The 57,671-nt window shown below is 54.1% G+C and carries 54 protein-coding genes and 4 tRNA genes (2 of these 58 running past the window's edge); 44 read left to right on the top strand and 14 right to left on the bottom strand.

The window, feature by feature from the left end:
• The 18 genes from rho to ACVV26_RS21145 all read left to right on the top strand — a co-directional run.
• Nucleotides 1-1,124 carry the 3' portion of a transcription termination factor Rho gene (gene rho / locus ACVV26_RS21230; RefSeq protein ID WP_002437993.1) on the top strand. 136 nt of this gene lie to the left of the window's left edge, so only the last 1,124 of its 1,260 coding nucleotides appear in the window; its start codon lies off the left edge, out of view; it ends in the stop codon at nt 1,122-1,124.
• A gap of 248 nt (nt 1,125-1,372) precedes the next feature.
• The gene (gene wecA / locus ACVV26_RS21225) at nt 1,373-2,476 is read left to right on the top strand and encodes a UDP-N-acetylglucosamine--undecaprenyl-phosphate N-acetylglucosaminephosphotransferase (RefSeq protein WP_312984583.1); all 1,104 of its coding nucleotides are present in this window, start codon (nt 1,373-1,375) and stop codon (nt 2,474-2,476) included.
• A gap of 13 nt (nt 2,477-2,489) precedes the next feature.
• On the top strand, nt 2,490-3,536 hold the full coding sequence (gene wzzE, locus ACVV26_RS21220) for an ECA polysaccharide chain length modulation protein (RefSeq protein ID WP_474799224.1): 1,047 nt from the start codon (nt 2,490-2,492) through the stop codon (nt 3,534-3,536).
• 54 nt (nt 3,537-3,590) lie between these two features.
• A complete protein-coding gene (gene wecB / locus ACVV26_RS21215) occupies nt 3,591-4,721 on the top strand; it encodes a non-hydrolyzing UDP-N-acetylglucosamine 2-epimerase (RefSeq protein ID WP_474799223.1) in 1,131 nt (376 codons plus the stop codon).
• On the top strand, nt 4,718-5,980 hold the full coding sequence (gene wecC / locus ACVV26_RS21210; RefSeq protein WP_474799221.1) for a UDP-N-acetyl-D-mannosamine dehydrogenase: 1,263 nt from the start codon (nt 4,718-4,720) through the stop codon (nt 5,978-5,980). Before wecB ends, wecC begins: the two co-directional genes overlap by 4 nt.
• Complete coding sequence (gene rffG, locus ACVV26_RS21205; RefSeq protein ID WP_474799219.1) at nt 5,977-7,044, top strand: dTDP-glucose 4,6-dehydratase; 1,068 nt, start codon at nt 5,977-5,979, stop codon at nt 7,042-7,044. Before wecC ends, rffG begins: the two co-directional genes overlap by 4 nt.
• A gap of 17 nt (nt 7,045-7,061) precedes the next feature.
• Nucleotides 7,062-7,943, top strand: a complete 882-nt coding sequence (rfbA, locus tag ACVV26_RS21200; protein ID WP_474799218.1) for a glucose-1-phosphate thymidylyltransferase RfbA — start codon at nt 7,062-7,064, stop codon at nt 7,941-7,943.
• A complete protein-coding gene (gene rffC / locus ACVV26_RS21195; RefSeq protein ID WP_474799216.1) occupies nt 7,921-8,598 on the top strand; it encodes a dTDP-4-amino-4,6-dideoxy-D-galactose acyltransferase in 678 nt (225 codons plus the stop codon). Before rfbA ends, rffC begins: the two co-directional genes overlap by 23 nt.
• Before the next feature lie 4 nt (nt 8,599-8,602).
• On the top strand, nt 8,603-9,733 hold the full coding sequence (rffA, locus tag ACVV26_RS21190) for a dTDP-4-amino-4,6-dideoxygalactose transaminase (protein WP_474799215.1): 1,131 nt from the start codon (nt 8,603-8,605) through the stop codon (nt 9,731-9,733).
• A 1-nt stretch (nt 9,734) separates the two neighbouring features.
• On the top strand, nt 9,735-10,985 hold the full coding sequence (wzxE, locus tag ACVV26_RS21185; protein ID WP_474799213.1) for a lipid III flippase WzxE: 1,251 nt from the start codon (nt 9,735-9,737) through the stop codon (nt 10,983-10,985).
• Nucleotides 10,982-12,058, top strand: a complete 1,077-nt coding sequence (locus ACVV26_RS21180; RefSeq protein ID WP_474799212.1) for a TDP-N-acetylfucosamine:lipid II N-acetylfucosaminyltransferase — start codon at nt 10,982-10,984, stop codon at nt 12,056-12,058. Before wzxE ends, ACVV26_RS21180 begins: the two co-directional genes overlap by 4 nt.
• Nucleotides 12,055-13,416, top strand: a complete 1,362-nt coding sequence (wzyE, locus tag ACVV26_RS21175) for an ECA oligosaccharide polymerase (protein WP_474799210.1) — start codon at nt 12,055-12,057, stop codon at nt 13,414-13,416. The genes ACVV26_RS21180 and wzyE overlap by 4 nt, the downstream gene beginning before the upstream one ends.
• Nucleotides 13,417-13,424: 8 nt before the next feature.
• Nucleotides 13,425-14,165, top strand: a complete 741-nt coding sequence (wecG, locus tag ACVV26_RS21170) for a lipopolysaccharide N-acetylmannosaminouronosyltransferase (RefSeq protein ID WP_474799209.1) — start codon at nt 13,425-13,427, stop codon at nt 14,163-14,165.
• A gap of 229 nt (nt 14,166-14,394) precedes the next feature.
• Nucleotides 14,395-15,780, top strand: coding sequence for a bifunctional threonine/serine APC transporter ThrP (thrP, locus tag ACVV26_RS21165; protein ID WP_474799208.1), 1,386 nt, complete (start codon nt 14,395-14,397; stop codon nt 15,778-15,780).
• 102 nt (nt 15,781-15,882) lie between these two features.
• Nucleotides 15,883-15,959: transfer RNA gene (locus ACVV26_RS21160), tRNA-Arg, on the top strand.
• 56 nt (nt 15,960-16,015) lie between these two features.
• Nucleotides 16,016-16,091 (top strand) — tRNA-His (locus ACVV26_RS21155).
• A 15-nt stretch (nt 16,092-16,106) separates the two neighbouring features.
• A tRNA-Leu gene (locus tag ACVV26_RS21150) sits at nt 16,107-16,193 on the top strand.
• A gap of 38 nt (nt 16,194-16,231) precedes the next feature.
• Nucleotides 16,232-16,308 (top strand) — tRNA-Pro (locus ACVV26_RS21145).
• Nucleotides 16,309-16,893: 585 nt separating this feature from the next.
• On the opposite strand, the gene hemY is transcribed toward ACVV26_RS21145, so the two are convergent.
• Genes hemY through hemC form a run of 4 tightly spaced genes read right to left on the bottom strand, consistent with a single transcriptional unit; the run spans nt 16,894 to nt 20,980 of the window.
• The gene (hemY, locus tag ACVV26_RS21140) at nt 16,894-18,090 is read right to left on the bottom strand and encodes a protoheme IX biogenesis protein HemY (protein ID WP_474799206.1); all 1,197 of its coding nucleotides are present in this window, start codon (nt 18,088-18,090) and stop codon (nt 16,894-16,896) included.
• Nucleotides 18,090-19,283: a uroporphyrinogen-III C-methyltransferase gene (hemX, locus tag ACVV26_RS21135; protein ID WP_474799205.1), complete on the bottom strand. Its 1,194-nt coding sequence runs from the start codon at nt 19,281-19,283 to the stop codon at nt 18,090-18,092. The genes hemY and hemX overlap by 1 nt, the downstream gene beginning before the upstream one ends.
• A gap of 21 nt (nt 19,284-19,304) precedes the next feature.
• Entirely contained in the window at nt 19,305-20,042 is a 738-nt protein-coding gene (gene hemD / locus ACVV26_RS21130; protein ID WP_474799204.1) for a uroporphyrinogen-III synthase, read from the bottom strand.
• Nucleotides 20,039-20,980 (bottom strand): hydroxymethylbilane synthase, encoded by a 942-nt coding sequence (gene hemC, locus ACVV26_RS21125; protein ID WP_474799202.1) that lies wholly within the window; start codon nt 20,978-20,980, stop codon nt 20,039-20,041. Before hemC ends, hemD begins: the two co-directional genes overlap by 4 nt.
• 284 nt (nt 20,981-21,264) lie before the next feature.
• Here hemC and cyaA point away from each other — a divergent pair, with 284 nt between their 5' ends.
• A complete protein-coding gene (gene cyaA / locus ACVV26_RS21120; RefSeq protein ID WP_474799200.1) occupies nt 21,265-23,811 on the top strand; it encodes a class I adenylate cyclase in 2,547 nt (848 codons plus the stop codon).
• Here cyaA and cyaY read toward each other — a convergent pair whose 3' ends face one another.
• A complete protein-coding gene (cyaY, locus tag ACVV26_RS21115; RefSeq protein ID WP_474799198.1) occupies nt 23,812-24,132 on the bottom strand; it encodes an iron donor protein CyaY in 321 nt (106 codons plus the stop codon).
• A gap of 171 nt (nt 24,133-24,303) precedes the next feature.
• On the opposite strand from cyaY, the gene lptM reads away from it, so the two are divergent.
• The 8 genes from lptM (at nt 24,304) to corA (ending at nt 31,211) form a co-directional block, all read left to right on the top strand.
• Nucleotides 24,304-24,507: an LPS translocon maturation chaperone LptM gene (lptM, locus tag ACVV26_RS21110; protein ID WP_312984548.1), complete on the top strand. Its 204-nt coding sequence runs from the start codon at nt 24,304-24,306 to the stop codon at nt 24,505-24,507.
• 37 nt (nt 24,508-24,544) lie between these two features.
• Nucleotides 24,545-25,369: a diaminopimelate epimerase gene (gene dapF, locus ACVV26_RS21105; protein ID WP_474799196.1), complete on the top strand. Its 825-nt coding sequence runs from the start codon at nt 24,545-24,547 to the stop codon at nt 25,367-25,369.
• Nucleotides 25,366-26,070: a DUF484 domain-containing protein gene (locus ACVV26_RS21100; protein WP_474799194.1), complete on the top strand. Its 705-nt coding sequence runs from the start codon at nt 25,366-25,368 to the stop codon at nt 26,068-26,070. Before dapF ends, ACVV26_RS21100 begins: the two co-directional genes overlap by 4 nt.
• Entirely contained in the window at nt 26,067-26,966 is a 900-nt protein-coding gene (xerC, locus tag ACVV26_RS21095; protein ID WP_474799192.1) for a tyrosine recombinase XerC, read from the top strand. Before ACVV26_RS21100 ends, xerC begins: the two co-directional genes overlap by 4 nt.
• Nucleotides 26,966-27,682: a 5-amino-6-(5-phospho-D-ribitylamino)uracil phosphatase YigB gene (gene yigB, locus ACVV26_RS21090; RefSeq protein WP_474799191.1), complete on the top strand. Its 717-nt coding sequence runs from the start codon at nt 26,966-26,968 to the stop codon at nt 27,680-27,682. Before xerC ends, yigB begins: the two co-directional genes overlap by 1 nt.
• A 60-nt stretch (nt 27,683-27,742) precedes the next feature.
• The gene (gene uvrD / locus ACVV26_RS21085) at nt 27,743-29,905 is read left to right on the top strand and encodes a DNA helicase II (RefSeq protein ID WP_312984538.1); all 2,163 of its coding nucleotides are present in this window, start codon (nt 27,743-27,745) and stop codon (nt 29,903-29,905) included.
• A gap of 147 nt (nt 29,906-30,052) precedes the next feature.
• Nucleotides 30,053-30,109: a YsgD/CorL family protein gene (gene ysgD / locus ACVV26_RS21080; RefSeq protein WP_350029113.1), complete on the top strand. Its 57-nt coding sequence runs from the start codon at nt 30,053-30,055 to the stop codon at nt 30,107-30,109.
• Nucleotides 30,110-30,260: 151 nt separating this feature from the next.
• Entirely contained in the window at nt 30,261-31,211 is a 951-nt protein-coding gene (gene corA, locus ACVV26_RS21075) for a magnesium/cobalt transporter CorA (RefSeq protein ID WP_312984537.1), read from the top strand.
• Between the two features lie 29 nt (nt 31,212-31,240).
• Here corA and rarD read toward each other — a convergent pair whose 3' ends face one another.
• Together rarD and yigI are read right to left on the bottom strand one after the other, a co-directional pair.
• On the bottom strand, nt 31,241-32,137 hold the full coding sequence (gene rarD / locus ACVV26_RS21070) for an EamA family transporter RarD (RefSeq protein WP_474799189.1): 897 nt from the start codon (nt 32,135-32,137) through the stop codon (nt 31,241-31,243).
• 50 nt (nt 32,138-32,187) lie between these two features.
• Nucleotides 32,188-32,658, bottom strand: a complete 471-nt coding sequence (gene yigI / locus ACVV26_RS21065; RefSeq protein ID WP_125295468.1) for an acyl-CoA thioesterase YigI — start codon at nt 32,656-32,658, stop codon at nt 32,188-32,190.
• Nucleotides 32,659-32,831: 173 nt separating this feature from the next.
• Here yigI and pldA point away from each other — a divergent pair, with 173 nt between their 5' ends.
• From pldA to rhtC, 3 genes are all read left to right on the top strand, one after another.
• Nucleotides 32,832-33,701: a phospholipase A gene (gene pldA / locus ACVV26_RS21060; protein ID WP_312984533.1), complete on the top strand. Its 870-nt coding sequence runs from the start codon at nt 32,832-32,834 to the stop codon at nt 33,699-33,701.
• Nucleotides 33,702-33,768: 67 nt separating this feature from the next.
• Complete coding sequence (gene recQ, locus ACVV26_RS21055; RefSeq protein ID WP_312984531.1) at nt 33,769-35,598, top strand: ATP-dependent DNA helicase RecQ; 1,830 nt, start codon at nt 33,769-33,771, stop codon at nt 35,596-35,598.
• Nucleotides 35,599-35,659: 61 nt separating this feature from the next.
• Nucleotides 35,660-36,280: a threonine export protein RhtC gene (rhtC, locus tag ACVV26_RS21050; protein WP_474799188.1), complete on the top strand. Its 621-nt coding sequence runs from the start codon at nt 35,660-35,662 to the stop codon at nt 36,278-36,280.
• Nucleotides 36,281-36,360: 80 nt separating this feature from the next.
• On the opposite strand, the gene ACVV26_RS21045 is transcribed toward rhtC, so the two are convergent.
• The 4 genes from ACVV26_RS21045 to rhtB all read right to left on the bottom strand — a co-directional run bounded on the left by ACVV26_RS21045 (nt 36,361) and on the right by rhtB (nt 40,417).
• Complete coding sequence (locus ACVV26_RS21045) at nt 36,361-37,881, bottom strand: amidohydrolase family protein (protein WP_474799186.1); 1,521 nt, start codon at nt 37,879-37,881, stop codon at nt 36,361-36,363.
• Between the two features lies 1 nt (nt 37,882).
• Complete coding sequence (locus ACVV26_RS21040; RefSeq protein ID WP_474799185.1) at nt 37,883-38,719, bottom strand: Hint domain-containing protein; 837 nt, start codon at nt 38,717-38,719, stop codon at nt 37,883-37,885.
• Nucleotides 38,720-38,905: 186 nt separating this feature from the next.
• Nucleotides 38,906-39,415: a hypothetical protein gene (locus ACVV26_RS21035; protein WP_474799184.1), complete on the bottom strand. Its 510-nt coding sequence runs from the start codon at nt 39,413-39,415 to the stop codon at nt 38,906-38,908.
• A 381-nt stretch (nt 39,416-39,796) separates the two neighbouring features.
• Nucleotides 39,797-40,417 (bottom strand): homoserine/homoserine lactone efflux protein, encoded by a 621-nt coding sequence (gene rhtB / locus ACVV26_RS21030; protein ID WP_474799183.1) that lies wholly within the window; start codon nt 40,415-40,417, stop codon nt 39,797-39,799.
• 145 nt (nt 40,418-40,562) lie between these two features.
• Between rhtB and pldB the strand changes: the two genes are divergently transcribed.
• The 3 genes from pldB (at nt 40,563) to ACVV26_RS21015 (ending at nt 43,429) form a co-directional block, all read left to right on the top strand.
• Nucleotides 40,563-41,555: a lysophospholipase L2 gene (gene pldB / locus ACVV26_RS21025; protein ID WP_312984522.1), complete on the top strand. Its 993-nt coding sequence runs from the start codon at nt 40,563-40,565 to the stop codon at nt 41,553-41,555.
• A gap of 47 nt (nt 41,556-41,602) precedes the next feature.
• Nucleotides 41,603-42,409 carry a sugar/pyridoxal phosphate phosphatase YigL gene (gene yigL, locus ACVV26_RS21020; protein ID WP_312984520.1) on the top strand — a complete coding sequence of 269 codons (807 nt, stop codon included), beginning with the start codon at nt 41,603-41,605 and terminating at the stop codon, nt 42,407-42,409.
• Nucleotides 42,410-42,529: 120 nt separating this feature from the next.
• Nucleotides 42,530-43,429, top strand: a complete 900-nt coding sequence (locus ACVV26_RS21015; protein ID WP_474799182.1) for a carboxylate/amino acid/amine transporter — start codon at nt 42,530-42,532, stop codon at nt 43,427-43,429.
• Here ACVV26_RS21015 and metR read toward each other — a convergent pair.
• Nucleotides 43,317-44,270 carry an HTH-type transcriptional regulator MetR gene (metR, locus tag ACVV26_RS21010; RefSeq protein ID WP_474799181.1) on the bottom strand — a complete coding sequence of 318 codons (954 nt, stop codon included), beginning with the start codon at nt 44,268-44,270 and terminating at the stop codon, nt 43,317-43,319. The genes ACVV26_RS21015 and metR overlap by 113 nt on opposite strands.
• A gap of 117 nt (nt 44,271-44,387) precedes the next feature.
• Here metR and metE point away from each other — a divergent pair, with 117 nt between their 5' ends.
• The gene (gene metE, locus ACVV26_RS21005) at nt 44,388-46,649 is read left to right on the top strand and encodes a 5-methyltetrahydropteroyltriglutamate--homocysteine S-methyltransferase (RefSeq protein ID WP_474799179.1); all 2,262 of its coding nucleotides are present in this window, start codon (nt 44,388-44,390) and stop codon (nt 46,647-46,649) included.
• A 54-nt stretch (nt 46,650-46,703) separates the two neighbouring features.
• Here metE and ACVV26_RS21000 read toward each other — a convergent pair whose 3' ends face one another.
• Nucleotides 46,704-47,525, bottom strand: coding sequence for a dienelactone hydrolase family protein (locus tag ACVV26_RS21000; RefSeq protein ID WP_474799177.1), 822 nt, complete (start codon nt 47,523-47,525; stop codon nt 46,704-46,706).
• A 250-nt stretch (nt 47,526-47,775) separates the two neighbouring features.
• On the opposite strand from ACVV26_RS21000, the gene udp reads away from it, so the two are divergent.
• The 9 genes from udp to tatD all read left to right on the top strand — a co-directional run bounded on the left by udp (nt 47,776) and on the right by tatD (nt 55,792).
• Complete coding sequence (gene udp / locus ACVV26_RS20995) at nt 47,776-48,537, top strand: uridine phosphorylase (protein ID WP_474799175.1); 762 nt, start codon at nt 47,776-47,778, stop codon at nt 48,535-48,537.
• A 177-nt stretch (nt 48,538-48,714) separates the two neighbouring features.
• Nucleotides 48,715-50,151, top strand: a complete 1,437-nt coding sequence (gene rmuC / locus ACVV26_RS20990; RefSeq protein WP_474799173.1) for a DNA recombination protein RmuC — start codon at nt 48,715-48,717, stop codon at nt 50,149-50,151.
• A gap of 78 nt (nt 50,152-50,229) precedes the next feature.
• Nucleotides 50,230-50,985: a bifunctional demethylmenaquinone methyltransferase/2-methoxy-6-polyprenyl-1,4-benzoquinol methylase UbiE gene (ubiE, locus tag ACVV26_RS20985; protein ID WP_125295480.1), complete on the top strand. Its 756-nt coding sequence runs from the start codon at nt 50,230-50,232 to the stop codon at nt 50,983-50,985.
• A 12-nt stretch (nt 50,986-50,997) separates the two neighbouring features.
• Nucleotides 50,998-51,603 carry a ubiquinone biosynthesis protein UbiJ gene (ubiJ, locus tag ACVV26_RS20980; RefSeq protein WP_474799171.1) on the top strand — a complete coding sequence of 202 codons (606 nt, stop codon included), beginning with the start codon at nt 50,998-51,000 and terminating at the stop codon, nt 51,601-51,603.
• Nucleotides 51,600-53,246, top strand: coding sequence for a ubiquinone biosynthesis regulatory protein kinase UbiB (gene ubiB, locus ACVV26_RS20975; RefSeq protein WP_474799170.1), 1,647 nt, complete (start codon nt 51,600-51,602; stop codon nt 53,244-53,246). Before ubiJ ends, ubiB begins: the two co-directional genes overlap by 4 nt.
• A 173-nt stretch (nt 53,247-53,419) precedes the next feature.
• Nucleotides 53,420-53,671, top strand: a complete 252-nt coding sequence (tatA, locus tag ACVV26_RS20970; protein ID WP_125295483.1) for a Sec-independent protein translocase subunit TatA — start codon at nt 53,420-53,422, stop codon at nt 53,669-53,671.
• A 3-nt stretch (nt 53,672-53,674) separates the two neighbouring features.
• Nucleotides 53,675-54,202 (top strand): Sec-independent protein translocase protein TatB, encoded by a 528-nt coding sequence (gene tatB, locus ACVV26_RS20965; RefSeq protein WP_474799169.1) that lies wholly within the window; start codon nt 53,675-53,677, stop codon nt 54,200-54,202.
• Between the two features lie 2 nt (nt 54,203-54,204).
• Nucleotides 54,205-54,969 carry a Sec-independent protein translocase subunit TatC gene (tatC, locus tag ACVV26_RS20960; RefSeq protein ID WP_312984503.1) on the top strand — a complete coding sequence of 255 codons (765 nt, stop codon included), beginning with the start codon at nt 54,205-54,207 and terminating at the stop codon, nt 54,967-54,969.
• A gap of 40 nt (nt 54,970-55,009) precedes the next feature.
• The gene (tatD, locus tag ACVV26_RS20955) at nt 55,010-55,792 is read left to right on the top strand and encodes a 3'-5' ssDNA/RNA exonuclease TatD (RefSeq protein WP_474799168.1); all 783 of its coding nucleotides are present in this window, start codon (nt 55,010-55,012) and stop codon (nt 55,790-55,792) included.
• Here the strand turns inward: tatD and rfaH are convergent, their stop codons facing one another.
• Nucleotides 55,793-56,281, bottom strand: coding sequence for a transcription/translation regulatory transformer protein RfaH (rfaH, locus tag ACVV26_RS20950; protein WP_312984500.1), 489 nt, complete (start codon nt 56,279-56,281; stop codon nt 55,793-55,795).
• 170 nt (nt 56,282-56,451) lie between these two features.
• Here rfaH and ubiD point away from each other — a divergent pair, with 170 nt between their 5' ends.
• On the top strand, nt 56,452-57,671 hold the 5' portion of the coding sequence (gene ubiD, locus ACVV26_RS20945) for a 4-hydroxy-3-polyprenylbenzoate decarboxylase (protein WP_312984606.1). The gene runs 277 nt beyond the window's last position; the window shows 1,220 of its 1,497 coding nt (coding positions 1-1,220); its start codon is at nt 56,452-56,454; its stop codon lies off the right edge, out of view.

Below are 57,671 nucleotides of genomic sequence, written 5' to 3'. Positions count from 1 at the left end.
GCGAAGATATCTTTGGCGACGGTGTGCTGGAGATATTGCAGGACGGGTTTGGTTTCCTCCGTTCCGCAGACAGCTCCTACCTTGCCGGTCCCGATGACATCTACGTTTCTCCCAGCCAAATCCGCCGTTTCAACCTCCGCACAGGGGATACCATCTCCGGTAAGATTCGTCCGCCGAAAGAAGGCGAGCGTTACTTTGCGCTGCTGAAAGTTAACGAAGTCAACTACGACAAACCTGAAAACGCCCGCAACAAAATCCTGTTCGAAAACCTTACCCCGCTGCACGCGAACTCCCGTTTGCGTATGGAGCGCGGCAACGGTTCAACCGAGGATTTAACCGCGCGCGTACTGGATCTGGCATCGCCGATTGGTCGTGGTCAGCGTGGCCTGATTGTGGCACCGCCGAAAGCCGGTAAAACCATGCTGCTACAGAACATCGCCCAGAGCATCGCATACAATCATCCAGACTGCGTGCTGATGGTGCTGCTGATTGACGAACGTCCTGAAGAAGTCACCGAGATGCAGCGTCTGGTGAAAGGCGAAGTGGTTGCGTCAACCTTCGACGAACCGGCTTCCCGCCACGTGCAGGTTGCGGAAATGGTTATCGAGAAGGCCAAGCGCCTGGTTGAGCACAAAAAAGACGTGATCATTCTGCTCGACTCCATCACCCGTCTGGCGCGTGCCTACAACACCGTGGTACCGGCTTCCGGTAAAGTGTTGACCGGTGGTGTGGACGCCAACGCCCTGCATCGTCCGAAGCGTTTCTTCGGTGCCGCGCGTAACGTGGAAGAGGGCGGTAGCCTGACTATCATCGCGACCGCGCTGATCGATACCGGCTCCAAAATGGACGAAGTTATCTACGAAGAATTTAAAGGTACAGGCAACATGGAACTGCACCTGTCTCGTAAGATTGCTGAAAAACGCGTGTTCCCGGCGATTGATTACAACCGCTCCGGTACCCGTAAAGAAGAGCTGCTCACCACTCAGGAAGAGCTGCAGAAAATGTGGATCCTGCGCAAGATTATTCACCCGATGGGCGAAATCGACGCGATGGAATTCCTCATTAATAAGCTGGCCATGACGAAGACCAACGATGATTTCTTCGACATGATGAAGCGCTCTTAAGTTGTAAAAACTCGGGGAACGCCACGCTTTGTCGTGGCGTTTTTCATTATAGTTTTTGGGATACGGAATTTTCCTCTTGCTCCAGGGTTTTTTCCCTGCCAAGGTCGCGTGACTTCTGTGAGTTGGCTATCTTTATCTTGCTGAATAATAAATAGTCCCATTCAAGGATGATGCATAACCGCCCTTCTGAAGCAATGACTTCGCGGTTATACTTCCAACGGACTTATCTTTTGCAGAGAGCGCACACTGTGAATTTAATTACCTCGGGTGCCGAGCTAATCGGTATCTTTCTATTCACAACCATTTTTCTTTTTTTCGCCCGTAAAGTGGCTAAAAAAATTGGATTGGTGGATAAGCCCAATTTCCGCAAACGCCATCAAGGATTAATTCCTCTGGTCGGCGGCATTTCCGTCTTTGCAGGCATCTGCTTTACTTTTGCGATTGCTGACTACTATATCCCCCATGCCATGTTGTACCTGTCGTGCGCCGGGGTACTGGTGCTGGTGGGCGCGCTGGACGATCGTTTCGATATCAGTGTCAAAATCCGTGCGCTAATTCAGGCGATAATCGCTGTCGTTATGATGTGGTTTGGCGGGTTGTACATGAGCAGCCTGGGCTATATTTTCGGCTCCTGGGAGATGGTGCTCGGTCCTTTCGGCTATTTCCTGACGCTGTTTGCGGTATGGGCCGCTATCAACGCGTTCAATATGGTGGATGGTATCGACGGGCTGCTCGGCGGTCTCTCTTGCGTGTCGTTTGCCGCCATGGGGCTGATTTTGTGGTTCGATGGGCAGCTCAGCCTGGCCATGTGGTGCTTCGCCATGATCGCGGCCATTCTGCCGTATATCCTGTCAAATCTCGGCGTACTGGGCCGCCGCTATAAAGTGTTCATGGGTGATGCAGGCAGTACGTTGATTGGTTTTACCGTCATCTGGATCCTGCTGGAAACCACCCAGGGCGTTACCCACCCGATTAGCCCGGTTACCGCGCTATGGATTATCGCGATCCCATTAATGGATATGGTCGCAATTATGTATCGCCGCTTACGTCGTGGCATGAGCCCTTTCTCCCCGGACCGCCAGCATATTCATCATCTGATCATGCGGGCTGGTTTTACTTCCCGACAAGCCTTTGTACTGATTACGCTGGCAGCTGCGCTGCTGGCGGGAATCGGCGTTGCTTCTGAATACGCACATTTCATTCCTGAATGGGTAATGTTGGCATTGTTCTTGCTAGCATTTTTCCTGTACGGGTACTGTATTAAGCGAGCGTGGAAAGTCGCGCGCCTGATCAAGCGCATCAAGCGCCGTATGCGCAGAAATAACGATAACAACCCGACATTAACCAAATGAAGCTGGGGAAGTGATGAAAGAGCAATTGCCAGGCATGCAACACGGGATGGTTGAAAATGAACTGGACGTGCGCGGTTTGTTCCGCACGTTCTGGGCGGGCAAAATCTGGATCGTTGGTTTTGCCGCGCTGTTTATTCTCGGCGCGCTGGTGTACACCATTTTTGCTCGCCAGGAGTGGAGTGCAACGGCTATTACCGATCGGCCCACGGTGAATATGTTGGGCAGCTACTACTCTCAGCAACAGTTCCTGCGCAACCTGGACGTGAAAACGAATCCCAACGGCGTTGAGCAGCCTTCAGTCATGGATGATGCTTATAAAGAATTCATCATGCAGTTATCTGCCTGGGATACCCGCCGTGATTTTTGGCTGCAAACGGATTATTACCAGCAGCGTAAAGCCGGAAACAGTAAAGTCGATGCGGCGCTGCTCGATGAACTGATCGGCAATATCCAGTTCACCGCAGGGGATTTCACCCGCAACTTGAATGATAGCGTTAAGCTGATCGCGGAAACCGCGCCGGACGCTAATAACTTGCTGCGCCAGTACGTGGCGTTTGCCAGCGAGCGCGCCGCCAGCCACTTAAATGACGAGCTGAAAGGTGCCTGGGCCGCGCGGACCATCCAGATGAAAGCGCAGGTAAAACGCCAGGAAGCCGTGGCCAAATCCATCTTTAGCCGCAAAGTGCAAAGTGTGCAGGAGGCGTTAAAAATCGCCCAACAACACAATATCTCCACCAGCGAAACGCAGGTCCCGGCGGAAGAATTACCTGATTCTGAACTGTTTATGCTGGGCCGTCCGATGTTGCAGGCACGCCTTGAGAATCTGCAGGCGGTCGGACCTTCTTTTGATATCAGCTACGACCAAAATCGGGCGATGCTCACGACGCTGAATGTCGGTCCATCGCTCGATCCCCGTTTTCAGACCTATCGTTATTTGAGAACGCCTGAAGAACCGGTGAAGCGCGACAGTCCGCGCAGAGCATTCCTGATGATTATGTGGGGCGCTGTTGGCGCGCTCATTGGTGCGGGTGTTGCCCTGGCCCGTCGTCGTCCCGTATAAGCATTTTTCAATGCGCGCAAGCCTGCGCGCAGGATTAAACAGAAGAGAAGCGTTGTGAAAGTATTAACCGTTTTTGGCACGCGTCCTGAAGCTATCAAGATGGCACCTCTGGTACATGCGCTGGCAAAAGACCCGTATTTCGATGCCAGGGTCTGTGTAACCGCACAGCACCGGGAGATGCTGGATCAGGTACTGCATTTGTTTTCTATCGTACCGGATTACGATCTCAATATTATGAAACCGGGGCAGGGATTAACGGAGATAACCTGTCGGATACTGGAGGGATTAAAGCCAGTACTTGAAGAATTTAAACCTGATGTGGTGTTAGTCCATGGCGACACCACGACGACAGTGGCCGCCAGCCTTGCTGCGTTTTATCAACGCATTCCGGTTGGACATGTTGAGGCGGGTTTACGCACGGGTGATCTGTCTTCGCCGTGGCCGGAAGAGGCAAACCGAACGCTGACTGGCCATCTTGCGATGTACCACTTTGCGCCCACAGAAAATTCACGTGCCAACCTGTTACGCGAAAATATACCGGACGAACGCACTTTTGTTACCGGCAATACGGTAATCGACGCGTTGATTTCGGTGCGCGATTCTCTCCTTAGCGATGAGTCACGCCAACGCGAGCTCGCCTCTCGCTATCCTTTTTTGCGCGACGATAAAAAATTAATCCTGGTAACAGGACACCGCCGTGAAAGTTTTGGCCAGGGGTTTGAGCATATTTGCCAGGCGCTGGCGGATATTGCTCGTGAAAATCAGGATGTACAAATTGTCTATCCGGTACATCTCAATCCGAATGTCAGCGAGCCGGTAAACCGTATTCTTGGCCAGGTCGAGAATGTCATTTTGATTGAACCGCAGGATTATCTGCCATTTGTATGGTTAATGAATCGCGCGTGGCTGATTTTGACGGATTCAGGTGGAATTCAGGAAGAGGCACCTTCATTGGGTAAACCAGTGTTAGTGATGCGTGAAACCACTGAGCGACCAGAAGCGATCGAAGCAGGAACAGTACGTCTGGTGGGCACCGATAGTGCGCGCATTGTCGCTGAGGTATCTCAGCTACTTAATGACGATAAGGAATACCAGGCGATGAGCCGGGCTCATAATCCTTATGGCGATGGAAAAGCCTGCGCTCGCATTTTGCAAGCGTTAAAGAATAATCGGATCACACTATGAGTTTTTCTACTATTTCAGTGATTGGACTGGGATATATCGGTTTACCGACTGCTGCTGCTTTTGCATCGCGCAAGACGCGGGTCATAGGGGTTGATATCAATCCTCGTGCGGTTGAGACGATTAACCGAGGTGAAATTCATATTGTTGAACCGGAGCTCGGCAGTGTAGTGAAAGCTGCCGTTGAAAACGGATTTCTACGCGCAACTACGCAGCCTGTTGAAGCGGATGCTTTTTTGATTGCTGTACCGACGCCGTTTAAACGAGAACACCAGCCCGATATGCAATACGTTCAGGCCGCTGTGGAGTCTATCGCGCCGGTATTGCGTAAAGGCAACCTGGTGATCCTGGAGTCTACCTCTCCCGTTGGCACTACCGAACAAATGGCGCAGTGGCTGGCGGCGTTACGCCCAGATCTCAGCTTCCCCCAGCAGGCCGGTGATGATGCCGATATCAACATCGCCTATTGCCCGGAACGAGTGCTGCCGGGCCAGGTGATGGTCGAGCTGATTAAAAATGACCGCGTCGTCGGTGGGATGACGGCGGTATGTTCTGCGCGCGCCAGTGAACTGTATTACATCTTCCTGGAGGGCGAGTGTGTAGTAACTAACGCCCGCACCGCTGAAATGTGCAAACTTACCGAAAACAGCTTCCGCGATGTAAATATCGCTTTTGCCAATGAGCTGTCGCTGATTTGCGCCGATCAAGACATCAACGTATGGGAACTGATTCGCCTGGCGAACCGCCATCCGCGCGTCAATATTTTGCAACCTGGCCCAGGCGTAGGCGGACACTGTATCGCGGTCGACCCGTGGTTTATCGTGGCGCAGAATCCGCAGCAGGCGCGTCTTATCCGCATCGCCCGTGAAGTGAACGATTACAAACCGCGCTGGGTGCTCGAGCGCGTTAAAGCGACCGTCGCCGATTGCCTTAACGCCAGCGGCAAGCGCGCCAGCGAACTGAAAGTCGCCTGTTTTGGCCTGGCGTTTAAACCCAATATTGATGATTTGCGCGAAAGCCCGGCGATGGAAATCGCTCATCAAATCGCCCAGTGGAACAGCGGCGAAACGCTGGTAGTGGAACCCAATATTCATGCGTTGCCCGAAAGCCTTGCGCCGCACTGTAAGCTAGTCACGATTGACGATGCGCTGGCGCAGGCTGATGTGCTGGTCATGCTGGTCGATCATGCGCCGTTTAGAGCTATCGAGGGCAGCGCCGTGCAGCAGGCATGGATTGTCGATACCAAAGGGGTATGGCGATGAAAAGTATTCTGGTTACCGGCGGCGCGGGGTTTATTGGTTCTGCGGTGGTCAGACATATCATTAATGACACCGCCGACAGTGTGGTTGTCGTGGATAAGCTGACGTACGCCGGCAACCTTGCCTCGCTTGCGCCGGTTGCCGACAACCCGCGCTTTGCTTTTGAAAAAGTGGATATTGTCGACAGAGCCGAGCTGGAGCGGGTATTCACAACCTGGCGGCCGGATATCGTTATGCATCTGGCGGCGGAAAGCCATGTTGATCGGTCAATCGACGGACCTGCTGCCTTTATCGAAACCAATATTGTCGGAACCTATACGTTGCTTGAAGCGGCCCGCGCCTGGTGGAACTCACTGGATGCGCCAGGTAAAGCGCGCTTTCGTTTCCATCACATCTCCACTGATGAGGTGTATGGCGACCTTCACAGCAGCGATGACTTTTTTACCGAGGCGACGGCTTACGCTCCCAGCAGCCCCTATTCTGCGACGAAAGCGGGCAGCGATCATTTGGTTCGTGCCTGGCAGCGCACCTACGGTTTGCCTACGCTGGTAACGAATTGCTCTAACAATTACGGGCCCTATCATTTTCCGGAAAAACTGATCCCGCTGATGATACTGAACGGGCTGGCAGGAAAGCCGCTGCCGGTTTATGGCGATGGGCAGCAAATCCGCGACTGGTTATACGTTGAGGACCATGCTCGTGCGCTCTACCTGGTAGCTACTCAGGGGGCAATTGGCGAAACATGGAATATTGGCGGGCATAACGAACGTAAAAATATCGATGTGGTGACTGCCATTTGCGATCTGCTTGAAGAGCTGGTCCCTCAAAAACCGCAAGGTATTGCGCAGTACCGCGACCTTATTACCTGGGTGGCGGACCGCCCTGGCCACGATCTGCGTTACGCCATTGACGCCAGCAAAATCGAGCGTGAGCTGGGCTGGCGCCCACAGGAATCATTTGAGAGTGGTATTCGTAAAACGGTGCAGTGGTATTTGCAGAATCCGGCTTGGTGGCAGCAAGTATTAGACGGAAGTTATCAGGGCGAGCGCCTGGGTCTTCAGCGTTAATTATCAGGAGAGACGATATGAAGGGGATCATTCTGGCGGGTGGTTCAGGGACGCGCCTGCATCCCATCACGCGTGGCGTGTCGAAGCAGCTTCTGCCCATCTATGACAAGCCAATGATTTACTACCCGCTCTCCGTGCTGATGTTGGCGGGGATACGTGAGATTTTGTTGATCACGACACCTGAAGATTTGAGTAGCTACCAGCGTCTGCTTGGCGATGGCTCAGATTTTGGGATCAGCCTCCAGTATGCTGAACAACCCAGCCCTGACGGGCTTGCTCAGGCGTTTATTATTGGTGAAGCATTTCTCGACGGTCAGCCCTCCTGCCTGGTATTAGGCGACAACATTTTCTTCGGACAGGGGTTCAGCCCTAAATTACGACATGTTGCGGCCCGCAGTGGGGGTGCGACGGTGTTTGGTTATCAGGTGATGGATCCTGAACGCTTCGGCGTCGTCGAGTTTGATGACAATTTCCGGGCGATCTCCATCGAGGAAAAGCCTGAACAGCCTAAATCCAACTGGGCGGTTACCGGTCTCTATTTTTATGATGAGCATGTCGTCGAGTACGCGAAAAAGGTCAAACCCTCCGGGCGCGGCGAACTTGAAATCACCTCCATCAATCAAATGTACCTGGAACAAGGCACGCTCTCTGTAGAACTGTTAGGCCGTGGATTCGCCTGGCTGGATACGGGTACCCATGACAGCCTGATCGAGGCAAGCACTTTTGTGCAAACCGTCGAGAAGCGCCAGGGATTCAAGATTGCCTGTCTGGAAGAGATCGCCTGGCGTAATGGATGGCTGGATGATGATGGCGTTAAGCGTGCCGCAGAACGCCTTGTGAAGACGGGTTATGGGCGTTATTTACTGGAGCTGCTTCGTGCCCGTCCGCGCCAGTATTGACCCCCTGGAATGGGAAAGCCGATTTTTCGGCATTAACAGCGCGATCCTCCGGCTCGCGGATGATGCCGCGCAGGTTGATCCGTCGCAGTTAGCCGTCTGGCCTCGGTTACAGGCAAAAGTGCCCGCACAGCGCACGGACTGGCTGGATAGCCTGCAACAGTTGCAGTTTCAGGTGGTGGAAGGCGAGGTGGATTTTGTGCTCAATGTCGGTGTTGGCAACGACAACCCCGGACTTCAGCCTGCGCAGAGCTGCGATATTCCCGCTCTGCGTGCGATGGCGACCACGCTATTTGCTAACAGCCGCTTTCGTACGCCCTGGTACGCCCCTGACGCCAGCGGGCGTTTTTACGCGCAGTGGGTAGAAAATGCCGTCAATGGCAGTTTCGATCATACCTGCCTGGTAAGTCGTGATGACGGCGGTGCGATCCGGGGATTTGTCACGTTGCGCCAGCTTAACAGCGGCGAAGCGCGTATCGGCTTGCTGGGCGGTTTTGGGGCAGGACGTATTCTGATGGACGCCGCGCGCCACTGGTGTGAAGCTCATCAATCAGCGGTGTTGCGCGTGGCTACCCAAATGGGCAATCGCGCCGCCATTCGTCGCTACATTCAAAGCGGTGCTACCCTGGACAGCGCCGCGTATTGGTTATACAGGTGAACAGATGATCCCATTTAATGCTCCGCCCGTGGTTGGAACGGAAATTGACTACATGCAGTCTGCAATGGGCAGTGGAAAATTGTGCGGCGATGGCGGCTTCACCCGCCGCTGCCAGCAATGGTTTGAGCAGCGCTTCGGCAGCGAAAAAGTCCTTCTTACCCCGTCCTGCACTGCGTCGCTGGAGATGGCGGCATTGTTGCTGGATATCCAGCCCGGCGATGAAGTCATCATGCCAAGCTATACCTTCGTGTCGACTGCCAATGCCTTTGTGCTGCGCGGTGCGAAAATCGTCTTTGTCGATCTGCGCCCCGATACCATGAACATTGACGAGTCACTGATTGAAGCGGCAATTACCGATAAAACCCGTGTCATTGTGCCGGTGCACTATGCGGGCGTCGCCTGCGAAATGGATACCATCATGGCCATTGCAAAGAAGCATGGCCTGTATGTGGTGGAAGACGCGGCACAGGGGGTGATGTCCACCTATAAAGGCCGGGCGTTAGGCACGATTGGTCATATCGGCTGCTTCAGTTTTCATGAAACCAAGAATTACACAGCCGGAGGCGAAGGCGGCGCGACGCTGATCAACGATCCCAGACTGACTGAACGGGCGGAAATTATTCGCGAGAAAGGCACTAACCGCAGCCAGTTTTTCCGTGGGCAGGTGGATAAATACACCTGGCGGGACATCGGCTCCAGCTATTTAATGTCAGATCTCCAGGCGGCCTATCTTTGGGCACAGCTCGACGCGGCGGACCGCATCAACCAACAGCGTCTGGCGCTATGGCAGACTTATTTTGACGCGCTTGAGCCGCTGGCTCGTGCAGGGCGCATCGAGTTGCCCTCGATCCCGGAATCCTGTAGCCATAATGCGCATATGTTTTATATCAAACTGCGCGATATCGACGATCGCAGCAATTTGATTGCCTGGCTTAAAGAGGCAGAAATCCTGGCGGTATTCCACTACATCCCGTTGCACAGCTGTCCAGCAGGCGAGAAATTTGGCGAGCTTCATGGCGAAGACCGCTACACCACCCGCGAAAGCGAACGTCTGCTGCGGTTACCGCTGTTCTATAATCTGGCGCCTTTCAACCAGCGTACGGTTATTAATTCGCTGTTAAGTTATTTCGCCTGATATGTCTCTTGCAAAAGCCTCAGTGTGGACGGCAGCGTCCACGCTTATCAAGATTGCCGCTGGTTTACTGGTTATCAAACTGCTGGCGGTGGCGTTTGGCCCGGAAGGGGTCGGACAGGCAGGAAACTTTCGTCAGCTGATTACGGTGTTGGGCGTACTGGCGGGCGCCGGAATTTTTAACGGCGTGACGAAACTGGTCGCCCAGCATCATGACAATCCCGATGCGTTAAAGCAGGTCACCGGGACGTCGTCATCAATGGTGCTGGGGTTTTCTACGCTATTGGCGGTGATTTTTTTACTGGCCGCGCAGCCCATCAGCATTGGCCTGTTTGGACACGATCGCTACCAGAATGTGGTGCGGCTGGTGGCTTTTATCCAGATGGGTATCGCCTGGGCTAACCTGACGCTGGCTATTCTGAAGGGCTTTCGCGATGCGCGCGGCAATGCGCTCTCGCTGATTGTTGGCAGCGTGATAGGCGTCGCCGCCTGGTATCTGTGTTATCGCCTCGGCGGCTACGAAGGTGCCTTGCTGGGGCTGGCGCTGGTGCCTGCGCTGGTGGTATTCCCGTCGTTGTGGATGCTGAAAAAGCGTGAACACGTGCCGTTTAGTTACCTCAAACCGCGCTGGAATGGCGCTCTCGCCAGGCAGTTGTCGAAATTTACCCTGATGGCGTTAATGACCTCGGTTACGCTGCCGGTGGCGTATGTGATGATGCGAAACCTGATGGCGGCGCAGTATAACTGGGATGAGGTCGGCATCTGGCAGGGAGTGAGCACCATTTCCGACGCCTATTTGCAGTTTATCACAGCCACGTTCAGCGTCTGGCTGCTGCCCACGCTGTCGCGCTTAACCGCTAAAGACGACATTACCCGCGAGGTCGTGCGTTCGCTGAAGTTTGTGCTTCCGGCGGTCGCGGCAGCGAGTTTTACCGTCTGGGTATTGCGCGATGTCGCTATCTGGCTGTTGTTTTCAGCGAAATTTACCGGCATGCGCGATCTGTTCGCCTGGCAACTGGTCGGTGATGTGTTGAAAGTGGGCGCTTACGTCTTTGGTTATCTGGTGATTGCCAAAGCGTCGCTGCGCTTTTATATCCTGGCGGAACTCAGCCAGTTTGCGCTGCTGACCGGGTTCTCCCGCTGGCTGATACCTACCCACGGCGCGCTGGGCGCGGCGCAGGCGTATATGGCCACTTACATTGTCTATTTCACCTTATGTTGCGGCGTATTTTTACTCTGGCGCAGGAAAGCATGAACCCGTTAATCCATATTCTGGGGTCTGATATTCCCCACCATAACCAGACCGTGCTGCGTTATTTCAACGATGAATTAGCATCGCTGGGGAGCGTTGCCCGCCGCTTTATGGTGGTCTCGCAGGATGCGTCGTTGCAAAGCGAGTATCCGGCGCTGGAAATCGCCCGTTATCCTGATAAAAAAGCGCTCAGCGCTGCGGTTATCAAACTGGCGCGTCACGATCGCACGCAGCGTTTCTTCTTCCACGGGCAATTCAATGCGCCGCTGTGGATAGCGTTGCTGACGGGGGGGCTGACATCTTCACAGGTGAGCTGGCATATTTGGGGCGCTGATTTGTATGAAGCGTCGCGCAGCCTAAAGTTTCGGCTGTTTTATTTTCTGCGCCGGCTGGCGCACAAGCGCGTTGGGCATGTCTTCGCCACGCGCGGCGATCTGAATTATTTCCAACAGCGTAACCCTGCGGTGCCAGGCTCGCTGCTCTATTTCCCTACCCGTATGGATCCGGCACTGAACGGGCTGGAAAAAGCGCCGTCGTCTGGCAAATTGACCCTCCTGGTGGGGAACTCCGGCGACAGAAGCAATGAACATGTTGCGGCGTTGAAGGCCGTTCACCAGCAGTTTGGCGATAACGTAGACGTGATTGTGCCGATGGGCTATCCAGCCAACAATCAGGCGTACATTGCAGAAGTGGAGCAGGCTGGGCGGTCGCTGTTCAGCATCGGTAATTTGCATGTTTTACGCGAACAGATGGCATTTGACGATTACCTCGCCATGCTGCGGCGTTGCGACCTGGGTTATTTTATTTTTGCCCGCCAGCAGGGTATCGGCACCCTGTGTCTGCTCATTCAGGCCGGGATCCCCTGCGTACTGAGCCACCAAAACCCGTTCTGGCAGGACATGGCTGAACAGCATCTGCCGGTTTTGTTCACCGACGATATACTTAACGAAACGGTTATTCGCGAAGCGCAGCGTCAGCTTGCTCTGGTGGATAAATCAACCATCGCCTTCTTCCGGCCCGGCTATCTTACTGGCTGGCATCAGGCGCTACGCGTGGCGGCGGGAGAGGCATCATGAATTTGTTGCAGTTTAGCGGCCTGTTCATCGTCTGGCTGCTGGCGACGCTGTTTATTACCACCACGACCTGGTTTGAATTCCGCCGGGTGCGGTTTAATTTTAATATTTTCTTCTCTTTATTGTTCCTGCTGACCTTTTTCTTCGGCTTTCCGTTTACCGCCTTACTGGTGTTTCGCTTTGATGTCGCCGTGGTGCCTGCGGACGTGCTGCTTCAGGCGCAGCTAGCCGCCGCGTGCTTTTATGGGATCTACTATGTGACCTATAAAACCCGGCTACGACCGCACGGCAGCGAGCGAACGCGCCAGCTTTTCTCGGTGAATCGCGTTGAGGCGCAGTTGACGTGGATGCTGTTGATGGCGGTGGCGCTGGTCAGCGTGGGCATTTTCTTTATGCACAACGGCTTTTTGCTGTTCCGTCTGCATTCGTACAGCCAGATATTTTCCAGTGAAGTGTCCGGCGTGGCCCTGAAGCGTTTCTTTTATTTCTTTATACCGGCGATGCTGGTGATCTATTTCCTGCGCCAGAGCGTCCACGCATGGCTGTTTTTCCTGATTGCCACCGTGGGTTTTGGATTACTGACTTACATGATTGTCGGCGGAACCCGGGCCAATATTATTATCGCTTTCGCGATTTTTCTGTTCATCGGTATTATTCGCGGCTGGATTTCGCTGTGGATGCTGGCGGCAGCCGGGGCGATGGGCATCGTCGGCATGTTCTGGCTGGCCCTGAAACGCTATGGCCTGGATGTCAGCGGAGACGAGGCGTTTTACACGTTCTTGTACTTAACCCGCGATACTTTCTCGCCGTGGGAGAACCTGGCGCTGCTGTTACAGAACTACGGTAATATTGAATTTCAGGGACTGGCGCCCATTGCGCGCGACTTCTACGTCTTTATTCCCACCTGGCTGTGGCCGGATCGGCCTGGCATCGTACTTAACTCGGCGAACTATTTTACCTGGGAAGTCCTGAACAACCATTCCGGGTTGGCCATTTCGCCGACGCTGATTGGCTCGCTGGTGGTGATGGGCGGTGTGTGGTTTATTCCGCTGGGCGCGGTGGTGGTCGGCTTGATCATTAAATGGTTTGACTGGGTGTATCAGCATGGCCTTAGTGAAAACAATCGTTATAAAGCGGCGATTTTGCAGAGTTTCTGCTTTGGAGCCATCTTTAATATGATCGTGCTTGCCCGGGAAGGTCTCGATTCGTTTGTCTCGCGCGTGGTGTTTTTTATGGTGGTCTTCGGTGTCTGTTTGCTGATCGCCAAATTGCTGTACTGGATGTTGGAAAGTGCCGGGTTGATTCGTGGCAAGGTCCGTTCACTTTCGGGGCGTTTTCCGCCCGGTCACAATCTCGGATAAGGAAGCAGATGACTGATGACATTACCGCGCCGCGTTATACCTTACGCGGGCTGGATTTGCTCGGTTGGCGTGATAAACAGCATGCCCTCGATTACCTCTATGCGAATGGACGCCTCAGATATGGGACGCTGGTGGCCATCAACGCCGAAAAGATGCTCACGCTCAATGACGATGCGGATGTCAGGGCGCTGATTGAGGCGGCGGAATACAAATACGCAGATGGCATCAGCGTTGTTCGCTCTGTACGCAAAAAATATCCGCAGGCTCAGATATCCCGCGTTGCAGGCGCGGATCTGTGGGAAGCCTTAATGGCGCGCGCCGGGCAGGAGGGCACGCCGGTGTTTCTGATAGGCGGTAAACCTCAGGTGCTGAACGAAACGGCCAGCCAGTTGCGGCAGCGTTGGCAGGTCAATGTGGTCGGCGAGCAGGATGGCTATTTCCCACCGGCAGCGCGTCAGGCGCTGTTTGAGCGGATCCGCGACAGCGGCGCAAAAATCATTACCGTGGCGATGGGCTCTCCACGGCAGGAAATTTTCATGCGCGACTGCCGTCAGGTTTACCCGGATGCGCTCTATATGGGCGTGGGTGGCACCTACGACGTGTTCACCGGTCATGTAAAGCGCGCACCAAAAGCCTGGCAGCGTCTCGGCCTGGAGTGGCTGTATCGTCTGCTTTCCCAGCCCAGCCGCATCACCCGCCAGCTTCGTTTACTGCGCTATCTCGCCTGGCATTATACCGGCAAGCTCTAACCTCCCCACGGCGGAACGCGCTTCCGCCGTATCGTTACCCCGCGTTTTTTCTATTTCTCAACATTTTTTTAATCTGCCGTTTGCCATTTTGGAAAATTTAGGAAACCATGCGCGGGTTTTAGCGCCTGATATTCACGTCAGTGATGTTTGGGCCACGATTACCCCTATAGCATGACCCATAACAATAACCGGCGTAGCCGGAGCAACAACATCACAACACAGAGGATTTATGGCAGAGAAAAAACCTGAGCTTCAGCGTGGGCTGGAGGCTCGACATATCGAACTTATCGCCCTGGGGGGCACTATTGGTGTCGGGCTGTTTATGGGCGCGGCGAGCACCCTGAAATGGGCGGGCCCGTCGGTACTGCTGGCGTACATTATCGCGGGCTTGTTCGTCTTCTTTATTATGCGTTCTATGGGCGAAATGCTGTTCCTGGAGCCGGTGGCCGGTTCATTCGCTGTTTACGCGCACCGCTATATGAGCCCGTTCTTCGGCTATCTCACGGCCTGGTCGTATTGGTTTATGTGGATGGCGGTGGGGATATCAGAAATTACTGCCATCGGGGTTTACGTGCAATTCTGGTTTCCGGAGATGGCCCAATGGATACCCGCGTTAATCGCGGTAGGTCTGGTGGCACTGGCAAACTTGGCGGCGGTCCGTCTGTATGGTGAAATCGAATTCTGGTTCGCCATGATCAAAGTCACCACTATTATCGTGATGATCGTGATGGGTCTCGGGGTGATTTTCTTCGGTTTCGGCAACGGCGGCCAGGCGGTGGGTTTCTCAAACCTGACGGAACATGGTGGATTCTTCGCGGGCGGCTGGAAAGGCTTTTTAACCGCACTGTGTATTGTCGTGGCGTCTTACCAGGGCGTGGAGCTGATTGGGATCACCGCCGGTGAAGCGAAAAACCCGCAGGTTACGCTGCGTAGCGCCGTCAGCAAGGTGTTATGGCGAATCCTGATTTTTTATGTGGGCGCGATTTTCGTTATCGTCACGCTGTTCCCGTGGGATCACATTGGCAGCAATGGCAGCCCGTTCGTACTGACGTTTGCCAAAATCGGTATTACCGCAGCGGCAGGGATCATCAACTTTGTGGTGTTGACGGCGGCGCTGTCGGGCTGCAACAGCGGTATGTATAGCTGTGGACGTATGCTGTATGCGCTATCGAAAAACCGCCAGTTACCGGCAGCGGTAGGCAAAGTCTCGAAAAACGGTGTTCCCGCGGCTGGCGTGGCGATTTCCATCGCCATTTTGCTGATAGGTTCCTGCCTGAACTACATCATTCCAAATCCGCAGCGGGTGTTTGTGTATGTGTATAGTGCCAGCGTATTACCGGGCATGGTGCCGTGGTTTGTGATCCTGATTAGCCAACTGCGCTTTCGCCACGTACACCGCCAGGCAATAGCCAGCCATCCGTTCCGCTCGATGTTTTTCCCGTGGGCGAACTATTTGACCATGGCGTTTTTAATTTGCGTACTTATTGGCATGGGTTTCAACGATGACACGCGCATGTCGCTGATTGTCGGGGCGCTATTCCTGGCGCTGGTGACGGTGGTGTACAGGCTATTTGGCCTCAATCGACACAATTCACTGCCTAAAGTGGAGAGATAAGCGACAAAGTGCGCAAAGCATAACCAAACGCGCATTTTCTTAAAAAAAGCACTAGACAGCAGGGCACGAAGCCCGTAGTATCCCCCTCCGCAACGGCGCTACGCGCCCGTAGCTCAGCTGGATAGAGCGCTGCCCTCCGGAGGCAGAGGTCTCAGGTTCGAATCCTGTCGGGCGCGCCATTTTAATGAGGCGCTTGAGCGGTGAAGTAGAACAAAGCGCGTAAAGATTTGCAGTGGTGGCTATAGCTCAGTTGGTAGAGCCCTGGATTGTGATTCCAGTTGTCGTGGGTTCGAGTCCCATTAGCCACCCCATTATTTAGTGGCGATGCGAAGGTGGCGGAATTGGTAGACGCGCTAGCTTCAGGTGTTAGTGTCTTAACGGACGTGAGGGTTCAAGTCCCTCTCTTCGCACCACAACTGAATTGAACTAAAAATTCAAAAAAGCAGTAATTCGGCGAGTAGCGCAGCTTGGTAGCGCAACTGGTTTGGGACCAGTGGGTCGGAGGTTCGAATCCTCTCTCGCCGACCAATTTAGAACCCCGCTTCGGCGGGGTTTTTTCTTTTCTGTTTCTCCGTTATTACGCTTTCTTATCCCTTAAACGATCCTGTCGCTAAATGACAACGGCGACGACCCGCATTGTCGCTCATTTGAGACGCATAACCTTTTGTAATTATAACAGAAAATAAAAATGACTGTTGTTTGTCTCCTGACAGCGACAGTTAAACCTTATCCAGATCACATTCTTATTGCCGCTATGGCGATTTTGCCGCGTTAACCCGCTGAATATCCCGGGAAGTTTTCGGAACATTTTACCCTGCGTGTTTGGCATAGATTGTGCAATAATATCTGCGTAGATGCTCATTCCATCTCTTATGTTCGCCGAAGGCTTCATAAACCCAGGAATGATGCAGAGCCGTTTAACGGTGCTTATCGTCCACCGAGAGATGTCGCTAACGCCTCATCAAACACCATGGACATAACGTTGAGTGAAGCACCTCTTTAGTTGTCACAGACCTCTTTAACACCTGCCAACTGGCAGGTGTTTTTTTATCTGCGTTTTAAAGCGATGCAAAGAAAAATCGCCTTCCCGATTGAGAAGGCGAAAGAGAAGGGTTACTGCGGAGGATTGTTTTGCAGCGTCAGCAGCAGGCCATCGCGGCGCATTTGCGCGGCTTCTTCCGGCTGATGCAGTCGGTCCAGCACATCGGCGAGCCAGGCGTAATCAAAGGCATCCGGACGCTGTTTTAACGCCGCGCGAAACGCAATGCTCGCTTCCTGCCATTCCCCATGCTTCATCAGCAGTTGGCCCAGGGTACTCCACAATAACGGGCGATCGCCCTGGGTTTTGATCTGCTGGCGTAGCGCTTTTTCAAGCTGCTCGGGATTGCCGGTTTTCAGGCGTGGCATCAGCATAACCAGACGCTCATCGTACTGGCGTTTCAGCCCATCGAGAATGATAGTCTGCGCGGTATCGTGATCGTCGCATTCGATAAGATGTTCCGCCATCGCCACCTGAAGCGCGGTTTGCTGACGCGTCTTACGGCTCTGGTTTTGCCACCAGGCTTTCAGGCCGTCGCTGCCCTGTTCGGCACGCGCCTGTTCCATTAACCCAATCCACGCCTGCTGTTGCAGCGCATCGCGATGGGCATCGTCCGCCACCTGCGCTTTTTGCATTGACGGCAGGATATCCAACAGCGAGCTCCATGCGCCGGTACGTATATATGCTTGTTCCGCCAGACGCAGCACTTCAGGATGACGTGGGGTAACTTCAAGCAGCTTATCAACGCCGTGACGCGCCGCGTGGTTTTCGTTACGCGCCAGTTGCAACCGCACCCGGGTGATTTCTACCGGGATCTGATCGCCATCGGCCAGTTCCGCCGCACGTTCAAGATGTTGATTGGCGCGGATTTCGTCGCCGCGCTGCTGTGCTGCTTCCGCCGCCAGTAAATAGTTCACCACCGGCTGTTCGGCATGATCGGCATTTTTCGACATCAGCTTTTCAACCTGCTGATAGTCGCCTTCTGCCAGTTTCAATAACGCCTGGCTGGTTTGTTTACGGGCGCGGTTACGCTTGCGGCCCAGGAACCAGCCACGCGTGCGTGCGCCGGTTCGGAACAGACGACGCAGGATCCATTCGATCGCAAACAGCACCACCAGCGCGAGGATCAAAATGATCGCTAATCCGGTAACACTGGTTTCGATGTTCCAGTTGTCGGTCTGGATCAATACGTAGCCCTGGTGACCGGCGATCATAGGTCCCACGACGATCCCTGCCATTAACAGCAGGAAAAGCAACAGTACTTTTACCATCACTGTTCTCCCTGGGCCGGTTCAGACGCCGCAGGCGCTTCGGCAGGTGCGGCCTCGGCAGGCGCGGCTTCTGGTGACGCGGCAGCAGGCTGCGCCAGCAGGTTACGCACCCGGGTCTGCATCAGTTTTTCCAGAATCGGCTGGCTTTGCAGCGTTTCCGGGACATCCATGGTGATGTTTTGCTGGCTTAACGCATCCAGCGTATCCAGGAAGCCTTTGGTCGTCGCGTCGTCAGTGTCGTAATAGGCGCGCACCCACGTCGACACGTTATCCAGCGACTGTTTATAGGTTTCATTCTGATGGCGCGGCACCGCCTGCGCGGCGATTAATAACCGTGAGCGGATATTCTCGCGCAGGTAGATATCCTGATTCGGGGCCAGCAGCGGCACGGCGGTGTCGTCGCGGCGGCGAATGGTAATGAAGCTGTCCATAAAGTTATGCCAGCTCTTCACCAGGTTTTGACGCCATTCGGTAATGGTGCTGGAAAGCTCGGTACCGTCGCTGTCCATCGGCGCGGCGTCATTGTCGTTATCCGCCAGACGCAGGTTATCTACCTGATTAGCCAGCTGATTAAGCTTCAGGATTATGCCGTCATAATCCACCTGCGACACCGCAGACAGCGTGGCGATATCGTCAGTGATGGCGCGGCGCGCGGTAATCAGGCTTGGGTCATTCATATCCGCGAGGCTGGCATCGGCGCTTTTCAACAGCGCGGCGGCAGTGGTCACATCCTGATCGCTCCACAATTTACGGCCAGCGAGTTTTACCAGGAAGTCTGACTGCGCCAGCAGCCAGGTTTTCGCGTCGGTACCAGAAATGGTGGCGACTTTCTGCTGCACTTCATCCAGTTGGCGCGTCAGGTTTTCCTGCTCGCGTTTCGCTGCGTCTAGCGCGCCCGCCTGCTGCTTAATGGTATTTTCCAGATCGGACTTTTGGGTTTGCTGCTGCTGTTGCAGCGCGGTCAGCTGGCCTTCCAGCGCTTCAAGCGTGGCATTTTGATTTGCGGACTGATGTTTGCCCCAGCTGTATAGCCCAACGCCAGCGGCCAGCGCAATGGCGATAGCCACCGCGCTTAGTGCCAGCGCGGTGTTGATTTTACGGTCTTTTTTCTCGGGTTGTTGTGGCGGGGAGGTGATTTCCACCGGATCCCTGTTTTCTTCAGGCACAGTTGAGGCGTTTTGTTGTTCCGTCATTATGGCTTCCCATTATGAGAGTTATTGCAACACGCGCAGCAGCGCATCGTTGTCAGCATTATCGGCGACGGTAATGTCCAGCCAGCCCAGTTCCCGGGCGAGGGTCGCCAAACGTTCGCTGACGACAATCAATCGGCAGCGAAGTAACCAGTTCGTTTGATACCAGGGCGGGATCAGCGTAAACAGGCGCTTGAGCATTTCTCCGCTGGTGACAACCAGCGTATCCACGCCGCGCTGCTGCCAGCGATACGCTTCTTCCGTCCCATCATAGTATTTGTCATTACGTTGATAACATTCACAAAACGTCACGCTGGCACCGCGCTTGGCCAGCGTCTCGCCGATAAGCTCACGCCCGCCGTTGCCACGCAAAAGTACCGCGCGCTTACCCGCAACGTTTTGTAATTCTGGTAATTGTAGCAACACTTCGCTGATTTCCCGGTCGCGTGGATAATTAACCGTGAGCCCGCTGGCGGTATGCAGCGCAAGCGCCGTGGTGCGCCCGATGGCGAAAGCCTGAACCTGCGGCCAGGCAAGGTGTTGCCGCCGCAGCGTGGCCGCCGCATGTGACACGGCGTGTTGAGAAAGCGCGAACAGCAGATCGTCTGGTGACAGGGACGCCAGCAAATCCGGCAGAGCCGACAGTTCGCGTCCGGGAGAAAACTCAATCAGCGGTAAACTCCAGGCGACCTTTCCCTGCGCGCGCAAGCGGCTTACCAGCTCTTCTCCCGCGGGGGAGGGACGGGTCACCAGGATATTCATGCCGGTGCGTCTCCGTCATAAACTTCAGCCAGAATGGCGCGCGCGCCGTTTTCCAGCAGTTCTTCCGCCAGCGAGACGCCCATTTTTTCCGCATCCTGCGCCGGGCCGCGGCGTTCGCCACGGATCACCTGCGATCCATCCGGCGCGCCGACCAGCGCGCGCAGCCAGATCTCGCCGTTATCGATCTCCGCATAACTGCCGATCGGCACCTGGCAACCGCCTTCGAGGCGGGTATTCATGGCGCGTTCGGCGCTAACCCGGATCGCGGTTTCATCATGGTTCAGCGGTGCCAGTAATTCACGGGTACGCGTGTCATCAAGGCGGCATTCAATGCCGACCGCGCCCTGGCCCACGGCGGGAAGGGAAACGTCGGCAGGCATGGCGTAACCGATGCGGGCGTCCAGATCCAGACGTTTTAAACCGGCAACGGCGAGAATAATGGCATCGTAATCGCCGTTATCAAGTTTGCTCAGACGGGTGCCGACGTTGCCGCGCAGCGAGCGGATTTCTAAATCAGGACGGCGCTCGGCGATTTGGCACTGGCGGCGCAGGCTGGAGGTGCCAACCACGCTGCCAGCAGGCATATCGTCAAGGCTGGCAAAACGGTTAGAGACAAACGCATCGCGCGGATCTTCGCGCTCGCAAATAGTCACCAGTCCCAGCCCTTCCGGGAACTCCACCGGCACGTCTTTCATAGAATGCACAGCGATATCAGCACGGCCTTCAAGCAACGCCAGTTCCAGCTCTTTAACGAACAAACCCTTGCCGCCCACTTTCGCCAGCGGGGTATCAAGAATAATGTCGCCTTTGGTCACCATCGGCACCAGTTCAACCGTTAATCCGGGATGAAACGCCTCCAGACGGTTTTTGACATAATGTGCTTGCCAGAGTGCGAGCGGGCTTTGGCGGGTGGCAATTCTTAGTACATTGTCTAACATGCTTGTTACCGTTAATTCGTCCATTTACCATCCTAACATTGTAACCAGAACAGTGTCAGTTTTAACGGGTTTTAGCAGGAAAGAGGGATATACGTCTTGTTCTAAGACTCCGAAGCGGGCTTTCAATGCTACAATGGATAAGTAGCGCAACTTCCTTTACGGTCAACCCGCAAGGTGTTAAATTGATCACGTTTTAAGCCGAATGTCGGCCTTTCCAGGCAAAATGCGATAAGGCGACAAACGCGGCAGTTTTTCGAAATAGTGCAATCATCAGGCGATATGTCTTGTACCTCTATATTGAGACCCTAAAACAGAGACTGGATGCCATCAATCAATTGCGCGTGGATCGCGCTCTTGCTGCCATGGGGCCTGCTTTCCAACAGGTCTACAGTCTGCTGCCGACATTGCTACACTATCACCACCCGCTGATGCCGGGTTACCTCGATGGTAACGTTCCCCGTGGCATCTGCCTTTACACGCCTGATGAAACCCAACGCCACTACCTGAACGAGCTTGAGCTGAAGCGCGGCCTGATCCCGCGTGAAATGCCTCAGGGCGAATTGCCGATCACCGGTCTTTACACCATGGGCAGCACCTCATCCGTTGGGCAGAGCTGTTCATCCGACCTGGATATCTGGGTCTGCCACCAGGCCTGGCTCGATAATGAAGAACGCCAGTTGCTGCAACGTAAATGTAGCCTGCTGGAAAGCTGGGCTGCGTCGCTGGGCGTCGAAGTTAGCTTCTTCCTGATTGATGAAAACCGCTTCCGCCATAACGAAAGCGGCAGCCTGGGTGGTGAAGACTGCGGCTCGACTCAGCACATCCTGCTGCTGGATGAGTTTTATCGCACCGCCGTACGTCTGGCCGGGAAACGCATCCTGTGGAACATGGTGCCGTGCGAAGAAGAAGAGCATTACGACGATTATGTCATGACGCTGTACGCGCAGGGCGTATTGACGCCTAACGAATGGCTCGACCTTGGCGGCCTGAGTTCGCTGTCGGCGGAAGAGTATTTCGGCGCCAGCCTGTGGCAACTGTATAAAAGCATCGATTCCCCGTACAAAGCGGTATTGAAAACCCTGCTGCTGGAAGCGTATTCCTGGGAATACCCGAATCCGCGCCTGCTGGCAAAAGACATTAAACAGCGCCTGCACGACGGTGAAATCGTCTCGTTCGGCCTCGATTCCTACTGCATGATGCTGGAACGCGTAACGGAATATCTGGAGCAGATCGAAGACACCGCCCGTCTGGATTTGGTGCGCCGCTGTTTCTACCTGAAAGTGTGCGAGAAGCTCTCCCGCGAGCGTGCCTGTGTGGGCTGGCGTCGTGAAGTTATCAGCCAAATGGTGAAAAGCTGGGGTTGGGACGAGGCGCGCTTAGCCATGCTGGATAACCGTGCTAACTGGAAGATCGACCAGGTTCGCGAAGCGCATAACGAACTGCTCGACGCCATGATGCAAAGCTACCGTAACCTGATTCGCTTTGCGCGTCGCAATAACCTGAGCGTCTCGGCAAGCCCGCAGGATATCGGCGTTCTGACCCGCAAACTGTATGCGGCTTTTGAAGCTCTGCCGGGTAAAGTCACTTTGGTGAACCCGCAAATTTCGCCGGATCTCTCCGAGCCGACGCTGACCTTTATTCATGTTCCGCAGGGCCGCGCCAACCGCAGCGGCTGGTATCTCTATAACCGCGCGCCGAACATGGAATCGATCATCAGCCATCAACCGCTGGAATATAACCGTTATCTTAATAAGCTGGTGGCCTGGGCCTGGTTTAACGGCCTGCTCACGTCGCGCACCCGCCTGTTTATTAAGGGCAACGGTATTTGTGACCTGGCAAAATTGCAGGAGATGGTGGCGGATGTCTCCAGCCATTTCCCGCTGCGTTTGCCCGCGCCTACGCCGAAAGCGCTATATAGCCCGTGTGAAATCCGCCATCTGGCGATTATCGTCAACCTCGAATACGACCCGACTGCCGCGTTCCGCAACCAGGTAGTGCATTTCGATTTCAGAAAGCTGGACGTGCTGAGCTTCGGCGAAGAGCAAAAATGCCTGATCGGCAGTATTGACCTGCTGTACCGCAACTCGTGGAACGAAGTGCGCACCCTGCATTTCAACGGTGAGCAGGCGATGATCGAGGCACTGAAAACCATTCTCGGCAAAATGCACCAGGATGCCGCGCCGCCGGACAGCGTGGAAGTGTTCTGCTACAGCCAACATCTGCGCGGCCTGATCCGCACCCGCGTGCAGCAGTTAGTGTCTGAATGCATTGAATTCCGCTTATCCAGCACCCGTCTCGAACCGGGCCGCTTTAAAGCGTTGCGCGTAGCCGGGCAGACGTGGGGCTTGTTCTTTGAGCGCGTGAACGTTTCCGTGCAGAAGCTGGAAAACGCCATCGAGTTCTATGGCGCGATTTCCCATAACAAGCTGCATGGCCTGTCGGTACAGGTTGAAACCAACCAGGTGAAATTGCCGGCAGTGGTAGATGGCTACGCCAGCGAAGGGATTATTCAGTTCTTCTTTGAGAACACCAAAGACGATAGCGGCTTTAACATCTACATTCTGGATGAGAGCAACCGCGCCGAGGTTTACCATCATTGCGAAGGCAGCATTGAGGAACTGGTGCGCGACGTTAGCCGTTTCTACTCGTCATCACATGACCGATTCACCTACGGTTCCAGCTTTATTAACTTCAACCTGCCGCAGTTCTACCAGATTGTGAATATTGATGGCCGCAATCAGGTGATCCCGTACCGCAGCCAGGCGATTACTAACATAGTGCCGCCCCGTCAGGACGACACCACACCGTTGCTGCAACAGTACCAGTCGTAATCAGCGAAAGCTGACGGGTTCGCCCGCTTGCTGCGTGCAGGCGGTTTCCAGCAGGGTCCAGAATTTCTCGCCGCTACGATCGCACACCCATTCACCGTCACGTAAATCGAAATGGTAGCCGCCCTGTTTGGTTGCCAGCCAGACCTGATGCAGCGGCTCCTGGCGGTTAATGATGATTTTGCTGGCGTTTTCAAAGCTTAAGGTCAGTACGCCGCCGTTAATTTCACAGTCGATATCGGTTTCACCGTCATAATCGTCGATACGTTCTTCGATGGTCTGCCACAGGCCATCGGCAAGGCGATGAAATTCACTGTCGTTCATGTCTGTTTCCTGTTGTGAGTTATGGCGAAAGTATAAAAGCTCTGGATCTGAATAGAAACCTTGCCGCTGCGCGCGTTTTACCGGGAACAGGAGAATGACGATGGCAAACTCTTGCTTTTGCGGCTTCTCCTGCGATGATAGAAAGCAAAGCATTAACTACAGGCATTCATAATGAAGAAAATTCTTTGCTCACTGGCCGTGGTGCTGGCGTTTGCAAGCCTTACGGGATGCGGCCTGAAAGGGCCACTTTACTTCCCGCCTGCGGATAAAAAAGCCCCGCCGCCGACGCGTCCGGTGCAGGATAATACCCAATCCACCATGCCCGACCGTAATGATCGCGGCCAGAACGATCAGCCGACTCAGGTGATTTACTGATCGATAACGATTTGTCACCGCGCTTATGGAGTGAAAAATGCAGTTTTCCAAAATGCATGGCCTGGGTAATGACTTTATGGTCGTCGACGCGGTCACACAGAACGTCTTCTTTTCGCCAGAATTAATCCGCCGCCTGGCGGATCGCCATCTTGGGGTTGGCTTTGACCAGCTGCTGGTGGTAGAGCCGCCCTACGATCCCGATCTCGATTTCCATTACCGCATCTTTAATGCGGACGGCAGCGAGGTTTCCCAGTGCGGAAACGGCGCGCGCTGCTTCGCACGGTTTGTGCGCCTGAAAGGGCTGACCAACAAACGTGACATCCGTGTAAGCACCGCCAATGGCCGCATGGTATTGACGGTCAATGAAGATGATTTAGTGCGGGTGAACATGGGCGAGCCGAATTTTGAGCCGTCCCAGGTGCCGTTCCGCGCCAACAAGGCGGAAAAGACCTATATCATGCGCGCCGCCGAGCAGACCATAATGTGCGGCGTGGTTTCCATGGGGAACCCGCACTGCGTATTGCAGGTCGATAGTGTTGATACTGCCGCGGTGGAAACCCTCGGGCCAGTTCTGGAAAATCATGAGCGTTTCCCGGAGCGGGCGAATATCGGTTTTATGCAGGTGGTGACCACCAGCCATATCCGGTTACGTGTTTTCGAGCGGGGCGCAGGCGAAACCCAGGCTTGCGGTAGCGGCGCGTGTGCCGCCGTGGCGGTCGGGATCTCCCAGGGATTACTGGCCGAGCAGGTGCGGGTAGAACTGCCTGGCGGCCTGCTGGATATTGCCTGGAAAGGGCCGGGAAATCCGTTATATATGACGGGCCCGGCTGCTCATGTTTACGATGGATTTATACATTTATGAATAATATCGGGGAACCGCAAGCGCTCCTTGCCGAGATGGACGACAGCGCAGTCTGCGAATATCTGCTGCGCAACCCTGACTTCTTTATCCGTAACGCGGCGCTTGCCGAGCAAATGCGGGTGCCGCATCCGGTACGCGGAACGGTATCGCTGGTGGAGTGGCACATGGCGCGCGCCAGAAACCATATCAACCAGCTGGAAGAGAATATGTCGCTGCTGATGGAGCAGGCCAGCGCTAACGAAGGGCTGTTTTATCGTCTGTTAAAGCTACAGGGGCGGCTGGCGGCTGCGCCCAGTTTGCAGGAAATGCTCAACCGCCTGCATCGCTGGGCCAGAGAAATGGGGCTTGCGGGCGCGTCCGTGCGCCTGTTTGCCGACTGCTGGCGCATCGGCGCGCCGTCGGACTTCACCCATCTGGCGCTGTCACGCCAGGCGTTCGAGCCACTGCGCATTCAGCGTCTGGGCCATGAAAATCACTACCTCGGTCCGTTAAACGGGCCAGAACTGCTGGTGGTGTTGCCGGAAGCTAAAGCGATTGGTTCAGCGGCGATGTCGTTAATGGGCGGTGATGAAGCATTAGGCGTGGTGATGTTCACCAGCCGCGATCCGCAACACTATCAACCTGGCCAGGGCACTCAACTGCTCCATGAGCTGTCTCTGATGTTGCCGGAACTGCTGGAGCGTTGGGTTGAACGCGTATGACGCTGTTACAGGAACATGCCGATCGTTTTCTGCGTTACCTGAAAGTCGAGCGGCAGCTTAGCCCGTTGACCGTCCTCAACTATGGTCGCCAGCTATCTGCGATTATTGCGCTGCTGGACGCCATGAAAATCACCCTCTGGCGGCAATGCGATGCCGCGATCGTTCGCAGCCTCGTGGTGCGCAGCCGTCGCGACGGTTTGCAGGCTTCCAGCCTGGCGCTGCGCCTCTCGGCCTTACGCAGCTTCTTTAACTGGCTGGTGAGCCAGGGCGAGCTGAACGCCAACCCGGCCAAAGGGATTTCCGCGCCGAAGCCACCGCATCATCTGCCAAAAAATATTGAGGTCGATGACGTTAACCAGTTGCTGGATATCGATCTTAACGATCCGCTCGCCGTGCGCGATCGCGCGATGCTGGAAGTGATGTACGGCGCGGGCCTGCGTTTATCGGAGCTGGTGAACCTGGATTGCCGCCATCTTGATCTTACGACCGGCGAAGTCTGGGTGCTGGGTAAAGGCAGCAAAGAGCGACGCTTGCCGATTGGCAAAAGCGCGCTGGCGTGGACGGAACACTGGCTCGATTTGCGCGAGCTGTTCGGCCCGGAAGATGACGCGCTGTTCCTGGCGAAAACCGGCAAGCGTATCTCGGCGCGCAACGTTCAGAAACGCTTCGCCGAATGGGGCATCAAGCAGGGGCTTAACAGCCATGTGCATCCCCATAAATTGCGCCACTCGTTTGCCACCCACATGCTGGAGTCGAGCGGCGATCTGCGCGGCGTCCAGGAGCTGTTAGGGCATGCCAACCTCTCCACTACCCAAATCTACACCCATCTTGATTTCCAGCATCTGGCTTCGGTTTATGATGCCGCGCACCCACGCGCTAAACGAGGGAAAACGTAATGCATTTTTATCGCCCGCTGGGCACGATTTCCGCGCTCACTTTTGATCTGGACGACACGCTGTATGACAACGTCCCCGTGATCACCCGTACCGAACAGAAAGCGTTTGAATTCGTGCGTAATTTTCATCCGTCACTGAACGCGCTGGAAGCCGATGAATTCCACCGCGTCCGCCAGGCGCTGCGCCATGCGGAGCCGGAGATTTATCATGACGTCACCGAATGGCGTCGCCGTGCGGTAGAGCGCGCCATGCTCGACGCGGGGTTAAGCGAACAAGAAGCGCGCAAGGGCGCGGATGCCGCGATGGAGAATTTCGCCTCCTGGCGCAGCCGTATCGACGTGCCGCAGGAAACGCACGACACCCTGAAAGCGCTGGCCGAAAAATGGCCGCTGGTGGCCATCACCAATGGCAACGCCGATCCGCATCTGTTTGGTTTGGGCGATTATTTCCAGTTTGTACTGCGCGCCGGTCCGCATGGCCGCTCCAAGCCGTTTAGCGATATGTACCACCTGGCGGCGGAAAAACTCACTATCAGCCCCGGTGAAATCCTCCACGTGGGCGATGACCTCACCACCGACGTGGCGGGTGCGATCCGCAGCGGCGTGCAGGCGTGCTGGATTAATCTGCGCGACGCCAGCCTGATGCGCGCCACCGACAGTCGCTTATTACCCCACGTGGAAATTTCACGGTTGGCATCCTTGACGGCACTGTTATAATTTCATCCACTCTGTATAAATTCACAGGGGTGCGTGCGCCCCTCTTTCCCGGCGGTACCAATGGACGTTTCTTACCTGCTTGATGGCCTCAATGATAAACAGCGCGACGCCGTCGCAGCGCCGCGCAGCAATATGCTGGTGCTGGCGGGCGCGGGCAGCGGTAAGACGCGTGTGCTGGTTCACCGTATCGCCTGGCTGATGATGGTGGAAAACGCGTCGCCGTATTCGATTATGGCGGTGACCTTTACCAACAAAGCGGCGGCGGAAATGCGCCACCGTATCGGCCAGATTATGGGCTCCAGCCAGGGCGGCATGTGGGTGGGGACCTTCCACGGTCTCGCGCATCGCCTGCTGCGTGCGCACCATATGGATGCCGGATTGCCGCAGGATTTCCAGATCCTGGATAGCGAAGATCAGTTACGTCTGTTGAAGCGCCTGATCAAAGCCATGAATCTGGACGAGAAACAGTGGCCGCCGCGCCAGGCGATGTGGTTTATCAACGGCAAAAAAGACGAAGGGCTGCGTCCGCACCATATCCAGAGCTACGGCAACCCGGTCGAGCAAACCTGGCAGAAGGTATACCAGGCCTATCAGGAAGCATGCGATCGCGCAGGCCTGGTGGATTTCGCCGAGCTGCTGCTGCGCGCCCATGAGCTGTGGCTCAACAAGCCGCATATCCTTAACCACTACCGCGAACGCTTTACCAATATTCTGGTAGACGAATTCCAGGACACCAACAGCATTCAGTACGCCTGGATCCGCATTCTGGCGGGCGATACCGGCAAAGTGATGATCGTGGGCGATGATGACCAGTCGATCTACGGCTGGCGCGGGGCGCAGGTCGAGAATATCCAGCGCTTCCTGAACGACTTCCCCGGTGCGGAAACCATCCGCCTCGAGCAGAACTATCGCTCTACCAACAATATTCTTAACGCTGCCAACGCGCTGATTTCCAATAACGCCGGGCGTCTCGGCAAGAATTTATGGACCGATGGCAGCGACGGCGAACCGATTTCCCTTTACTGCGCGTTCAACGAACTGGATGAGGCGCGTTTCGTGGTGAACCGCATTAAAACCTGGCAGGAAAGCGGCGGCGCGCTGGAGAAATGCGCCATTCTTTATCGCAGCAACGCCCAGTCGCGCGTGCTGGAAGAGGCGCTGTTGCAGGCCAGCATGCCGTACCGTATTTACGGCGGGATGCGATTCTTCGAACGCCAGGAAATCAAAGACGCGCTCTCTTATTTACGCCTGATCGCCAACCGCAACGACGACGCGGCGTTTGAACGCGTAGTGAATACCCCGACGCGCGGTATCGGTGACCGTACCCTGGACGTGGTGCGACAGACCTCGCGCGAAAACCAGCTTACGCTGTGGCAGGCCAGCCGCCATCTGTTGCAGGAAAAAGCGCTGGCCGGCCGCGCCGCCAGCGCGTTGCAGCGCTTCCACGAACTGATCGACGCGCTGGCGCATGAAACCGCCGATATGCCGCTCCACGTACAAACCGACCGGGTTATCAAAGACTCCGGCCTGTGGATGATGTACGAGCAGGAGAAGGGCGAGAAAGGCCAGACCCGTATCGAAAACTTAGAGGAACTGGTGACGGCAACGCGCCAGTTCAGCTACAACGAAGAAGACGAAGACTTAATGCCGCTACAGGCGTTTTTGTCCCATGCGGCGCTGGAAGCGGGCGAGGGGCAGGCCGATACCTGGCAGGACGCGGTACAGCTGATGACGCTGCACTCCGCTAAGGGCCTTGAATTCCCGCAGGTGTTTATTGTGGGGATGGAAGAAGGCATGTTCCCGAGCCAGATGTCGCTGGATGAAGGCGGGCGTCTGGAAGAAGAGCGCCGTCTCGCCTACGTCGGTGTGACCCGTGCGATGCAAAAACTGACCATCACCTATGCCGAATCGCGTCGCCTGTACGGTAAAGAGACCTATCACCGCCCATCGCGGTTTATTGGCGAACTGCCGGAAGCCTGTATTGAAGAGGTTCGTCTGCGTGCCAGCATTAGCCGTCCGGTAAGCCATCAACGGATGGGTACGCCGATTGCGGAAAATGATTCCGGCTTCAAGCTGGGCCAGCGCGTACGCCATGCGAAATTCGGTGAAGGCACCATCGTCAACCTCGAAGGCAGCGGCGAACACAGCCGCCTGCAGATTGCGTTTCAGGGGCAGGGTATCAAGTGGCTGGTGGCCGCTTATGCGAAGCTGGAAACCGTGTAACTTATAGATAAATCGTCCGATTTTTGATTCTTTACTAACCTTAAAGCATAACGGGCGTTTATTGTTCGTGGGCGCGCCGTTGCGTGTTGACGCTAAATTTTTGCTGGCGTAACATGCGCCCACGATTATGCTAAGAGGACATTCGCCTTGGACACACCCAGTAGATGCTGGCTCACCGTCCTGTTCAACAGGAACAACTCCTAAGGCTATCCTCGTATGCTGATAGCCTTAGCGGTTGTCAGCGACTGCATGTTTCCCCGTCGCGCTGAGTCAGGCTGTTTAATGGTCTGAAACCTCCTTTGTTTCTGTGTGCCAACCGAACTGTCCAGGATTTTTTGTATTGGGAGTCCCGGTCATGCTGAGCGCATTTCAACTGGAAAACAATCGACTGTCTCGTCTGGAACTCGACGAGGCGCAAACCTTAACAGACTCAGTGTGGGTAGATTTGGTCGAACCGGATGACGATGAGCGTCTCCGGGTGCAATCTGAGCTGGGGCAAAGCCTGGCGACACGTCCTGAACTGGAAGATATCGAAGCATCCGCGCGTTTTTTCGAAGACGAAGACGGCCTGCACATTCACTCCTTTTTCTTCTTTGAAGATGCCGACGATCACGCCGGTAACTCCACGGTGGCGTTCACCATTCGCGATGGCCGTCTGTTTACCCTGCGTGAGCGTGAACTGCCTGCGTTTCGCCTGTACCGTATGCGCGCCCGCGCGCAATCCATGACTGATGGCAACGCCTACGAACTGCTGCTTGACCTGTTCGAAACCAAAATCGAACAGCTGGCAGACGAGATCGAGAATATCTACAGCGACCTGGAAAAGCTCAGCCGCGTGATTATGGAAGGCCACCAGGGCGATGAATATGATGAGGCGCTGTCTACCCTGGCGGAGCTTGAGGACGTGGGCTGGAAAGTGCGCCTGTGCCTGATGGATACCCAGCGCGCGCTCAATTTCCTGGTGCGTAAAACCCGCTTGCCGGGCGGCCAGCTTGAACAGGCGCGCGAGATCCTGCGCGATATCGAATCCCTGCTGCCGCATAACGAATCGCTGTTTCAGAAAGTGAACTTTTTGATGCAGGCGGCGATGGGTTTTATCAACATCGAGCAGAACCGGATCATCAAGATCTTCTCGGTGGTTTCCGTGGTGTTTCTGCCGCCAACCCTGGTGGCCTCCAGCTACGGGATGAACTTCGAATTTATGCCGGAACTGCACTGGAGCTTCGGCTACCCTGCGGCCATCATCGCCATGATGCTCGCAGGGCTTGCGCCATATCTTTACTTTAAACGCCGCAACTGGCTTTGACGTTCAGGCTCTTCTGGCGACAGGAGAGCTTAATTCCCGAGGCGCGTTCTGCGCTGCGTATACACCGCATCCATTACAAAAATCGCCAGCGCGACCCAGATAAACGCGAAGGTGACCATTTTGTCTTTGCCGGGGATTTCGTCATAAAACACCACCGCCAGCACAAACATTAACGTCGGCCCGATGTACTGGAAAAAGCCCAGCGTGGAGAGGCGTAAACGCGTGGCGGCAGCGGTAAAGCACAGCAGCGGAATCGTCGTGACAATGCCTGCCGCCATCAGCTCAAGGTTCAGCGTCAGCGAGTTAGCGCCCATATGGCTGGTTGGGCTGTCGGCGATGCCAAACAGATAAATCGCGGCGACGGGCAATAGCCACAGGGTTTCGACCAGCATACCGGTTTGCGCATCCACCATAATCTTTTTACGCAGTAGACCGTAAAGCGCGAAGCTGAACGCCAGCGCCAGTGCGATGATCGGCAGAGAACCAAAGGTCCAGAGTTGCACCAGCACGCCGCAGGCGGCCAGGCTGACCGCAACCCATTGCATACGGCGAAAGCGTTCCCCGAGGAAAATCATCCCCAGCAGGATATTTACCAGCGGGTTGATAAAGTAACCCAGGCTCGCTTCCAGCAGATGATGATTATTCACCGCCCAGATAAATAGCAGCCAGTTTCCACCGATCAGCACGGCGCTTAATGCCAGCGCAAACACTTTCTTTGGGGTCTCGAACAGGCGTTTCAGGCCACTCCACTGGCGGCTAATGGAAATCAGCGCCACCATAAAGAAGAATGACCAGATAACGCGGTGAGTCAGGATTTCATCGGCGGGAACGAAGTCGATCAGCTTGAAATACGCCGGGGCTATTCCCCAAATAAAATAAGCGGCAAGGGCGAAGAAAACCCCTTGCCGCGTCTGTTTTGCATCCATTAGTCACGCCCGTTATCAAAAAGTGAATGCATTTTAACAGCTAATAATATTTAACCAACCATATAGGTTGCTGTGGCGCTGGCGATATACACTTGCTCTTCGTTATGCAGTTCGACCCGCGCCACAGCGACTTTGTTACCGGCGCGCAGCAGGCTGCTGGTGGCGGTGAAACGCGTGCCGCGCCCCGGGCGTAAATAGTCGACGCGTAAATCGATAGTGCCCATGCGCGATAAACGCTGGCGCAGTTCTTCTTCGGTAATGGTTTCATGACGGGCCAGCGTGCTGCCTACGCACACCAGTCCAGCCGCCACATCCAGCGCCGACGCGATGACGCCGCCGTGCAGAATACTTTGCGCCCAGTTTCCGACCATCATCGGCTGGTTATTAAAGCAAAGCTCTGCATAATCTTTTTCATAGCGCATCAGCTCTAAGCCCAGCGTACGGTTGAACGGCATGTGATAAACAAAAATCTCGCCGACCAGCTGGAGCGCGGCTTCGTTAGTTAAAATCGTAGGGGACATGGGTTCCTTCCTCAAAAAGAGACCTGTTGTTAAATTCTTGTTGATTTTATGCTTCTTGTTTGTTGTTTTCCAGATTCAGAAAGCAAGACTAAGCAGTCGATAAATAAAAATGTAGAATGTCATCCGGATAATAATTCAGCGGTTTTATTGATTTGTTCAGGAGAACAGGCCACATGGGCAAATTTCTGGGTTGGGTAGGAGGCGTATGTTTATTGCCAGGCGCGGCATTGGCGCAGGAGGCTGTCGTTCAGGAAGTGCATGATGCGCCTGCGGTTCGCGGCAGCATTATTGCGAATATGCTTCAGGAGCACGATAACCCGTTTACGCTTTATCCTTACGAGTCGAACTATCTCATCTATACGGTCACAGACGATCTGAATAAAGAAGCTATCGAAACTTACAATTGGTCCGATAATTCTCGCAAAGATGAAGTAAAGTTTCAGTTAAGTCTGGCGTTTCCACTGTGGCGCGGTATCCTCGGCCCTAACTCGGTTTTAGGCGGTTCTTACACCCAGCGTTCCTGGTGGCAGCTTTCTAATAGCGACGAATCTTCGCCGTTCCGTGAAACCAACTACGAACCCCAGGCGTTTTTAGGCTTCGCGACTGATTATCGCTTTGCTGGCTGGACGCTGCGCGACGTAGAGTTTGGTTATAATCACCAGTCTAACGGTCGTTCAGACCCGACGTCACGTAGCTGGAACCGCATTTATACGCGCCTGATGGCGCAGAACAATAACTGGCTGGTAGAAGTGAAGCCCTGGTATGTGGTCGGCAATACTGATGACAATCCGGACATCACCAAATACATGGGCTATTACCAGTTAAAAATCGGTTATCAACTGGGCGATGCGATCCTGAGCGCGAAAGGACAATATAACTGGAATACCGGTTACGGCGGCGCGGAGCTTGGCTTCAGTTATCCGGTGACGAAGCACGTGCGCCTCTATACTCAGCTGTACAGCGGTTATGGCGAGTCGCTTATCGACTACAACTTTAACCAAACCCGCTTCGGCGTGGGCGTAATGCTTAACGATCTGTTCTAAGGGCATTGCAGTTTCCCCCGCAGGCGCTGAAAATAGCGCCTGTTTTATTTTTAGTGATGGAGTGAGCGTGGCGCAGGCAGAAGTAATGAATCAGGAGTCGCTGGCGAAACAGGTTTTGCAGGAAACCTTCGGCTACCAGCAGTTCCGCCCTGGCCAGGAAACCATCATAAATACCGTGCTGGAAGGGCGCGATTGCCTGGTGGTGATGCCTACCGGCGGCGGTAAGTCATTGTGCTATCAGATCCCGGCGCTGGTGAAAAATGGCCTCACAGTGGTGGTCTCGCCGCTGATTTCCCTGATGAAAGACCAGGTCGACCAACTGCTGGCCAACGGCGTGGCTGCGGCCTGCCTCAACTCCACGCAAACCCGTGACGAGCAGCAGGCCGTGATGGCGGGCTGCCGAACCGGGCAAATCCGCTTACTGTATATCGCGCCCGAGCGCCTGATGCTCGACAATTTTCTCGACCAGCTTACCTTCTGGAATCCGGTGATGCTGGCGGTGGATGAGGCGCACTGTATTTCGCAGTGGGGGCACGACTTCCGCCGCGAGTACGCATTATTAGGCCAGCTGCGCGATCGCTTCCCCAATGTGCCTTTTATGGCGCTGACCGCCACGGCAGACGAGGCCACGCGCCGCGATATCGTTCATCTGCTTGGCCTGCACGATCCGCTGATCCAAATCAGCAGCTTTGACCGGCCCAATATCCGCTACATGTTGATGGAGAAATTCAAACCGCTCGATCAGCTGATGCGCTATGTGCAAGACCAGCGCGGCAAATCCGGCATTATCTACTGCAACAGCCGGGCGAAAGTGGAAGACACCGCCGCGCGGCTGCAAAGCCGGGGCATTAGCGCCGCAGCCTATCATGCCGGCCTGGAAAACGACGTGCGCGCCAACGTGCAGGAAAAGTTCCAGCGCGACGACCTACAAATTGTAGTGGCGACAGTTGCCTTCGGGATGGGTATCAACAAGCCGAACGTGCGCTTCGTGGTGCATTTCGACATCCCGCGCAATATCGAATCTTACTACCAGGAAACGGGCCGCGCCGGGCGTGACGGGCTGCCTGCCGAAGCGATGCTGTTCTACGATCCGGCGGATATGGCCTGGCTGCGCCGCTGCCTTGAAGAAAAACCGCCGGGCCAGCTCCAGGATATTGAGCGCCACAAACTCAACGCTATGGGCGCGTTTGCCGAGGCGCAAACCTGCCGCCGCCTTGTGCTGCTGAACTACTTCGGCGAAGGGCGGCAGGAGCCGTGCGGCAACTGCGATATCTGCCTCGATCCGCCGCGCCGCTATGACGGCCTGGTAGAAGCGCAAAAAGCATTGTCATGTATATATCGCGTTGGACAACGTTTCGGGATGGGCTACGTGGTTGAAGTGCTGCGCGGGGCAAACAACCAGCGCATCCGCGAATTCGGTCACGATAAGCTCAAAATTTACGGTGAGGGGCGTGACCATACCACCGAACATTGGGTGAGCGTCATCCGCCAGCTTATCCATCTGGGCGTAGTAACACAGAACATCGCCCAGCATTCGGCGCTGCAACTGACTGAAGCGGCGCGGCCATTCTTACGCGGCGAAGCGCCGTTGATGCTGGCGGTGCCGCGCGTCGTAGCGCTGAAATCGCGTGTGGCGCAGAAATCCTACGGTGGGAACTACGACCGTAAACTGTTCGCCAAACTGCGTAAGCTACGCAAAGCCATTGCCGATGAAGAAAACATCCCGCCTTACGTGGTGTTTAACGATGCCACGCTGATTGAAATGGCCGAGCAGATGCCGCTCAGCCCCAGTGAAATGCTCAGCGTCAACGGCGTGGGGATGCGTAAGCTGGAACGCTTCGGGAAAGAGTTTATGGCGTTGATTCGCAGCCATGCAGATGGTGACGACGAAGAGTAGTCAAGGCCAGGCAAACATGTCAGGATAGTTTCTCTCTTTATTGTTTGTCTGCGAGTCAATCATGTTAACGCTTTTCTTTACGGTGGCGCTGGTTCATCTGGTGGCGCTCATGAGTCCCGGCCCTGATTTTTTCTTTGTCTCCCAAACGGCGGTAAGTCGCTCGCGAAAAGAAGCCATGCTTGGCGTACTGGGTATTACCGCAGGCGTAATGGTGTGGTCCGGCGTGGCGTTGCTGGGTTTGCACATTATCCTCGAAAAAATGGCCTGGCTGCATAACATCATTATGGTGGGCGGCGGGTTGTATCTGTGCTGGATGGGCTATCAAATGCTGCGCGGCGCACTGAAGAAAAGCGACGCCCCTGCGCACGAACCGAATGTTGAACTGGCGCGCGGCGGACGCAGCTTCCTGAAAGGCTTGCTGACTAACCTGGCGAACCCGAAAGCGATTATCTATTTCGGCAGCGTATTCTCGCTGTTCGTCGGCGATAACGTCGGCAGCAGTGAACGCTTGGGCATTTTCCTGCTGATCGCTCTGGAAACCTTTGCCTGGTTTACCCTGGTAGCCAGCCTTTTCGCACTACCTGCGATGCGTCGCGGTTACCAGAGAATGGCGAAATGGATCGACGGCGTAGCCGGCGCGCTGTTTGCCGGCTTTGGGCTGCATTTGATTATTTCGCGTTAAGCTGCGTTTCAACTATAAAAAATGCCTGATACGATGTGTCAGGCGTTTTGTTTACTGAGCGCGTTATCAACGCTGCGTTGTTATAGCGATATGAGCGGTTGTATCTCGTTAATATATTTCTCCCATTTTTTCTCCCAGTCTGCTAATTTTTGTGATTTTTCAACTGCAGTCATACCGCTATAGGTATAGGAGTTTTTAATAAGCTCTTTAACGTCGCTGAGATCAATCATGGCCCCGTGATAAACCTCCCAAAGATCATAATATATACCTGCGGTTTCGAATATCTGCGGATCGTCAGAGCAAATCACGCATTTTACACCTTGCTGCATAAACTGAGCGATAGGGTGAATTCGCAGATCTTTGGTGTAACGCAGAATTTGATTGCTGACAGGACAGATTTCCAGACGGATTTTCTCATCGCGAATTTTTCCCAATAACGTTGGGAAGTTATAGAGGTTAATCCCATGCCCGATGCGTTGGGTCCCTAATGCCCATGCCGAGTGGATATTATCATTATCAACCCAATTGCTTTCGCCGTCATGGAAGTAAAAGTTAACAGGGCTTCTCATGTCGATAATTTTTTTGGCATAATCCTGGGTTCTGTGATTTATATCTTTTTCACTGACTACGTCAAAGCCAATGATAAACTCAGTGCCATCATCATCTTTTAATTTGCTTTGCCATTCGGGGATGCACTTCAGAATGGCCATCGCTTCCGTGATGTCGCTATCAGGATCTTTACTGGTGCGTCGGCTCGGCGCGACAATGGCTTTAACTTTTAAGTCAGGGCACCCCGAATTTTTCGCTTCGCGGTATGCGGCTTTCAATAACGTGAGGGCCTCCGGTGGCTCGGCAGTATAGGCTGATTTTGACGGTTCAGTAGCCGTAATTTCCGCGTCGTTGCTATCTACCAGAGCAGGAACACCCGTCCTAATTTCAATATAATCATTTCCATGTTCATACTGATGCTTAAACGCGGCGACATAATATTTTTTATATACATCTTTCACTTTGAGGACTGAGGAAACTGCAATAAAATAATCATTAAAACCATCCCAAATGTACTCTATATCATCTATGCGCGGATCAATAAACGTCAGCATCTTCTTAGAATGCATGAATACGGGATAATTGCTTTTAGCGATCTTGCTGTAATTATAAAAATTTGGATTAGTAGGTGCTTTTTTTAAATAATAAAGCTTTCCATTTGGATATAACGGTTTTAACCCAGCATCAGGATCCCAGTACACATACACGTTAGGAACATCTGCAAGCATCTTAGTAAATTTATCGTTATCCCAGGTTGCGCCAGTATGAATATGTAAATTCCCTCCCTGAGGCATTCTTTTAAATATCTCAAACAACGCATTGTACATGATGTCATTTTTAGCGTAATGAAACTTCAATGAAGGCGAGTAAGCGTCGTAAATATATTTCCTGTTACCAATCAGTTCATCTCTTTTCTTTTTCATATACGCATTGAGCTTTTCTTCTCCCTGCGTCAGTTTAGCTTCTGTTTGGTTAAACCAGCTTTTCCGGTCTTGATCTTTAATGCTCTTGATAAGCGCTAAATACTCGTCATAAGTGGCCGCACCTTTCATATTAAATGTCCTCCGCGTTTTGCGCGTTCATATCGCCGACAAGAATACCGTTAGCATAGAATCCCTCATCATTATCCAGTGACAGGTTGTAAACAGTGCTGCTGCATGTGAGAGGCTGGATTAACTCGACACGATGCCAGGCGATACCCTGCTGGCTTGACGTCGCTATACAATCATTGGCATTGATATCCTTGACGCGTTTCAACTTGATAGGGTTTTCGCTCCGCACATATAACGGATGGCTGGCGGTCGCTTCAAGTTGGCTACCATCTTCAGCCGTGATTAAAAACAGCTTATCTTCCGCTCCCTTCCAGATATTACTTACGGTAGCAAATTTTTTGTTAATACCACTCAAAACTCGATCGCCAATGCAAAGAGCATTAATAGGTTTGCATTGACCATCAGAGAGTGTGATTACTGTCGATTCTGCCAGACATCCCCACATAATTTTCAACGGTAAAATAGGTTCCTGGATAACTGTTCCGGTCCTGATTCGTTCCTTCGTCTTGCTGGTGAGTTTAAAAGTAACGGTTTGGAGACTTCCGGCCGGGAGATGGTACTCGATATCAAAACTCAGCGTGAAATTATAGGTCTGAGGCTTTAAATCACCCGCTTGTTTTAAATATATGCCCCAGTCGGTATCAAGTTCGTATTGAAGGGTCCCATTGTCGATGACTTCTGGTAAGAATTTATCATGGGGGATGATGGCAACGCCGCCTACGCTAATTCTTTCAATTATTGCCTTTTTATTTTTTACTATAGGATCGATTATTACGCTGCGGCCTAGTCGAATAATACCTTTTGCTGGTATTGCCAGGATGGGGTAGTAATCCAGCATATGCTTACTGTCAAAATTACAAACATAATCGCAGTCGCCTGACTGTTCGGGTAATCGACGAAGCGAGATAACGATATTGTTCTCATCGCGATGATAGGTTACAGGGAGGTAGGGGGCCCTGTTGGTGCCAAAAATAATAGTCGAATCCTCTTTTTTAGGATAAATATGGGTATAAACAGGTGCTAATTAATATGAGCCAAAATCGAGATCTGGCTGCTTGATTGTTATCTCTTTCATCATATGCAGTTGAACAGTACGACCCAGGTAATCTACTATTTGACATTCAGCGACAAGAGTGAGATTTTCAATATCAGTAATATCATGGATTTTCTGTAGCGAGATTTCATTAGTCGATGTAAAACGATCCGTGCTTGCCGATGAGACCAGTTCAATCGAAGTATAGCGCTCAGAAGTTAACGCATTAAAAAAATGAGCAACAAAATTAATCTGGCATTTCTCTTCCAGAAGCGAGGCGTAAATATTCAGATGGATAATGTCATCGCCTCGTTGCCATGAAAAATCATCAATGTTGATATAATCGTAAAAATAGAAGGGCTTCGGGGCTTCTGTTTCATGGAGAGTTAACCGTAAGGCCTGATATCCCTGTTCGATTTCCTGCGTATTTTTTTTGCACTGGAGAAGAGGGGAGGATGCGTAAAATATGGTTAGGGCAATTGCGTATATTATTAAGATCAATATTACTTTCTTTCAGTGAATTTTTAATTAACGTCATGGCGCTCACCTGCCTGAATTGAGAGAAATATATAATGGCTCGTCTTCACGAATGGCTTTTAGTAAAACCATCAGATCATGTGACTTAAAATAACAAATCAAATTTTTATATCATGAAGCGCATCACACTTATTTTTATTTCCGAAGTGAATGAAATGGCGTTAATTATTAGGCTGGGATGATTGTTTTTCACTAAACGTGGACGTTAAAGAAAATAGATAAACTATTGTGGCGTCGGGCATGTATAAACATTAACTGGAATGAAAATCCTTTCCCCGCTCAGAAAACAGTTTAATAAGAGATATAACGATTTAATTCAGGGATTATATTATCCCTGAATTACTATCAGGCATGGCGCGCGCTGGCCAGTAGCGCGCCCACCAGCATAAACAGCGATCCAAATACTCTGTTCAGCGCTTTCATCTGCTTCGGCCCTTTGATCCACAACGCGATGCGGGTGGCGAGCGTGGCATAACCAATCATCACAATCACGTCCACAATAATGGTCGTCACGCCGAGGATCGCATACTGCACGGTCTGCGGTTGATGAGGCACGATAAATTGCGGAAACAGCGCGGCAAGAAACACGATGCTTTTCGGGTTGGTTAAATTAACAAATACCGCGCGCTGAAACAGTTTGCGGCGCGGCTGGCTTTGCGCCAGGGTGTGCAAATCAATCGCTCCTGCGGCCCGCCACTGCTGAATACCCAGCCAGATGAGATACGCAGCGCCCGCCCATTTTAAAATCTCAAAAGCCATTAATGAACGGGAAAACAGCGCGCCGAGACCCACCCCTACCAGTACAATATGAATCGCCAGACCGAGCTGCAAGCCAGTAATAGACGCAACTGCACCGCGATAGCCGTGGCTCATCGCCGTACTCATGGTGTTGATGGCCCCGGAACCAGGAGAAAGGCTGAGGATGATTGTGGTGAGCAAATAGGTACACCACCATTCGAACGACATGGGGAACTCCCTGAATAAGCGCTTTTATGTCACAATACGCTATACCTTCTATCTTTCAAGTAGCCGACTCGCTGGCATCGCAAACAAAGCAGGAAGCCGCATTTTTCATACGCATTCACTCCGTAACGTCAGGGCAGGGCATCCCATGATTGAGCACAAAAATGGATGGTATTCCCGGGAAAAAGCGTTCGCCGCTTTTACTATGGGGCCGCTCACGGCGTTCTGGCAGCAGCGCGAAGAAGATGAATTTACCGGCGTGGACGGCGTGGCGGTGCGCTTTGTGCGTTTCCGCGCAGCCAGTCATGATCGGGTAGTGGTGATTTGCCCTGGCCGCATCGAAAGCTATGTGAAATACGCCGAGCTGGCATGGGATCTGTTCCATTGCGGCTATGATGTATTAATCATCGATCACCGCGGTCAGGGGCGTTCGGGGCGAATGTTGTCCGATACCCATCGTGGGCACGTGGTGCGTTTTAGCGATTATGTCGACGATCTGGAGCTGTTCTGGGAACAGGAAATCAAGGATGGTCCGTGGCGTAAGCGCTATGTATTAGCCCATTCCATGGGCGGCGCGATCTCCGCGCTGTTTTTAGAACGCCGCCCGGACGCATTTGACGCCATCGCGTTTTGCGCCCCGATGTTTGGGATTGTGCTGCGCTTGCCCGACTGGATGGTGCGTCAAATCCTCGACTGGGCGGAAGGGCACCAGCGTATCCGGGAAGGCTATGCTATTGGCACTGGCCGCTGGCGCGCGTTGCCGTTTGCGATTAACGTGTTAACCCACAGCCGGCAACGCTATCGCCGCAACTTGCGTTTTTACGCCGATGAACCAACGTTGCGCGTAGGCGGGCCGACGTATCATTGGGTAAGAGAAGGCATCCTTGCCGGAGAGCAGGTTTTAGCAGGGGCCACTGCGATGACCACGCCGACATTGCTCCTCCAGGCAGAAGAAGAACGTGTGGTGGATAACCGCATGCACGATCGCTTCTGTGAAATTCGGGCCGCGGCGGGCCACCCCTGTTGGGGGGGTAAACCTTTCGTCATTAACGGTGCGTACCATGAGATCCTGTTTGAAAAGGACGCTATGCGCGCCGAGGCGCTTAATGCCATCGTCGACTTTTTCGATGCGCATAATTAACTACTGGCGGTCAGGCCGCCTGTTACCAACCAGAGGTTATTATTTTTATGTATCAGGTCGTTGCGTCTGATTTAGACGGTACCCTTTTATCCCCTGACCACACCCTGTCTCCTTTTGCGAAAGAGACGCTGAAATTGCTGACGGCTCGCGGCATTAACTTTGTGTTTGCGACGGGGCGTCACCATGTGGACGTGGCCCAAATCCGCGACAACCTTGAAATCAAGGCCTACATGATCACCTCAAACGGCGCGCGGGTGCATGATACCGACGGTAAGCTGGTGTTCAGCCATAACCTGGATCGCGATATCGCCGCCGATCTGTTTGGCGTGGTGCATACCAACCCCGATATCGTGACCAACGTTTACCGTAATGACGACTGGTTTATGAACCGCCACCGCCCGGACGAAATGAAATATTTCCGCGAAGCCGTTTTTAAATACACCCTATTTGAGCCGGGCGTGCTGGAGCCGGAAGGCATCAGCAAAGTGTTCTTCACCTGTGACGATCACAAGAAATTGCTGCCGCTGGAGCAGGCGATTAATGCGCGCTGGGGCGACAGGGTTAACGTCAGTTTCTCTACCTTAACCTGCCTGGAGGTTATGGCGGGCGGCGTTTCCAAAGGCCATGCGCTGGAGGCGGTATCTAAAGCGATCGGCTATTCCCTGAAAGAGTGCATCGCGTTTGGCGACGGGATGAACGATGCGGAGATGCTGTCGATGGCAGGCAAAGGCTGCATTATGGCTAACGCGCACCAGCGCCTGAAAGATCTGCTGCCGACGCTGGAAGTGATTGGCACTAACGCCGACAATGCGGTCCCGCACTATCTACGCCGTTTATTCCTTAACGAAGCCTAAGCGACAAAGTGACGAGTGGTTTATATTTAACCACTCGTCAACCAAATACCCAAGCTCATATCGTTCACTCTCGCTACAATGCGGTTTTCTGCTGGAAACGGGTATTCCCGGGGAAACATTGTGCCGCTACTCATTATCACCACCATTCTGTGGGCGTTTTCTTTTAGCCTGATTGGCGAATACCTTGCCGGGCATGTCGACAGCTATTTTTCTGTGCTGATGCGCGTTGGGCTGGCGGCGCTGGTGTTTTTGCCGTTCCTGCGTTTTAAGGGCCTGAAACCGAAAGTTATCGCGCTGTATATGCTGGTGGGCGCGCTTCAACTGGGCGTGATGTACCTGTTCAGCTTCCGCGCTTATCTTTACCTGACGGTCTCCGAGTTCTTGCTGTTTACCGTCCTGACGCCGTTGTATATCACGCTGATTTACGACCTGCTCAGCCGCCGCCCATTGCGCTGGGGCTACGCGTTCAGCGCGCTGCTGGCGGTGATTGGCGCGGCGATTATTCGTTACGATCAGCTCAGCGAGCATTTCTGGTTTGGGTTGCTGCTGGTGCAACTGGCGAACATCAGCTTTGCTATCGGGATGGTTGGCTACAAGCGACTGATGGAAGTGCATCCGATGCCGCAGCACAACGCGTTCTCGTGGTTTTATCTCGGCGCGTTTGTGGTGGCGGGCGTGGCCTGGCTGGCGTTAGGCAATCCAAACAAACTGCCTGGCACCACGCTGCAATGGAGTGTACTGATCTGGCTGGGCGTTGTGGCGTCCGGGCTGGGCTACTTTATGTGGAACTACGGGGCAACGCAGGTGGATGCCGGTACGTTAGGGATCATGAACAACGTGCATGTCCCGGCGGGGCTGCTGGTTAACCTCGCCATCTGGCAAGAGCAACCCCACTGGCCGAGTTTTATTATTGGTGGGTCGGTGATAATGGCTTCGCTGTGGGTCCATCGACGCTGGGTCGCGCCGCGCTCTTCACAAACGGCAGATGATCGCATGCGTGGTTCCGCGCAGAGCGAATAAACGCATCGATAACCGGCTGACGCTGCTCGCCATCGCGCACAGCGGCGTACAGCCGGCTCCACAATCCTTCACCCAGGGTTTTGGTCACGACCAGGCCCTGGCGTTCAAAACTCTCCACTACCCAGTGCGGCAGCGCGGCGATACCCATCCGCGCCGACACCATCTGAATCAACAGCAGCGTGTTATCAACGCTTTTCAGCGACGGGCTGACGCCAGCAGGCTCCAGAAAATGACGCCACACGTCCAGGCGCTGGCGCTGCACCGGGTAAATCAGCAGCGTTTCCCCGGAGAAGTCTTCTGGCGTGATGCGCGGTTTGCTGGCCAGCGGATGATCGGTCGCCAGCACCAGACGCACTTCAAAATCAAACATCGGCGAATAGTGCAGACCGCTGCGCGGCAAAATGTCGGACGTTAATACCACGTCCAGCTCGCTCTGCTGAAGCGCAGGCTGTGGGTCGAACGTGACGCCCGATTTGAAATCCATCTCTACCAGCGGCCACTGCTTGCGGAAATTCTCCAGCGCCGGGGTCAGCCACTGAATACAGCTGTGGCACTCAATCGCAATCCGCAACTGGGACTGCTGCGGTTCATTGCACTCCTGTAGCGCCCGGCTGATTTGCGGTAGCACCTGAGTTGCCAGTTGCAGCAGAATCTCGCCCTGCGGGGTAAAGCGCAGCGGCTGGCTTTTACGAACGAATAGCTTAAACCCGAGGCGCTGCTCCAGATCGCTGAACTGATGAGAGAGAGCAGACTGCGTCTGATGCAGCGTGGCGGCCGCAGCGGCGAGTGAACCGCAGTTCTGCAGGGCCAGCAGGGTCTTAAGGTGTTTAATTTCGATCATGAAAGTCCTTCACTTTGCCATGAGGAATTTGCGCTTGAGGAATATACAGTAACTGCTGATTATGGATGTGTAAACATCTGGACGGCTAAATACCTAGAATTCCCTAAGAGGCAGACAATGACAATCTACAATCACACCCTCGGTTTCCCTCGCGTTGGCCTGCGTCGCGAATTGAAAAAAGCGCAAGAAAGTTACTGGGCGGGCAACAGCACCCGTGAAGAATTACTGGCGGTGGGGCGCGAGCTGCGTGCCCGCCACTGGGATCAGCAAAAAGCGGCAGGCGTGGACCTGCTGCCGGTGGGCGATTTCGCCTGGTACGATCATGTTCTGACGACCAGCCTGCTGCTGGGCAACGTGCCAGCGCGCCACCGGAATAAAGACGGCTCCGTGGATATCGATACCCTGTTCCGCATTGGCCGTGGCCGCGCGCCAACCGGTGAACCAGCAGCGGCAGCGGAAATGACCAAATGGTTTAATACTAACTATCACTATATGGTGCCGGAATTTGTTAAAGGCCAGCAGTTCAAACTGACCTGGACCCAGTTACTGGATGAAGTGGACGAAGCGCTGGCGCTGGGCCACCACATTAAACCGGTACTGCTGGGGCCGATCACCTATCTGTGGTTGGGCAAAGTGAAAGGCCAACAGTTTGACCGCCTGTCGCTGCTCAATGACATCCTGCCGGTTTACCAGCAGGTGCTGGCGGAACTGGCAAAACGCGGCATCGAGTGGGTACAGATTGACGAACCGGCGCTGGTGCTGGAACTCCCGCAAGCGTGGCTGGACGCCTACAAACCGGCTTATGACGCGTTGCAGGGCAATAGCAAACTGCTGCTGACCACCTATTTTGAAGGCGTCACGCCGAATCTGGATACCATCGCCGCACTGCCGGTGCAGGGCCTGCACGTTGATTTGGTGCAAGGCAAAGACGACGTGGCAGAACTGCATCAGCGTTTGCCGTCCGAGTGGCTGCTGTCTGCGGGTGTGATTAACGGTCGTAACGTCTGGCGTGCCGATCTGACGGAAAAATATGGGCAGATTAAAGACATCGTCGGTAAACGCGCCGTATGGGTGGCATCCTCCTGCTCCCTGCTGCACAGCCCAATCGATCTGAGCGTGGAAACCCGTCTGGATACGGAAGTAAAAAGCTGGTTCGCCTTCGCCCTGCAAAAATGTGAAGAACTGGCGCTACTGCGCGACGCCCTGAAAACCGGCGATACGGCTAAAATTGCCCAATGGAGCGCCCCGATTCAGGCGCGTCGCCACTCTGCCCGTGTACACAACCCGGCGGTGTGCGAGCGTCTGGCGGCAATTACCGCGCAGGATAGCCAGCGTGCCAGCGCCTACCCGGTACGTGCCGAAGCACAGCGCGCGCGGTTTAATCTTCCGGCATGGCCGACCACTACTATCGGTTCATTCCCGCAAACCACCGAGATCCGCGGCCTGCGCCTGGACTTCAAAAAAGGGAATCTGGACGCCAGCAACTATCGCACCGGCATTGCCGAACACATCAAGCAGGCGATTGTTGAGCAGGAGCGCCTCGGCCTTGACGTGCTGGTTCACGGAGAAGCGGAACGTAACGACATGGTGGAATACTTCGGCGAGCACCTGGACGGCTTCGTATTTACCCAAAACGGTTGGGTGCAGAGCTACGGTTCACGCTGCGTGAAGCCGCCAGTGGTGATTGGTGATATCAGCCGTCCTGAGCCGATTACCGTGGAGTGGGCGAAGTACGCGCAGTCCCTGACCGACAAGCCGGTTAAAGGCATGTTGACTGGCCCGGTGACGATCCTTTGCTGGTCGTTCCCGCGTGAAGACGTCAGCCGCGAAACCATCGCTAAGCAGATTGCGCTGGCGCTGCGCGATGAAGTGGCCGACCTGGAAGCCGCCGGGATTGGCATTATCCAGATTGACGAACCGGCACTGCGCGAAGGGCTGCCGCTGCGTCGCGCCGACTGGCAGGCCTATCTGGCGTGGGGCGTGGAAGCGTTCCGCCTGAACGCCGCCGTGGTACGCGATGATACCCAGATCCACACCCATATGTGTTACTGCGAGTTCAATGACATCATGGATTCCATTGCCGCGCTGGATGCAGATGTGATCACTATCGAAACCTCACGGTCGGATATGGAGCTGCTGGAATCCTTTGAAGAGTTCGAATACCCGAATGAAATCGGCCCGGGCGTGTACGACATCCACTCGCCGAACGTGCCGGATGTGGAATGGATTGAGGCGCTGCTGCAAAAAGCGGCGCAGCGTATTCCGGCGCAGCGTTTGTGGGTTAACCCGGATTGCGGCTTGAAAACGCGCGGCTGGCCGGAAACCCGCCAGGCGCTGGCGAACATGGTCAAAGCGGCGCAGAACCTGCGTAGCGCGTAATAAAAAACCCGCTCCTGAACAGGAGCGGGTTTAACTTTTGATGCAAACTGGCCGTTACTTTTTAGTGCCGTAACGGCTAAACCACTCCAGCATTCTCTGCCAGCCGTCTGCGGCAGATTCCGCATGATAGCTCGGGCGATAATCAGCGTTAAACGCGTGGCCGGCTTCGGGATAAACCACGATTTCTGCGTTAGCATTCGCAGCGCGCAGCGCCTGGCGCATCGTCTCCACGCTTTCCAGTGAAATGCCCGTGTCCTGAGCCCCGTACAGACCCAGCACCGGCGCGTTAAGATCCACGGCGATATCCACCGGATGTTTTGGCGAGTTGAGCGTTTTATCACCCAGCAATTTGCCATACCACGCCACAGCGGCTTTTAGCTGCGGGTTATGCGCGGCGTATAGCCACGTGATGCGTCCGCCCCAGCAGAAACCGGTCATCATCAGACGATGCGGGTCACCGCCCTGACGGGAAGCCCAGTTCGCCACATGATCGAGATCCGCCAGCACCTGAGCGTCGGGCACTTTGCTGACCAGGCCGCTGAACAGCGACGGGATATCGTCATATTCCGCCGGATCTCCCTGGCGGAAATAGAGTTCCGGCGCGACGGCCAGGTAGCCTCCATGGGCCAGGCGGCGGCAGATATCGCGAATATGTTCGTGGACGCCGAAAATCTCCTGCACCACGATAACCACCGGTAAAGGTTGGTCGGCATTTTCCGGGCGGGCATACCAGGCCGGCATGTTTTCGCCCTGGCTTGGAATTGAAGTTTCGCCACAATGGATGGCATCTTCGGCGGTATGTACTACCGTTGAAGCGACAGGTGAAGCGGCGGAAGCAAATCCTGAAGGGTTGTCTGTTGTGTTTTGTTTTGTCATGGCCAGGCTCCGTAACCATTTTTTTAGCGCAAACCTAACTATAGCCTGCGAGTCGAAAATTCGTACACGTAAAACCCGTTCCTGTGATCGTCACCGGGAAGGGTTTTTTATGTGATCATTGTCACTATTTTATGGAAATGTTATGCAAGCGAATTCCATGCAAGTGAATTGAGTCACGAAATTACCTTGGCAGCTTCTGTAAAGTACCCTTTTGCAGCTTCTGACAAACCGACCCAAAGAGGAGTCATTTATGTCTACGTCTGATGTTTTTCACCTCGGCCTTACAAAAAACGACCTGCAGGGCGCAACGCTTGCCATCGTACCTGGCGACCCGGAACGAGTGGAAAAGATCGCCGCGCTGATGGATAAGCCGGTTAAGCTGGCATCACACCGCGAATTCACCTCCTGGCGCGCAGAGCTGGACGGCAAACCGGTTATCGTCTGCTCTACCGGTATCGGTGGCCCGTCTACCTCCATCGCTGTTGAAGAACTGGCACAGCTGGGCATCCGTACTTTCCTGCGCGTGGGAACCACTGGCGCAATCCAGCCGCATATCAACGTTGGCGATGTGCTGGTAACGACGGCGTCCGTCCGCCTTGATGGCGCAAGCCTGCATTTCGCGCCGATGGAATACCCGGCGGTAGCGGATTTCGCCTGCACCACCGCGCTGGTAGAAGCGGCGAAAGCCGTGGGCGCTACCACACACATCGGCGTCACCGCCTCTTCCGACACCTTCTACCCAGGCCAGGAGCGTTACGACACTTTCTCTGGCCGCGTTGTTAGCCGCTACAAAGGCTCGATGGAAGAGTGGCAACAGATGGGCGTAATGAACTATGAGATGGAATCGGCAACGCTGCTGACCATGTGCTCCAGCCAGGGGCTGCGTGCAGGGATGGTTGCCGGGGTTATCGTTAACCGCACCCAGCAGGAAATTCCGAACGCGCAAACTATGAAACAGACCGAAAGCCACGCAGTGAAAATCGTGGTTGAGGCCGCGCGCCGCCTGATCTAACGTACTTCGCCAGCCCTGCATTTCTGTTGGGCTGGCGCCTGTCCCGCCGGTTTTCCCTTCACTGGCGCGCCTTGTTTTTAATCTTTTGCGCGAGGCCTCGCAGTAAATGCCTTTAAAACTGGACATTTATCCAGCACAATCCCATTTTGCTCAGGTGGGGTTAATGCGGGAGGCATTATGGATTTCTCTCTGTTACTGATGGCGGCGGTTGCGCTGGCGGGCGTGTTGCTCGGCTGGCTGGGCGCAAGCCTGCGGGCATCGCAGCGTCAGGCTGATCTGCTGGCGGAGCAGCGCGATGTGTTCAGCGAGTTAAGCGCGACGAAACAGGCGTACGAGCACTGGCGCGAAGAGTGCGAATTGCTTAACGGCGAACTGCGCACCCTGAGGGATATCAAAAGCTCGCTCGAAGCCGATCTGCGCGAAGTCACCACGCTGCTTGAAACCACGCGTCAGCATAACGACGACAAACTGCGCCAGATGATGAGCAGCGAGCAGCGCCTCAGTGAGCAGTTCGAAAACCTCGCAAACCGCATTTTTGACCGCAGCCATCGCCAGGTGGAGGAGCAAAACCGCCAGAGCCTGAACGGGCTGCTCACCCCCCTGCGCGAACAACTTGATGGTTTTCGCCGCCAGGTGCAGGACAGCTTCGGCCAGGAAGCGCGTGAACGCCACACGCTGACCCATGAAATCCGCAATTTACAGCAGCTCAACGCGCAAATGGCCCAGGAGGCGATTAACCTGACCCGGGCGCTGAAAGGCGACAATAAAACCCAGGGCAACTGGGGTGAAGTGGTGCTGACGCGGGTACTGGAAGCATCCGGTTTACGCGAAGGGTATGAGTATCAAACCCAGGTCAATATTCAGTTAGACGATCGCAGCCGTATGCAGCCGGACGTGATTGTGCGTCTCCCCCAGGACAAAGACGTGGTGGTAGATGCCAAGATGACGCTGGTGGCCTACGAGCGTTACTTCAACGCTGAAGATGAATACCAACGTGAACTGGCGCTGAATGAGCACATCGCAGCCATTCGCAGCCATATTCGCTTACTCAGTCGTAAAGATTACCAACAGCTTCCCGGCTTGCGGTCGCTGGATTATGTCTTAATGTTTATTCCCGTCGAGCCCGCATTTTTACTGGCTATCGACCGGCAACCGGAACTGATCAGCGAAGCACTGAAAAGTAACATCATGCTGGTCAGCCCCACCACTTTGCTGGTGGCGTTACGCACCATTGCCAACCTGTGGCGGTACGAGCATCAAAACCAGAACGCCCAGCAAATTGCCGAACGCGCCGCAAAGCTGTACGACAAAATGCGGCTGTTTGTTGATGATATGTCCGCCGTCGGGCAGGGGCTGGATAAAGCGCAGGAAAACTACCGGCAGGCCATGAAAAAGCTCAGCTCCGGACGTGGAAACCTGCTGGCGCAGGCTGACGCGTTTCGCACGCTTGGCGTGGAAGTAAAGCGCGAGATTAATCCGGAAATGGTGGAACAAGCGCGTCTGGATGACGAAGAGTTTCGTTTGCGCAGCATTGACGATGAGCCGAAAAACTATTCGCAAAACAACGCGCCAGGGCCGATTCCGCCTGTTCAGCGCACCGGTAACGATTGTTAAAACAGGCTTGAAACATAGGGCAATCGCGCCCAATCTGTTACACTTCACGAACATTTTTTATCAATAGCAGGCTCCGAAATGGTTGATGATTCACAGGACACAACGCACTTTGGCTTTCAGACCGTAGCGAAAGCGCAGAAGGCGGATATGGTGGCGCAGGTTTTCCATTCTGTTGCAGCGAAATATGACGTTATGAATGACCTGATGTCGTTCGGGATCCATCGCTTATGGAAGCGCTTTACTATTGATTGCAGCGGTGTGCGCCGTGGACAGAAGGTGTTGGATCTGGCGGGAGGGACTGGCGATCTGACGGCGAAGTTTTCCCGTCTGGTGGGCGAAACCGGTACGGTGGTGCTGGCGGATATCAACGACTCGATGCTGAAAATGGGCCGTGAAAAACTGCGTAATATCGGCGTGGTGGGCAACGTTGAATACGTTCAGGCCAACGCGGAAGCGCTGCCGTTCCCGGATAATACCTTTGATTGCATCACCATCTCGTTTGGCCTGCGCAACGTCACCGACAAAGACAAAGCGCTGCGCTCCATGTATCGCGTGTTGAAGCCCGGTGGCCGCCTGCTGGTGCTGGAGTTTTCCAAACCGGTTATCGACCCGTTAAGCAAAGCCTATGACGCTTACTCATTTCACGTGCTGCCGCGCATCGGCGAGCTGGTGGCGCAGGACGCGGAAAGTTACCGCTATCTGGCGGAATCTATCCGTATGCATCCAAACCAGGACACGCTGAAAGCGATGATGGCGGATGCCGGTTTCGATAACGTCGAATATTTCAATATGACCGCGGGTATTGTCGCGCTTCATCGTGGTTATAAGTTTTAAGGGAGGCCGCGGATGCCAATAACACCGCTTATTACCGCCGGTATCGAAGGGGCGTTAAACGCTTTTTTGTATCAGGATCGGGCGCTTAAATCTGCACGTCAGCGGTTGCAGGGAAAGGTGTTGCGTATTGCCCTCCGCGAATTCTCTACCCCGCTGGTATTGATCTTCAGCGAACAGCAGGTTGATGTGCTGGGGCAATGGGAAGGCGAGACCGACTGTTCGGTGACAACGCGTCTCTCCGTATTGCCGGAACTGCGCAACCGCCAGCAGTTGACTGCGCTGATCCGCCGTGGCGATCTGGAAGTCGAAGGTGATATCCAGGTGGTACAGAATCTGGTATCCCTGATGGATTTGGCAGAGTTCGACCCGGCTGAACTGCTTGCGCCCTATATTGGCGATATCGCCGCAGAAGGGCTGGGCAAATTCTTACGCACCGGCGCACGCTTTGTGAAAAAAGGCGTTGAACGCAATCAGCGCTATCTTGCAGAAGCGGTGACGGAAGAGTGGCGCATGGCCCCCGGTCCGCTGGAAGTCGCCTGGTTTGCTGAAGAAACTGATGCACTTGCGCGCTCGCTCGATGCGCTTATTGGTCGTTTAGAAACGCTGGAGGCCAAATGACGCCAGGTGAAATTCGGCGCCTGTACTTCATCATTCGTACTTTCTTAAGCTATGGGCTGGACGAGCTCATACCGAGGATCCGCATCACATTGCCGCTGCGCTTATGGCGGCGCACCCTGTTCTGGATGCCCAACCGTCATGGCGACAAAGAGTTAGGCCAACGGCTGCGTCTGGCGCTTCAGGAACTCGGCCCGGTGTGGATTAAGTTTGGTCAGATGCTGTCTACCCGCCGTGACCTGTTCCCACCGCAAATCGCCGACCAGCTTGCTATGTTGCAGGATCGCGTTGCGCCCTTTGACGGCGTGCTGGCGAAGCGCCAAATTGAAAAGTCGATGGGCGATATTCCGGTGGAAACCTGGTTCGATGAGTTCGACATCAACCCCCTTGCATCGGCGTCCATTGCCCAGGTGCATACGGCAAAGCTGAAAGAGAACGGTAAAGAAGTCGTCATTAAGGTTATTCGTCCTGACATCCTGCCGATTATCAGAGCTGATTTGAAGCTTATCTACCGTCTGGCACGCTGGGTACCTCGCTTATTGCCGGATGGTCGCCGCTTACGGCCGGTGGAAGTGGTGCGGGAGTATGAGAAAACGCTGATTGATGAGCTGAATTTGCTGCGCGAAGCGGCAAACGCCATCCAGCTACGGCGCAATTTCGAAGAGAGCCCGATGCTGTATGTGCCTGAAGTCTATTCAGATTATTGCAGTGAAAATATGCTGGTGATGGAGCGCATTTACGGTATTCCGGTCTCTGACGTGGAAACCCTTGAGCGCAACGGCACCAATATGCAGTTGCTGGCGGAACGCGGCGTTCAGGTGTTCTTCACCCAGGTCTTCCGTGACAGTTTCTTCCATGCCGATATGCATCCAGGCAATATTTTTGTCAGCTATGAACACCCGGAAAACCCCAAATACATCGGTATCGACTGCGGTATCGTCGGCTCGCTGAATAAAGAAGATAAGCGCTATCTGGCGGAAAACTTCATCGCCTTCTTTAATCGCGATTACCGTAAGGTAGCCGAACTGCACGTGGATTCAGGCTGGGTACCGCCGGATACCAACGTCGAAGAGTTTGAGTTTGCGATTCGTACCGTGTGCGAGCCCATCTTTGAGAAGCCGCTGGCGGAAATCTCTTTTGGTCACGTGCTGCTGAATTTGTTCAACACTGCACGTCGTTTCAATATGGAAGTGCAGCCGCAACTGGTACTTTTGCAAAAAACGCTGTTGTACGTGGAAGGCGTTGGTCGCCAACTTTATCCACAGCTCGATTTATGGAAAACGGCGAAACCTTTTCTGGAATCCTGGATCAAAGATCAGGTGGGTTTTCCGGCGCTGGTTCGCTCTTTTAAAGAGAAAGCACCGTTCTGGATCGAAAAAATGCCAGAAATACCTGAACTGGTGTACGACAGTTTGCGCCAGGGCAAACAATTGCAACAAAGCGTTGATAAAATCGCCCGCGAGTTACACGAACAGCGCGTGCGGCAAGGACAGTCACGTTACCTGTTTGGTATTGGCGCGACGTTGCTGTTAAGCGGAACGTTAATGCTGGTGACTCGCCCGGAATGGGACTTAATCCCGGCATGGGTTATGGCGGGCGGTATTGTCGTATGGCTGATTGGCTGGCGTCGTACTGGCTCGATTTAATACATCATGGAATGACTGCGTTGAAAGTTATCCAAAAAGCGAGCGTTATTTTCACAATTAGCACAAAAACTCTGTGACCATTGTGGATATGTTTACCATCGCTGATGCAGCCTGGATAATGAGCGGTATATAATGCGGTTTGCAAATTTCATCATCTGTAGCTGAGGATTTATATGGGTGGCATTAGTATTTGGCAGTTATTGATCATTGTCGTTATCGTCGTTCTGCTTTTCGGGACCAAAAAGCTCAGTTCTCTGGGTTCCGATCTGGGTGCCTCCATCAAAGGTTTCAAGAAAGCCATGGGCGATGACGAGCCGAAAAACACCTCCACTCAGGATGCTGATTTCACTGCGAAATCTCTTTCTGATAAGCAAAGCGACGTAAAGAAAGACGAAGCGAAGAGCAACGATAAAGAGCAGGTGTAAGCCGTGTTCGATATTGGTTTCGGTGAGCTGGTTCTTGTCTTTGTCATCGGCCTCATTGTGTTGGGGCCGCAACGTTTGCCTGTTGCGGTCAAAACCATTGCCGGGTGGGTGAGGGCGCTACGTTCCCTTGCCACCACCGTGCAGAATGAGCTGACCCAGGAGTTAAAACTCCAGGAATTCCAGGACAGTCTCAAGAAAGTTGAGAAAGCGAGCCTTAATAATCTCACCCCAGAGCTCAAGGCTTCCATGGATGAATTGCGTGAAGCGGCAGAGTCAATGAAACGCACCTATACGGCGAATGACCCGGAAAAGGCGCATGACGAAGCACACACCATTCATAATCCGATTGTGAAAGACAACGAAGCGGCGCATGAAGGCGTTACGCCAGCTACGGCAGAAAATCAGGCGAGCGCGTCGGCACAAAAACCGACTCCGGCTGTTGAACAGCCTGTCGATCTGACCAAAGCGCCACCGGCTTCGACGTCTTCTCCGGCAGACGCCGCGCCGTCGTCCTCAAGTGAAAAATCCTGAACATGGCTGTAGAAGATACTCAACCCCTAATCAGTCACCTGATTGAACTGCGTAAGCGTCTGCTGAACTGCGTTATTGCGATTCTGGCGATCTTCCTGGCGCTGGTCTATTTCGCTAACGATATCTATCAGTTGGTCTCCGCGCCGTTGATAAGCCAGATGCCACAGGGCGCAACCATGATTGCGACTGATGTGGCATCGCCGTTTTTCACGCCGATCAAGCTGACCATGATGGTGTCGGTGATCCTGTCCGCACCGGTGATCCTCTACCAGGTATGGGCATTTATCGCCCCGGCGCTGTACAAGCATGAACGCCGTTTAGTGGTGCCGCTGCTGGTTTCCAGTACGCTGCTGTTCTACATCGGTATGGCGTTTGCCTATTTCGTGGTGTTCCCGCTGGCGTTTGGCTTCCTGACCCATACCGCGCCGGTCGGCGTGGTGGTTTCAACCGATATCGCCAGCTACCTGAGCTTCGTTATGGCGCTGTTTTTAGCGTTTGGCGTGTCGTTTGAAGTCCCGGTTGCCATTGTGCTGCTGTGCTGGCTGGGCGTCACCACGCCAGACGACTTACGTAAAAAGCGTCCTTATGTGTTAGTGGGCGCGTTTGTCGTGGGTATGCTGCTGACCCCGCCGGATGTCTTCTCGCAAACCTTGTTGGCGATCCCGATGTATTTTCTGTTTGAAGTCGGGGTGTTCTTTGCCCGCTTCTACGTTGGCAAACGACGGGAACCGACGGAAGAAGAAGAGACGCAAGAGTCTAAAGAATAATTGAAACCGCCTCCGGGCGGTTTTTTACAGGATAAATGGCATGTTTGATATTGGCGTCAACCTCACCAGCGGGCAATTTGATAAAGATCGGGATGACGTGGTGACGCGGGCTTTCGCCGCAGGTTTGTCAGGTATGTTAATAACCGGTACCAACCTGGACGAAAGTCAACAGGCGCAGCAGCTTGCCAGCCGCTACGATCGCTGTTGGTCGACTGCGGGCGTTCATCCCCATGACGCCAGCCACTGGCTGCCGGAAACCGCTGATGCGCTGCGCGAACTGGCAAAAGCGCCGGAAGTCGTCGCTATCGGCGAATGTGGCCTGGATTTCAACCGCAATTACTCTACGCCAGAAGATCAGGAGCGGGCGTTCACCGCTCAACTGGCGCTGGCGGCGGAATTATCGCTGCCGGTGTTTATGCATTGTCGCGATGCCCATGAGCGGTTTATCGCCCTGCTGACGCCCTGGCTTGATAAGTTGCCGGGCGCAGTGCTGCACTGCTTTACCGGTACGCGAGAAGAAGCGAGGGCGTGCCTGGATTTAGGGATTTATTTAGGTATTACGGGGTGGGTATGCGATGAACGTCGCGGGCTTGAACTGCGCGAATTGCTGCCGATGATACCCGCTAATAAACTGTTTTTCGAAACCGATGCGCCCTGGCTGCTGCCGCGCGACCTGCCAGCCAAACCCTCATCGCGCCGAAACGAGCCGTGCTATCTGCCGCATATTATTAGCCAGTCGGCGATGTGGCGCGGTGAAGACGCGCAGCAATTGATCCAGCAAACGGACGAGAATGTGCGAACGCTGTTTGGCATCCGCTTCTGATTATTGCTTTTTGAACTCGGTATTCTGCACGCTTTGCAGCACCTGTTGATTGAGCAGATTTAACAGCAGCATGGAGCGCGCTTCGCCGTCAGGCTCGGTAAAGATCGCATTCAGGCCTTTGAACGCGCCGTGGGTGATAACAACGGTATCGCCGGGATAGGGTGTGCCCGGATCGGTTATCTCTTCAGACTGGTATTGTACCAGCTGGTCAATAACGGTAACCGGTACGGTGGCTGGCTGGGTGCCGAAGCGTACAAAGTGGCTGACGCCACGGGTGGCGTTAATCGTCGTAGTGTGGATGACTTCCGGGTCAAATTCGACAAACAGGTAGTTTGGGAACAGCGGTTCACTGACTGTAGTGCGTTTTCCACGCACCATTTTTTCCAGCGTGATCATCGGTGTGAGGCAGGTCACCGCCTGGCGTTCCAGATGCTCCTGGGCACGCTGAAGTTGACCTCGTTTACAGTACAGTAGATACCAGGATTGCATAAACACTCTTCTTCGATTATCAGGCGCAAAAGGATATCAAAACTCCTTTTAGATAGCTAAAACCATTATAACCAAAACGAAAGGTGCCCTCGTGTCAGTTCACGCTAATTTAACAAAATTACAGCATGCCTGCGACGAACACCGTATAATGAAGCGCTAAACGAAAAGGCATAAATAACTGCATGAAATATCACGATCTGCGCGATTTCCTTACGCTGCTTGAGCAGCAAGGCGAGTTGAAACGCATCTCGCTGGCTGTCGATCCTCATCTTGAGATGACTGAAATTGCTGACCGCACGCTACGTGCCGGTGGGCCCGCATTACTTTTTGAAAATCCAAAGGGTTATGACATGCCGGTGCTTTGCAACCTGTTCGGCACGCCGAAGCGCGTCGCAATGGGGATGGGGCAGGAGGATGTCACGGCGTTGCGTGAAGTGGGCAAACTGCTCGCCTTTCTAAAAGAACCCGAGCCGCCGCGCGGATTTCGCGATCTGTTTGATAAATTGCCGCAGTTTAAACAAGTTCTGAATATGCCGACGAAGCGGCTGCGCGGCGCGCCTTGCCAGCAAAAAGTGCTTCAGGGCGAGCAAGTCGATTTAACCCGCATTCCAATTATGCAGTGCTGGCCTGAAGACGCCGCACCGCTCATTACCTGGGGGCTTACCGTCACCCGTGGCCCGCACAAAGAGCGCCAGAACCTGGGTATCTATCGCCAGCAGTTGATCGGTAAAAACAAGCTGATTATGCGCTGGCTTTCCCATCGCGGCGGTGCGCTGGATTTCCAGGAGTGGTGCGCGGCGCATCCTGGCGAACGTTTCCCTGTCTCGGTGGCATTAGGGGCCGATCCGGCTACCATTCTTGGCGCAGTGACGCCGGTGCCGGATACGCTGTCGGAATACGCTTTTGCCGGATTGCTACGGGGTACCAAAACCGAAGTGGTGAAATGTCTGTCCAACGATCTTGAAGTGCCCGCCAGCGCGGAGATTGTGCTCGAAGGGTATATCGAGCAGGGTGAAATGGCACCGGAAGGGCCGTATGGCGACCATACTGGCTACTACAATGAAGTAGATAACTTCCCGGTGTTCACGGTGACGCACATAACCCAGCGCGAAGATGCGATTTATCACTCCACCTATACCGGACGTCCGCCGGATGAACCCGCGGTACTGGGCGTGGCGTTGAACGAAGTGTTCGTGCCGATTTTGCAGAAACAATTCCCGGAAATTGTTGATTTTTACCTACCGCCCGAAGGTTGCTCTTATCGCCTGGCGGTAGTGACCATGAAGAAGCAATACGCCGGACACGCCAAACGCGTGATGATGGGCGTGTGGTCATTCCTGCGGCAGTTTATGTATACCAAGTTTGTCATTGTCTGTGATGACGATGTCAA

The organism is Atlantibacter sp. MEI4A-1023, assembly GCF_056155425.1.
Note: the sequence above shows the minus strand (reverse complement) of the source record. Positions and strands in the feature narration are given on the sequence as shown.

Excerpts from the sequence above, each read along its gene's own strand:
- rhtC (WP_474799188.1), top strand. The coding sequence starts at position 35,660 with ATGTTAACGCTTTTCTTTACGGTGGCGCTGGTTCATCTGGTGGCGCTC.
- tatD (WP_474799168.1), top strand. The coding sequence starts at position 55,010 with ATGTTTGATATTGGCGTCAACCTCACCAGCGGGCAATTTGATAAAGAT.
- tatA (WP_125295483.1), top strand. The coding sequence starts at position 53,420 with ATGGGTGGCATTAGTATTTGGCAGTTATTGATCATTGTCGTTATCGTC.
- pldA (WP_312984533.1), top strand. The coding sequence starts at position 32,832 with ATGGGCAAATTTCTGGGTTGGGTAGGAGGCGTATGTTTATTGCCAGGC.
- ACVV26_RS21040 (WP_474799185.1), bottom strand. The coding sequence starts at position 38,719 with ATGCTGGATTACTACCCCATCCTGGCAATACCAGCAAAAGGTATTATT.
- metR (WP_474799181.1), bottom strand. The coding sequence starts at position 44,270 with ATGATCGAAATTAAACACCTTAAGACCCTGCTGGCCCTGCAGAACTGC.
- hemY (WP_474799206.1), bottom strand. The coding sequence starts at position 18,090 with ATGGTAAAAGTACTGTTGCTTTTCCTGCTGTTAATGGCAGGGATCGTC.
- yigL (WP_312984520.1), top strand. The coding sequence starts at position 41,603 with ATGTATCAGGTCGTTGCGTCTGATTTAGACGGTACCCTTTTATCCCCT.
- rffG (WP_474799219.1), top strand. The coding sequence starts at position 5,977 with ATGAAAAGTATTCTGGTTACCGGCGGCGCGGGGTTTATTGGTTCTGCG.
- hemX (WP_474799205.1), bottom strand. The coding sequence starts at position 19,283 with ATGACGGAACAACAAAACGCCTCAACTGTGCCTGAAGAAAACAGGGAT.
- dapF (WP_474799196.1), top strand. The coding sequence starts at position 24,545 with ATGCAGTTTTCCAAAATGCATGGCCTGGGTAATGACTTTATGGTCGTC.
- rarD (WP_474799189.1), bottom strand. The coding sequence starts at position 32,137 with ATGGATGCAAAACAGACGCGGCAAGGGGTTTTCTTCGCCCTTGCCGCT.
- xerC (WP_474799192.1), top strand. The coding sequence starts at position 26,067 with ATGACGCTGTTACAGGAACATGCCGATCGTTTTCTGCGTTACCTGAAA.
- wecC (WP_474799221.1), top strand. The coding sequence starts at position 4,718 with ATGAGTTTTTCTACTATTTCAGTGATTGGACTGGGATATATCGGTTTA.
- ubiJ (WP_474799171.1), top strand. The coding sequence starts at position 50,998 with ATGCCAATAACACCGCTTATTACCGCCGGTATCGAAGGGGCGTTAAAC.
- lptM (WP_312984548.1), top strand. The coding sequence starts at position 24,304 with ATGAAGAAAATTCTTTGCTCACTGGCCGTGGTGCTGGCGTTTGCAAGC.
- yigI (WP_125295468.1), bottom strand. The coding sequence starts at position 32,658 with ATGTCCCCTACGATTTTAACTAACGAAGCCGCGCTCCAGCTGGTCGGC.
- rfbA (WP_474799218.1), top strand. The coding sequence starts at position 7,062 with ATGAAGGGGATCATTCTGGCGGGTGGTTCAGGGACGCGCCTGCATCCC.
- uvrD (WP_312984538.1), top strand. The coding sequence starts at position 27,743 with ATGGACGTTTCTTACCTGCTTGATGGCCTCAATGATAAACAGCGCGAC.
- metE (WP_474799179.1), top strand. The coding sequence starts at position 44,388 with ATGACAATCTACAATCACACCCTCGGTTTCCCTCGCGTTGGCCTGCGT.
- ubiB (WP_474799170.1), top strand. The coding sequence starts at position 51,600 with ATGACGCCAGGTGAAATTCGGCGCCTGTACTTCATCATTCGTACTTTC.
- rmuC (WP_474799173.1), top strand. The coding sequence starts at position 48,715 with ATGGATTTCTCTCTGTTACTGATGGCGGCGGTTGCGCTGGCGGGCGTG.
- ACVV26_RS21100 (WP_474799194.1), top strand. The coding sequence starts at position 25,366 with ATGAATAATATCGGGGAACCGCAAGCGCTCCTTGCCGAGATGGACGAC.
- pldB (WP_312984522.1), top strand. The coding sequence starts at position 40,563 with ATGATTGAGCACAAAAATGGATGGTATTCCCGGGAAAAAGCGTTCGCC.
- hemC (WP_474799202.1), bottom strand. The coding sequence starts at position 20,980 with ATGTTAGACAATGTACTAAGAATTGCCACCCGCCAAAGCCCGCTCGCA.
- wzxE (WP_474799213.1), top strand. The coding sequence starts at position 9,735 with ATGTCTCTTGCAAAAGCCTCAGTGTGGACGGCAGCGTCCACGCTTATC.
- ACVV26_RS21180 (WP_474799212.1), top strand. The coding sequence starts at position 10,982 with ATGAACCCGTTAATCCATATTCTGGGGTCTGATATTCCCCACCATAAC.
- rffA (WP_474799215.1), top strand. The coding sequence starts at position 8,603 with ATGATCCCATTTAATGCTCCGCCCGTGGTTGGAACGGAAATTGACTAC.
- wecG (WP_474799209.1), top strand. The coding sequence starts at position 13,425 with ATGACTGATGACATTACCGCGCCGCGTTATACCTTACGCGGGCTGGAT.
- ACVV26_RS21000 (WP_474799177.1), bottom strand. The coding sequence starts at position 47,525 with ATGACAAAACAAAACACAACAGACAACCCTTCAGGATTTGCTTCCGCC.
- corA (WP_312984537.1), top strand. The coding sequence starts at position 30,261 with ATGCTGAGCGCATTTCAACTGGAAAACAATCGACTGTCTCGTCTGGAA.
- tatC (WP_312984503.1), top strand. The coding sequence starts at position 54,205 with ATGGCTGTAGAAGATACTCAACCCCTAATCAGTCACCTGATTGAACTG.
- udp (WP_474799175.1), top strand. The coding sequence starts at position 47,776 with ATGTCTACGTCTGATGTTTTTCACCTCGGCCTTACAAAAAACGACCTG.
- cyaY (WP_474799198.1), bottom strand. The coding sequence starts at position 24,132 with ATGAACGACAGTGAATTTCATCGCCTTGCCGATGGCCTGTGGCAGACC.
- ACVV26_RS21045 (WP_474799186.1), bottom strand. The coding sequence starts at position 37,881 with ATGAAAGGTGCGGCCACTTATGACGAGTATTTAGCGCTTATCAAGAGC.
- wzzE (WP_474799224.1), top strand. The coding sequence starts at position 2,490 with ATGAAAGAGCAATTGCCAGGCATGCAACACGGGATGGTTGAAAATGAA.
- thrP (WP_474799208.1), top strand. The coding sequence starts at position 14,395 with ATGGCAGAGAAAAAACCTGAGCTTCAGCGTGGGCTGGAGGCTCGACAT.
- hemD (WP_474799204.1), bottom strand. The coding sequence starts at position 20,042 with ATGAATATCCTGGTGACCCGTCCCTCCCCCGCGGGAGAAGAGCTGGTA.
- ubiE (WP_125295480.1), top strand. The coding sequence starts at position 50,230 with ATGGTTGATGATTCACAGGACACAACGCACTTTGGCTTTCAGACCGTA.
- rhtB (WP_474799183.1), bottom strand. The coding sequence starts at position 40,417 with ATGTCGTTCGAATGGTGGTGTACCTATTTGCTCACCACAATCATCCTC.
- rfaH (WP_312984500.1), bottom strand. The coding sequence starts at position 56,281 with ATGCAATCCTGGTATCTACTGTACTGTAAACGAGGTCAACTTCAGCGT.
- wzyE (WP_474799210.1), top strand. The coding sequence starts at position 12,055 with ATGAATTTGTTGCAGTTTAGCGGCCTGTTCATCGTCTGGCTGCTGGCG.
- yigB (WP_474799191.1), top strand. The coding sequence starts at position 26,966 with ATGCATTTTTATCGCCCGCTGGGCACGATTTCCGCGCTCACTTTTGAT.